Genomic DNA, 57,414 nt, shown 5'->3' on the forward strand with positions numbered 1-57,414 from the left:
GCCGTTTCACAAGCTGTCACAGTGGCTGACCTACTCGCTCCTGGAACCGTTCTCGTGGTCCGGAATCGAGGTGACCGGACTCGACGATCTGACCGCGCTTCCGGAGTACCGCAACGGCGGTCTGTTGATCGACACCGGCGTCCTGACGTTGCGTGATCCCGATCTCGCACGACGCAGCCTGCACGTGGGTGACGAACTGGTGGTGGAGTGGCGCGCCCTCACCCTGGGCCTGATCGACGAACTCGCCGTGGCCGTCCGGGACGTGCTCGGCGTGGGAGCCGACGAACTGCCCCTCGCCTGCGTACTCGAAGGCGGCACCTGGGCGGCGGGCCGCGAACTGGCGGGTCGACTCCGCGACGGATCACCGCCACTGACCATCATCAGCGACGGCACGGTCTTCTGACACCGGCACAAAGGACACCGACATGGACGACGTAGTTCTCATCGATCACCCCCTGGTGCAGCACAAGCTCACCCTGATGCGCCGAAAAGAAACCTCCACCAACGATTTCCGCCGTTTGCTCACGGAGATCTCCACGCTGATGGCCTACGACGTCCTGCACGACGTCCCGATGCACCCGGTGACGATCGAGACCCCCTTGGAGACGATGACCGCACACGTCATCGACGGCAAGAAGGTTGTCTTCGCCTCGATCCTGCGGGCCGGTACCGGGATCGTCGACGGCATGCTGACCGTGGTGCCCGGCGCACGGGTGGGCCATATCGGTCTCTACCGCGACCCGAAGACCCGAGTCGCGGTCGAATACTACTTCAAGATGCCGGGCGATCTCGCCGAACGTGATGTGGTGATCGTGGATCCGATGCTCGCCACCGGCCATTCGGCGGTGGCGGCCGTGGACCGCATCAAGGAGTACGCGCCTCGCTCGATCAAGTTCGTCTGCCTTCTCACGTGTCCCGAAGGTGTCGCGACACTGCATCGGGCACACCCCGACGTACCGATCTTCACCGCGGCCATCGACCGTGGACTCGACGAGAACGGCTACATCGTCCCCGGCATCGGCGATGCCGGCGACCGGATCTTCGGCACCACCTGATCGCCCACCGCTCGCTGATCGAGAAAGTGACCAGCGGCATAGCAGCCAACCCCTTCGCTGACCGAGAAAGTGACCAGCGGCAGCAGCCAACCCCTCCGCTGATCGAGTAAGTGACGAGCGGCAGCAGCCAACCCTCCGCTGATCGAGTAGCTGACCAGCGGCAGCAGCCAACCCCTTCACTGTCCGGGAAAGTGACGAGCGGCAGCAGCCAACCCCTCTCGCTGATCGAGTAAGTGACGAGCGGCAGCGAGGAACTGTATCGAGATCGAGATCGGGTTCCACCGCGGTCAGGACGGGAGCTGCCAGGCGACCGCCGCCCCGATCGCCCCGATCGCGTTGAGCGCCCAATGCAGCGCAACCGGGGCCAGCAGGCTGGTGGTGCGATGCCGCAGCCACCCCAGCACGAGGCCGGCGGCCGACGTCGCGATCACCGCACCGACGATGCCGACGACCTGACCGACCACGCCTGCCCCGAGGAATCCGGCCAACCCCTCGTTGCCGGCCGTCAGGCCCAGCGACGAATTGACATGCCACAGACCGAAGGCGAATGCCCCCAGACCCAGGGTCCATCGCACGTCGAACAACCGGCCCAGCGCGCCCTGCAGCACCCCACGGAACAGCAGTTCCTCGGGGAGCACGGTTTGGATGGGGATCAGCACGAGTCCCGCCAGGACTGCGTCGGCTGCGCTGTCGTAGCGATCGGACAGAAAGAACTGCCGGGTGAATGGAACCGCCACAGCCACCGACACGATGGCGAACACGACCACGACGGCTGCCACGGCGTAGGGCACGCCGGCGCGGAGTTCGGTGCGGCTCAGACCCATCTCCCGCCATTGCATACCGGCGAGCCGCGCTCCGATCGCCACCACGACCGCCGCCGCCGGGACGGCCACCATCGATGCCCAGTGGCCGGCGAAGTGGGCGAGGAAATTCGTGGCCACCAGGGTCGCGACGACACCGACGAGCAACATGATCGAGCGTGCGCGGGTCGGCTGCACGGTGGTCACCGGGATACGGTACGTCGGGAGCGGGGTTCTGGTGGCGCGGGTGGCGTGAATCGTGTCGATACTCAACCCGATGTGCCTCATCTGCACAGCGACGACGTGCGCTTGGAGGCGAGGGGGACAGCACCTACTCGGGAGTCGTCACCCCTTCGCCGACGGCGGCTACGCGCCCAGATCGCCGAGCAGATACCGGTCGATGCTCGGGCCCACACTCGTGGCCAACTCCTCGATCGAGGCATTCTCGACATCGGGAACCTTGAGGATGTATCTGGACATCGCCAAGCCGATGGTCTGGGTGACCACGAGGGCGATTCTCCCGTCTCTGTCGTCGGGTCTGGCGATTTCCCCGAGGGCCATCCGAGCGATGCCGAGGAAGAAGTCACGCACTCGCCCGGCGATCTCCTCGCGGGTCACGGCAATTCGGAGCAACGCGATTGCCCGAGCCCGTTGTTGCGGATTCGACTCCCAGAACCCGAGAACTCGGCGAAGGAAATCCTCCCCCGGATCGGTGGTGTGTGACGTGATGCCGGCGAAAACGGTCTGCACGTCGACCTCGGGCCGAAGTGCGGCCACCAACAAGTCGTTCTTGGTGCCGAAGTAGTGATGGATGAGTGCCGGATCGACACCGGCCCGCTGCCCGATCGAACGCATCGTGGTTCGTTCGAAACCATTGTCCGAAAAAAGTTCTCGTGCGGCGATCAGAATCGCTTCGCGATTGTCGGCACTGTCCTCGGCGAGCTTCGGTCGCCCCCGGCCTCGCGGAGTCATCACCGTCCGCGGGCCAAGACCAGCATCCGTTCCTCGATGGTGGCCCGTACCGGTCGGATCTCGGCGTCGATCCCTGCGTCGGTGAGGACGGAGTCGATCCTTGCCGGGTCGGTGTCGGGTACGCGGATGGCCCGACCCGCCAGGATGACCGGTACCCCGGCGTCGTTGAGGACCGCGAATGTCCGTGCCCAATCCCGCGTGTGGACCGCGAAGGCTCGAGTGCCACCGATGATGTCGTCCTCGCTGCCCGACCCGACGAGCTTGCCACTCGACATGAGCAGCAAGCGGTCACACTGCTGTGCTTCCTCCATGTAGTGCGTGGTCACCAACACCCCGACGCCCTTGTCGGCCTGCTCCCGAATGGTGTCCCACAACCCGGCACGTGAAAGTGCATCCACGCCCGACGTCGGTTCGTCGAGCACCAGCACCGACGGCTCGTGGGCCAGCGCCACCACGAATGCGGCCTGTCGCTGTGTGCCGAGCGCGAGATCGCCGACGAGGGTGTTCCGCACGTCGTTCAGTTCGGCGGGCAGTCGGGGTATCCGCGCGCCGTAGGCGCCGGCGCTGAATGCCAAGTTCTCCGTCACCGTCAGGTCGCGGTACAGGCCGAGATTCTGCGGCACATAGCCCAGGTGCGCCCGGCGCGTCCGATCCGGTGGTCCTCCGAGCAGTTCGACCGCTCCCTCGGTCGCCGCAAGCAGACCCAGAAGCATGCGGATCAAGGTGGTCTTGCCGGCGCCATTGGCGCCGAGGAGTCCCACCACCTCACCCGGAGCCACCGTCATCGACACCGACTCGACGGCGGTGAAGTCGCCGAATCTGCGGGTCACCGATTCTGCCGCTATCACGTCGCCGCTCATGACGTGCGCACCTCCTGTCGACGTGTGAGCGACAGCGCGATGACGATGTCCTCCAGGTCGGGTGCGACCCTGGGTGCGTCGGTGGTCGGCTGCCCGTCGGGCCAGTACTCGTGTCGCTCCCGTCCGCGTCGCCAGGACCAGTCGGCCCGGACGGGCACCTCGGCCCGGGTGATGGTGCCCCCGAAACCGGCGCGCACATCGTCGTACGCCCCCTGGACCAGGATTCGGCCGGCGTCGAGGACCACGAGCTCGCCGGCGCGTTCGGCCTCGTCGAGGTAGGTCGTCGACATCAACACGCTCGCGCCGTCTGCCGCGGCTTCGGAGATCATGCGCCACAGATCGATTCGGCTCACCGGGTCGACACCGGTACTCGGCTCGTCAAGTATGAGCAACTCGGGTCGATGGAGCATGGCCATCGCGGCGCCCAGTTTGCGACGCATCCCGCCCGACAATGCCGATGCCAGCCGGTCCGCGGCAACCCGGAGTCCGGACCGGTCGATGAGTTCCTCCCGTCGCCGTTCGAGGTCATCGCCGCGCAGCCCGTAGATCCCACCGACAAAATCCAGGTTCTGCCGAACCGTGAGCGCCGCCCAGCTGCCCGGACCTGCCGACAGAAAACCGATCTCGTGTTTGCCTGGAGCCGAGATGGTTCCGACATCCGGCACGACCTCACCGACGAAGGTGCGCAGCAGGGTGGACTTCCCGGCACCGTCGCCGCCCACCAGCGCCACCACCTGCCCGGCCGTCACCTCGACGCTCACATCGTCGAGAGCGGTCCGATCCCCGAACCGTACGGTGACCGACCGCGCCGACGCGATCATGCGACGTCCGCGCCGGTCGAATCCGCCGACTTCGACTCCCCGGGCGCCCGTGACCTGGATACATCGGGGGCGAGGTCACGGCGGAATCGCAAGGTGGCCCCGGTGAACACGACGATTGCCATCACGGTCAGCACCAACAGCGGCAGCCACAGCGACGTGACGGGGGCGCCGCGCAGCATGACGCCCTGGGAGATCATCGTGAAATAGGTCAGCGGCAGCAGATAGCCGATCCAGCGCACCCCTGCGGCCATCGCGTCGAGCGGAAATATCATGCCGGACAGCAGAATCTGCGGCAGAAGGAAGAAGAATGCCGTCTGGATCGCCTGCCCGGTCGTCTGCGAGACCGTCGAGATCAGCACTCCCAAACCGAGGACCACGAACAGGAAGATGCCCGCGCCCAGGGCGAACACCAGCACGTTGCCGTTGAACGGGACACCGAACAGCAGCATGCCCAGCACGGTCACGATGATCATGTCCAGAGCGGCCAGCAGGAAGTACGGAATGATCTTGCCGAGGATCACCTGGCTGGGCCGGATAGGCATCACCGCCAACTGTTCAAGGGTGCCCGCCTCACGCTCGCGGACGAGTCCGATGCTGGTGATGATCGTCCCGATGAACGTCAGGATCAGACCGATGATCGCGGGAACCATGACCCACGACGTCTTGAGGTTCGGGTTGAACAGAACCTGGGTATCGACCCGGTCTCCGAGCCGGTTGAGCACGGACACCGTCGACTGGGCGGCGAACAGATTCGACCCGTCCACGAGCGCAGTCGCCTGCTCACCGGGACTTCCGGTCATGATCACGACATCGACCTTGTTGTCTCGCAACAGATCCTCGGCTTGCGCCCGGGTACCGTCGACGTTCGTCTCGGTCACGTCGAAATAGGACGGCAACACCTGGGAGGCCTGCTGGGCCGAGGGGCCCATCACTGCGGTCTCGACCGAGGAGACATAGAAGTTTGCGGCATACCCGAAGATCACCAGCAACAAGAGCGGCAGGACGATCAGCATGGCCAGCGTGCGGCGGTCACGCCGGAGTTCGCGAAATTCCTTGAGGATCATGGCTCGCATACCGAATGCTAAGCACGCCGGACGACCGTGGTCAACAACCGATGAATTAATTCCTCGGTTGACTGATCACGGTTGCACGGACGTGCTCGACGATCGCGAGACGACCCGACCAGCCCGGTCTCGCCGCTGTGATCAGTTGTGCGGAACGTCGGCGGTGAGGCCGCCGTCCATCACGAACTCGGCGCCGGTGGCATAGGACGACTCGTCGCTGGCCAGGAACACGATGAAGGTGGAGACCTCACTGGACTCGGCGGGCCGACCCAGTGGTGTCTTGACGATGTCCTCCGGCAGACCTTCTGTCATCGGGGTGCGTATCATGCCGGGGTGGATCGAGTTCACCCGGATGTTGTGCGGAGCCAGTTCCAACGCAGCGGATTTCGCCAATCCACGCACTCCCCACTTCGTCGCCACGTATCCGTGCGCCCAGGGGCTGCCGCGGAGCCCTTCGACCGACGAGACGTTGATGATCGAGCCACCACCGGCGGCGATCATCGGGTCCACCGCCACCTGCATACCCAGGAATGTCCCGGTGAGATTGACATCGAGGATCTGTTTCCACTTGTCGAGGCGGAACTTCTGCAGGCTGCTGCCGTTGACGATGCCGGCGTTGTTGACGAGTACGTTGAGCTTGCCGAAGTCGTCGATGGCGGTGGACGCAGCGGCAGCCCAGTCGTCCGGTGAGGTGACGTCGAGATGCACGTAGCGTGCAGCATCGCCCAACTCGTCGGCGAGGGCCTTGCCCTCGTCGTCGAGAATGTCGCCGATCACCACCTTCGCCCCCTCGGCGACGAGCATGCGCGCGTGCGACGCACCCATTCCCCGTGAACCACCGCTGATCAGCGCAACCTTGTCATCTACACGTCCCATGGCGAGCCAGGTTACCTGGTCAGGAACCAAATGAGAACAGGTTCTATCAATCGACCACCGGACGTGTTCTACTGAAATGGACAGTAGTCCGGACAATTGTTCACCTGACCAGCACAAGGAGCTTTCGATGGCCATCCGCGTGGCTCACGTAGGAACCGGAAATGTCGGCAGATTGGCGCTTCGCCAGTTGATCGACGACCCTCGATTCGAGCTCGTCGGCGTCTGTGTCAGCGATCCGGACAAGCTGGGCAAGGACGCCGCGGATCTCGCCGGACACGGCCGGACTCCGACCGGCGTGCTTGCCACCGGCGGCCTCGACACGATTATCGCCGCCGACCCCGACTGCGTCGTCTACTGCGCGATGGGTGACACCCGCCCGGTGGAGGCGCTCGACGATTGCGTCCGCGTGCTGTCGGCGGGTATCGATGTGGTCGGGTCGGCCCCGGTCTCGCTCCAGTATCCATGGGGCGTCATGCCCGAGAAGGCAATCCGGAAGGTCAAGACTGCAGCGCAGGATGGCGATGCGAGCATCTTCATCAGCGGTGTCGACCCGGGTTTCGCGACCGACCTCATCCCGATAGCATTCGCATCCACCTGCCAGAACGTCGAGCAGGTGCGCTGCATGGAGATCGCCGACTACGCCACCTACGACGGTGCCGAGGTCATGTTCGACGTGATGGGCTTCGGGCAGCCATTGGATCAGACACCGATGCTCTTTCTGCCCGGAGTTCTCGGATTGGGCTGGGGCACAACCATTCATCAGCTCGCCGAGGCTCTCGGCGTGGCCGTGGACAGAATAGTCGAGCGGCACGAAAGCCTGCCGGCACCCGAATCCTTCGACGTCGCGGCAGGCCATATCGCCATCGGCACGCGGGCCGCCGTTCGCTTCGAGATCATCGGCATGGCGGATGGTGCAGAGCGCGTCGTGATCGAGCACGTCACCCGACTTCACAGCGATATCGGCCCTGCGTGGGCCGAGCCGTCCCAACCCGGCGGCTGCTACCGCATCGAGATCACCGGCGAGCCGTCCTACCGCGTCGACATCTGCCCCACCAGTGAGCATGGCGACCATAATCACGCCGCGATAGTCGCAGCGGCCGGGCGCATCGTGAACGCTATCCCCGCCGTTGTCGGCGGACCATCTGGTATCCGAACGACTCTCGACCTTCCGCTGATTTCAGCGGCTGGTCACCACGGGGTCTGAGTGCCCTTCACCCCGTCCTGAGCCCTTCGTGACGCTCGGCTGGAGCCTCGCTCCTCAGGGAACAAAGGGTAAATCGGCAGCTCAAGACCCTTCCGCCCACCCTGAGAAGCGAGCCTGCGAGCGTAACCACCCGATCCCTCAGGAGCGAGTTAGTCCGAAAATATAGGTGACGGGGCATGCCGGGGTGCCCCTGCTCACGTTCGGGTGGTGAGTGGTTGGGTTCGTTGCGCTGTTGTTGTGTGGTGAGGTTCGGGCTACGCGGCCGGTTCGAGCGAGACCTGCCAGCCCAGTGACTGCAGGGCTTGGATGTGGTGGCGCGTGGCGCGGGTGGTGTTGCGGTGCTTGTCGTAATGGTCGGGGCCGAGGTCCTCGAAGTGGGCGTCGGGATCGGACAGCAGCTGCCAAATGATGACGTAGTGGAGTTGCTCGGCATGGTCGGGGGTGAGGTCATCGCAGTAGCTGTGGGGTCGTTCGCGGTTGTAGAACACCACCCACTCGGCGGTGCCCAGTGAGAGTTCGCTCGCACCGTGGAATCGGGCTGGTTGTCGACGAGCTCGTTCTTGTAGTCCGAGTTCACCGACTCCACCAGGGCATCGTCGTAGCTATCCCCAACGCTTCCAATAGAGGCCGCGATTTCTTCCTCGGCCAGCCGCTGCCCGAACACAATTGCGGTGTACTGTGATCCCGCGTCTGAATTAAACCGAATTCCTGTTAACACCGATTATGCCGGGGTCTGGGTTAAGCCGAGGAATGGCGAGTTGTCCTGTACGGGTTAGGGTGTGTGACCGGTTTCTCGGCTTAATGTTTGTGCGGGGTGTGGCTAGCGTCGATGCGTATCCGTATGTCCTCTGGAAGGAGAAGGTCATGGATACGACGGTCGCAGGGATCGCTTCAGTTGTTGTCGCACAGCTACGTTCGGCCGGTTACATGGAATCGACGATCGGTCAGTACAAGAAGACGATCAAAGCTCTCACGGTGTTCGTTGCTGAGCAGGGCGGGGTGTACACGCCGGAGCTGGGCGCACGATTCGCAGCGATGACGACCAGCCCGCGCACGGGCCGGTTCAGCGCCCAACGACGGTTCGATTACCGACGGCTGATCGCCCTGTTCGACTCCTATGTCCTGACCGGGCGAGTAGACATCTCGACGAGGAAACGTGGTGGCGGAGGCGCTGTCCCGGCCACGGACGAGTTCGTTGAGCTGGCAGATGCGTGGGAGGCCGAGATGGCTCGGCGCGACCTGGCACCGGCCACCTGCGAGGCCTACGGACGAATCGCCCGCGGCTATCTGGTGTTCCTGGAATCTCGCGGCGTGGGATCGGTGCCGAAGGCTGACGGTGCCAGCGTGCTGGAGTTCCTCGAATCGCTGACCGACCGGTGGGCGCGGTCGTCACTGTTCTGGGTGGTCTCGAACCTGCGACCATTCCTGCAGTTCACCGGACGGATCGAGTTGGTCGAGGCGGTCGGGATGGCAGGGATCACACGTCCCCACCGGATCGTGCCGGTGCTCTCCGAAGCCGACGAGGTGAGGGTGGTGCAGGCATGCCTGTCCGGATCGGTCCGTGCGCGCGATGCGGCAATCACGTTGTTGGCATTGACCACCGGGCTACGGTCGTGCGACCTTGTCGCGCTGCGGCTCGGTGATATCGATTGGCGCACACAGACCGCGTCGATCGTGCAGCAGAAGACCCACAACCCGTTGACGGTGCCGCTGATGCCTGCGGTGGTCGACAAGCTCGCCACCTACGTCCTCGAGGAGCGCCCCGCCGCATCCGATGATCACGTGTTTCTGCGGTGCAAAGCGCCGCACAGGCGTTTGGGCAACCATGCGGCGATCCATCGGATCACCGCCGGGGTGTTCGCCCGGGCGGGGGTGACCGAGTTCAAGGGCGGTACCGCGTTGTTGCGCCACAACGCGGCATCCCGGTTGCTGCGGGCATCGGTCCCGCTACCGACGATCTCGGCGGTGTTGGGTCACGCCAGCGCGGACTCGACCAACACCTATCTCAGCGTCGATCGTGACCGGCTGCTCGGCTGCGTCCTCGACGTCCCCGCACCGGCGGTGCGGTCATGAACCGCCACGGGTTCACCAGCGCGTTCGCCGCGCAGTTGGATGCCTACCTCGATTTCAAGACGGCGATGGGATTCTACGGGGCCTCGAGAATCTGGTACCTGCACAAGTTCGATGACTTCTGCACACGCCACAACCGCACCCGCTTCGATCAGGCCACCGTCGAAGAGTGGGTCAGTGAGCAGCTGACCCGCTCCGGTGAGTTCCGGTCATGGATGTCCTACATCCGAGACTTTGGGCGCTGGTTGCAGGTGCACGGCGACCACGACGCCTACGTGCTCTCCCCAGCGTGGAAAGCCCAGTTCGTGCCGGCGCACCCGTACCTGCTCACCGAAGCGGAGATCGACCGCTTCTTTGCCGCCGCGGCCGGCATGGCCACGACCTCGCCGTGGCGATGGCAAGCGGTCGCGTTCTTCACCCTGATGCATTCGTGTGGACTGCGCACCGGCGAGGTACGCCAGTTGGAGCCCATCCACATCCATCTGCGTGAGGGATATCTCGATGTGATGGGCGCCAAAGGCAACCGCAGCCGTCGGTTACCGCTGACCGACGACGTCATCGCCGTCCTCGAGAGCTGTGAGCAGATCACGGCCCGCCGGTTCGGCCGCGCCCGCGGCACTTTCTTCGTCTCCTCCACCGGCCGGCCGGTCACCGCGGCAACGGTGGGAGTGATGTTCAACCGGATCTGGGACCGGGCCGGCCTGCCCCGCCCCGAGGGCGGGCAGCGGCCCCGGCCCTACGATTTCCGTCATCATTTCGCCTACGCGAACATCGACCGCTGGATGGCCCGCGGCATCGACGTGACCGCGATGCTGCCCTACCTGGCGCGCTATATGGGGCACGCGTCATTCGATTCCACCTTCTACTACATCCAGACCTCGCCGCGGTTCCTCGACGCCTATGCTCACCTCACCGCCGCCATTGCGTCGGTGCTACCCGAGGTCGGGTTTCGATGAAACGCGACCCGCGCACCGGTGCCCCGCAGTTCTACGCCTTGGCCCGCACCTGGCTACACGTGTATCTGCCCACTGCTCAACATCGTTCGCCGAACACGATCGAGGCCTACCGGATCAGTCTGGAATGCTTTCTGGGATATCTGACCGCCGAACACCACATCGACCGCATCCACGTCACTTTCGACCACTTCGATCATGCCCACCTGCTGGGCTGGCTGACCTGGATGAGCGAGCACCAGCACTACACGCCCGCCACGATCGCGCTGCGCCTCAGTACGATCAAGGCGTTCCTGGCTTACTGCGGTGCCGAAGACCTCACCCTGGTCACCTTGGGCCAGCGTGCAGCCACTCTCAAGGCCCCGGCATCACCGAGGAAGCCTGTCGAGTTCCTCACCGAACCGCAAACCCGAGCTTTGCTCGCGGCGTGGACGGGCGCCACCGTCAAGTCGCGCCGTAACCGGATGCTGTTGATCTTGTTGTACGACACCGCCGCCCGGGTCGGGGAGATCACCGCGCTCACTCTCGGCGACCTGCACCTGGCCGCGCCCGGGCACCTCACGCTGACCGGTAAACGCAACAAGACCCGCGTCGTTCCGTTGACCACCACGACAATCGACCACCTCCGCGTCTTCCTCGACGAGTTCCATCCCGAGCCCAGAAACGCCACCCGTCCACTGTTCTACAGCCTGCGTAACGGCAAACCCGCGCCGCTATCAACGGATTCCGTTGCAGTCGTGCTCAAATCAGCCGGCCTCGCGGCCCGAAAAACCTGCCCATCAATGCCCGACCGAATCCACTGCCACATGCTCCGCAAGACCAAAGCGATGGACCTATACCAGCAAGGAATCCCGTTGCCGATCATCATGCGACTCCTCGGCCACGAGAACATGTCGACCACCACCGCGTTCTACGCGTTCGCGACCGTCGACATGATGCGCCACGCCATCGACGCAGCTACCCCGGCCATCGACGGCCCCGCGCCCGACAGCCTCACCGATGAGAAACTCCGTGCCCTCTACAGCCTCCGCTGACCCTCAACGTTAAGACGAGAAACCAGCTACACACCCTAACCCGTACAGGACAACTCGCCATTCCTCGGCTTAACCCAGACCCCGGCATAATCTGAATGATGTACGAGTTTCGTCAAATCAACGACGCCACATCGCTTTCGGTTGTCGATCGCGCTGTTGATGGCATCGGTCACCAGGTTCACTGTCATTTCCGAGGCCACTTTCCAGCCGACGATCCTGCGCGCGAACACGTCGATGACAAATGCCGTATAGGACCACCCTGATTCGGTACGACAATACGTAAAATCGTCTACGACAGGAAACACGCCCGTAGCCGTCGGCGGGATAATCGAGGTGCGGCGCGCAGCAACTCGGCGCGGCGTTCGGCGTTGTTTCCGCCTGGGCGCCCGCGCCAGGTTCCCGAAACCGCGAATCGTGAGCCGTATTCGGTGCTTCGGCCGTCGCCCGAAAGCGTATTCGCCGGGGCGCCTGACCACACAGATCGGTCACTGTGGACGTTGCGTGTCACACAGGAACCGACCAGACCGGCGCAGCGCTACAGTGCGACAGTGGGAACATCGTGGCCACGCCCGAGCGTGCGCATCTCGGCGCTCATCCGGCTGGTGGCGGAGCACATGCTCGCCGCAGCCGACACAGCAGCGGAAGAGGTGACGGCGGCGGCACACGAGTCGGCGGATTACCGCGCCGTGCTCGACGACCCGCAGCTCGTCGACGCGGACCGCCGGATGAACAGGACCAACATGCTGCACTGGTTGTCCGCGAACATCCAGGCTCCGGGCATGCGGGTTCCGCCGAGCATGGACCCGGAGATCTTGCAGTTCGCGCGGGACGTCGTGCGCCGTGGGCTGGATCTGCACGACCTGGGTTCCTGGCGTGGCGCTCAGCACGGCGCGTGGTCGATGTGGGTCGACGGCTGCTTCGCCGCCACCACCGACCTCGACGAACTCCGGGAACTGATAAAGGTGTCCGAGCGCTCGATGGCGACGTTCATCGACGATTCGATCGCCGCGCTCGACGAGTTCGTGGAGCGGGAGCGCGCCGATCTCGCCAAGGGGGCGAACGCCGAGCGACACGCCACGGTCCAGCTCCTGCTCGAAGGCGCGCCGATCGGTCGCACGCGGGCGGAATCCCGTCTCGGCTACGCCCTGACAGGGCACCATGTGGCCGCGATCATCTGGAGCGACTCGGCGGACGAGGCAGCGGGCCTCGACACCGCCGCGGAGGCGGTGATGCGGATGTGCGGCGCCGGTCGGCGGCTCACGCTCAACGCGAGCACCACCGCTCTGTGGGTGTGGGTCCCGGCCCACGTGGTCCCACCGGCCGAGGTCGCCGAACAGATCGTCGCGGAAACCCCGGGAATCCACCTCGCCTTCGGGCGGCCGGGCGAGGACCTCGAAGGTTTCCGCCGCACCCACCTCGACGCGGCGGCGGCGCAGCGCATGCTGGCCCGACTGGGCTCGAACCGGACCGTCGTGCGCTATGAAGACGTCGCGCTGGTCTCGGTGCTCACTGCCGACATGGCCCAGGCCGATCAGTTCGTCGACGACACCCTGGGCGACCTGGCCACCGCCGATCCCGCGCTGCGCGAGACGGTGCTCACCTACGTCCAGGAGCGGTTCAACGGTTCCGCCGCCGCGGAACGGTTGTTCACCCACAGGAACACCGTCGAGCGGAGGCTGGCGCGCGCCGACCAGCTCCTGCCCGTGCCGCTAGCCGAGAACGCTGCGAGCGTCGTCGCCGCGCTCATGCTGGTGCAACTGCGCGACTGACGCCGCCGTGTCCTCGACCGGGGCCGTCGTGGTTCCGGCTCACCCCGCGGCGACGACCTTCGCCTGGGCCGCGAAGCCGAGGTCCCCGAGGGCGGCGACACCTACCCCGACATCTGAGTCAAGGCCGTGAGGGTCTGGAGATGTGCGGCCCATGCGAATTCGGATCCGGAGCAGAGGATGGCCGCCGCCTCACCGATGTCGGCGGGCTAGCCGGGGATCGAGCCGTCCAGGTAGGCCGGCGTGCGTGCGAGTGCGGCACCCATCAGTCCACAGTCGAGGACCGTGACGCCATGAGCGGTGTTCTTCTGCACGGGTGCGTCTCCCCCGTGTTCGGTTCGGGTCATGGTGGCCGGCCTACATCGGCAGGTCCGGCGAGTCAACGCCGACCACACGGTCGCCGCAGAACACCCGGATCGACTCGGCCGGACCGTGTCCGCCGATGCCAGACGGACCCCAGAAGCTCTGCGCGGAGTCGTCGCCGAGGTCGGCGACCTTCGCACCGTTGACGCGGACCTCGCCGGACTTGACCCGGGCACCGACGGCGATCGCGCGGTCGGTGTCGGTGCCGAAGACGTACGCGTCGAGGCCGGACGGGTGTGCGTTCGCCGCCCGCAGCGCCTCCTCCTCGGAGTCCACGCCGTGCAACGAGACGACCGGCCCGAACAGCTCCGCCGTTGTGCGGTCGGGGTCGGAACCGGTGGCGATCGTGGGAGACAGGAAGAACCCTGCCAGGGCGGGGAGCTCGCCCGGCTGGTCGACCTCGGCTCCGAGCGCGCGCAGACCGTCGATTCGCTGCTGCAGCGTGCGGTGGTGCGGCTCGTTGGAGATCGGGCCGATGTCGGTCGCCTCGTCCAGCGAGTGCCCGATTCGCAGTTTCGCGATGCGCTCTACCAGCGCCTCACGGAGCGGCTGCACCAGGTGCTGCGGCGCGAGTACCTTGCCCGGGCCCTCGCACCATTGTCCGTTGAGGTTCGTCATGCCCGTGAGGATCCCGTCGGCGGTCGCGTCGAGGTCGGCGTCGTCGAGCACGATCACCGGGTTGTTTCCGCCCAGCTCCAGCTGCAGGACCTTGAAGTCCTCCGCTGCGGCGCGGGCTATCGCCCGCCCCGCGCCCGGGCCGCCCGTGAAGGACACGACCTGGATCCGATGGTCACCCGTCAGTGCGGCACCGATCTCGCCGGTGCCGTGCACCACTTGAAGGGCGCCGTCGGGCAGGCCGGCGTCGACGAGGCACTCAGCGATCACCTGCGCGCTCGCGGGCGCGTGCTCGGAGGGCTTGAGCAGGACGGGGCAGCCGGCGGCGACGGCGCTTGCGACCTTGGCCGCCGGGATGAAACTGGGGCCGTTCCAGGGGGTGAGGATCGCCGCTGGGCCCCACGGGATCCGGTGCAGCCGTACGTCGCGGCCGCCCGCGGAGAGCGCAGCGACGCGGGCGATGTTCCGTGCCTCGGCGGCCGCACCGCGTAGGCGGTGCGGAAGGAACGCCGCGATCTTGCGGGTGGCGCCGATCGCCGTGCCACTGGTGAGCGCGTCGACCCGCGCGATCTCCTCGAGCCGCTGATCGACGTTGGCCGCGGCCCGCTCCAGTGCCTCGGCGCGTTCGATCCGGAAGTCGTCGGCGGTGAAGTCCGTCGCGTCGTAGACGCGCTGCGCGAGGTCCAGCGCGCGGTCCAGATCGGCCTGGGTGGTGGTCACCGTGCGGTGGACGGGGGCGCCGGTGTTCGGGTCGACGTTCCAGGTGTCGAGCGTCTCGCACTCGATCCACTCCCCGGCGATGTAGCTGCGGGGCTGGGCGAGGGTGGTTGTGATTTCGGTGGTCATAGGGTCACCTCGGTCTCGGAGCGGGTGGGCATGGCGACGACGATCCGCGTGACGTCGCCCGATTTCATGGATTCGAAGCCCTCGTTGATCGCCTCGAATCCGATGACGTCCGTGACCATCTCGTCGAGCAGCAGTCGGCCTTGCTGGTAGAGGCCGGCGAACTGCCCGATGTCCTCGCGTGCCTGGCCGGAGCCCATGTACGAGCCGATCAGGCGCTTCTCGCTGAAGAAGAAGTCGGAGGCGGGGACGGGTACGTCGGTGCCGTCGGGCGCGATGCCGACCAGGCACGCGGTGCCGGTGGCGCGCACGATCGCGAGTGCCGTCGCGGCGGTGCGCGCCGAGCCGACGGCCTCGAAGGCGTAGTCCACGCCGTCGCCGCCGAGCAGTTCGGTGATCTCGGCTCGCACGTCGCGCGCACCGTTCACGGTGTGCGTAGCACCGTACTGGTGCGCGGCCTTCAGCCGGGCGTCGTCGAGGTCGATTCCCACGATGGCGGACGCGCCGGCCAGCCGCGCGCCCTGGATGATGGCCGATCCGACTCCGCCGCAGCCGATCACGGCGACGGTGGAACCGGGGCGCACCTGCGCCCCGCGGAACACAGCGCCGACGCCGGTCACGATGCAGCAGGAGAGCAGGCAGCCGACGCGGGTCGGTACGTCGTCGGGCAGCTTCACCACGGCGTTCGCGCGGAGCAGGATGTGCTCGGAGAACGCGCCGACGTCGCCGAGGCGGGCGACGGGCGTCCCGTCGGGCAGCGAGTACGCGGGCCGGGGGCGGCGCCGGATCTCCGCCTGGCGCTGGCACTGGGTGGAGCGGCCGGCGTTGCAGTTCGCGCACTGCCCGCACGACGGGGTCAGCGCGCCGGTCACAAGGTCGCCGGGCTTGAGGTCGGTGACGGCGGAGCCGATCGACTCGACGACGCCCGCCACTTCGTGCCCGACGACGACCGGCATCTCGGATTCGACGGTGCCGGTCATGTAGTGCAGGTCGCTGTGGCACAGTCCCACGTGGGTGACGGCGACCCGCACCTCGTGCGGCTCGGGATCGTCGACGTGGATGTCGGTCAGGTGCAGTGGCCGGCCCACCTCGGTGAGCACGGCGGCGCGGGTGGTGATCATCGGTTCGCTCCGTTCACGGTGCCGGGTGTGCGTGCGTCCCAGAAGCTCTGAACGCCGGCGGTGAGCGAGCCGCTGTTCCAGGACTCGTCGGCGGCCGCGTCCTCACGTTCGAAGGCGCGCTCGATCTCCTCGATCGACGGTCGCAGCAGCTCCAGGTGCAGAGCGGTGTTGTTGACGCCCTCGGGGGTCCACGCGTGCACGGTGTCGATGGCGCGGGCCAGCAGCGCCTCCGGCTCGACGATCTCGTTCAGCAGGCCGATCTTCAGCGCCTCGTCGGAGCCGACGCGCTCGGAGGCCAGGACCATGCGCATCGCGTGGCCGCCGGCGATGCGGGGTAGCAGGATGCTGGACGCGTTGGAGATGGTCAGGCCGCGTCCGTTCTCGGGCTGGTAGTACTCCGTCCGCAGCGTGCCCAGTCGGGCGTCGCAGCACAGCGTGATCTCCGACGCGCCGCCCACGGCGATGCCGTTGATCGCCGCGATCACGGGGACCCGGGTCTCGATCACTGCGCGGGTCACGTCGTGGAAGCTCTCGAAGCTCTCCCGCATCTCCTCGAAGGACGTGGGAGCGGCGGCGAGGTCCTCGCCGGCGCTGAACGCGCGTCCGGTCCCGGTGAGCACGATGCCCCTGGCCTTGTCGCCGGTGCCGTACTCGCGGATCAGCGCCGACAGGCGCCTGCGCATCGGTGCGGTGAGAGCGTTGAGCTTCTCGGGCCGGCGCAACGTGATGACGGCGACCTCCCGGGTCACCTCGACGAGCACATGCTCGGTCGCATGATCGCTGTCGTTCACCTTGTTCACCTTGTTCTCCTTGGTCGACGGGGCCGGCGCGCGCAGGTCGTGGACGGTGCCGGGGGCCTGCGCGGCGCGGGCCTTGAGTGCGGGTTTGGACACCCGCTCGGACGGGGTGCGCGGGAAGTCCGCGACGAATTCGACGTAGCGCGGCACCTTGAAGCGGGCGAGGCTTTCGGCGACGCGGGCGACGATCGCCTCAGCCGTCGCACGGTCGGGGGCGACGCCCGCCGCGAGCTGCACGAAGGCCTTGACCTCCTCGCCGAGCACGTCGTCGGGTTCGGCGACGACGGCGGTCGCGACGACGGCGCCGTCGCGTTCGAGCGCGGCTTCCACCTCCGCGGCGGCGACGTTCTCACCGCCGCGCCGCACCATGTCTTTGAGGCGGCCGACGAGGCGGATCCCTCCGTGCTCGTCCTTGACGGCGACGTCACCGGTGTGCAGGCGACCGTCGCGTAGGGTCCTCTCGGTCTCCTCGGGGCGGTTCCAGTAGCCGAGCATCATCGGCGTCCCGGCCACGGTCAGCTCGCCCGGTGTCCCCGCCGGGACCTCGGCACCGTCGGCGTCGACGATCCTGACCTGCTTGGTGGGTACGGGATGCCCGAGGGTTCCGCTGCCGACGGCGGCGTCGTCGTTGAACCTGCTGAACAGGTCGATCCCGCTCTCCGTCATCCCGTAGACCTCGCGCCAGGGTGCGCCCCAGCGCTCCTCCAGCGCGGCGTGCAGCGCCGTGGGGATGGCGGAGCAGAAGACGCCACGTAAGCGATTCGCGCGATCGTCGGGGCCTGGCGGCTGCTTGTACAGCAACGTGGGCATCGAGCCGAGCACGTAGCAGAAGGTCGCGCCGTGGCGGCGCACGTCACGCATGAAACCGGACGCCGAGAACTTCGGCAGTACCACCAGCGGAGCGCCGGTCGTCAACGCCAGCACGGTGTTCCACTGCGGGTCCATATAGGAGAAGGGCTGGGCCGTGAGCAGCACGTCGTCGGGACCGAGGCAGGCCGCTCCTGCGCAGGTCCAGCCGATCCGGGTCCAGTAGTCGTGCGTGAGCATGCACGCCTTCGGGAAACCGGTGGTCCCCGAGGTGTACTGCAGGTTCGCGAGAATGTCTGGGCCGATGCCCACGTCCGGGGCGGTGGACGGGTGCTCGGTGCCGGTGGTCTCCGCGACGTCGACGACGACGACGCCGCCCAACGCGGAATCGCTCGCGATCACCTCGCGCACCAGCGGCAGATGGTCCGCGTCGGTCACGATCACGCGGGCGCCGGAGTCCTCCAGCACGAACCGCAGGTCAGCGGCGCGGTAGGCGGAGTTGACGGGCACGGCGACCGCGCCGGCCTTGAGCACGGCGAACCAGGTGAGCGGCCAGGCCGCGACGTTGGGCAGCATGATCGCGACCCGCTCGCCCGGGGCAATGCCGTGGTCCGAGATCAGCAGGTGCGCGAGCCGCGACGATGCCGCGTCGGCCTGCTCGTAGGTCCACGACTCGTCGCCGAACCGCAACAGCTCCGCACCCGGCGTGCGGGTGGCACCGTCGGCCAGGAGACCCGTGACGGTGCCGATCCGGGGGGCGTCACCGAGCTCGTCCACGGCGACGGCGCGGCGTCGCGCGGTCTCTTGGGGGTGGGATGTGGTGGTCACTACCAGGCCTCCTGTCGGGTCGTCGATTCGTCGACGATCCAGGCCATCGCCGGGTCATCGCTGTCCATCCATTCGGGGTGCCACTGCACGCCGAGGATCGGCGCGCCGGGCGCCTCCACGGCCTCGATGACACCGTCGGACGTCCGGCCCGTCACGATCAGGCCGTCCCCGCACCGGTCGACGGCCTGGTGGTGCCACGAGTTCGTCGTCATGCTCGGGCCGAAGACCCGCGCGGCGGTCGACCCGGGCTCGAACCGCACCACGTGAACGGCGTCGCCGTCGGTGGGCGCGGACTGCGGCGAGAGGTGCGGGATAGGACCCGCCGGGAGGTCGGGAATCAGCGTGCCCCCGAGCGCGGAATTGAGCACCTGCAGCCCCCGGCACACCCCCAGCACCGGGATCCCGCGGTCGACGGCCGCACGGGTGAGTGCGAACTCGTAGTCGTCGCGTTCCGGATCGTGCGCGTTCGTGTCGGTCCTCGGGTCGACGTCGCGTACGACCGCGGTGTCCCCGCCCCAGCGGGCGGGGTGGACGTCCTGCCCACCGGTGATCACCACGCCCGACAGCCACTCGCAGGCGTCGTCGGGCTCGGCGTCGTAGGGCAGGTGCACCGGCAGCCCGCCGGCCTGCGCGATGCGGGTCGCGAACGCGGACATGAACGAGTCCATGCACGCCTTGCCGTAGCGCGGGTCCGAGCCGGCGATCAGGCTCAGTTCGAACCGGCGGCCGGTGATCCCGATGAGTGGCGGGCGGTTCATGAGAACTCGAAGTAGCGTCGGGACTCCCACTCGGAGAGCTCGGCGTACGGATCACCGCCCGTGGTGTGGAACTGCATCCACTCCCACCGGCGCGAGGCGGTCCAGAAATCCACGAATTCGTCTCCCAGGTACTCGCGCAGGATCTCGTCGCTGTCGAGCGCGTCGATCGCCTTGGTCATCGAGTCGGGGATCCGCGCGATGCCGCAGTCATCGGGCAGGCACCACGCCATGTCGTCGACCTGCGGCGGGGGCGCCATCCCCTTCTCGATCCCCGCGACGATGCCGGCGAGGACGCCGGCGAGCGCGTAGTAGGGGTTGACGTCCGAGCCGGGTACGCGGTACTCGAGACGGGAGTACTTCGGATGGCCGGCGATCGCCCGCAGGGCCGCGGTCTTGTTGTTCACGCCCCAACTGATCGTGGTGGGCGGCCCCGATACGTCGACGAGACGGCGGTACGAAGTGATCTGCGGCAGCGCCAGCAGGGTGTTCCCGGCCATCGTCGCCATCAGGCCGCCGACGGCCTGCAGCATCGTCTCCGACGGTCCGTCGGGCGCGTAGAACTGGTTCACACCGTGCCGCTGCAGCGACACGTTCAGGTGCGCTCCCTGCCCGAAACCGGCCGTCGGCTTGGCCATGAAGGTCACCGATCGGCCGTGCTCGCAGGCGATCTCGCGCATGACCTGCTTCGTGCGCACCCAGGAATCGGCGAGCGCGAGCGGATCGGTGGGAGCGATGTTCAGCTCGGTCTGGCCCGGCGCGGCCTCGTCGGTCCACGCCTCCCACACGATGCCGAGCTCGTCGAGCCGGTCCGTGACCGCCTCCATATACGCGATCCAGTCGGAGGATCGGGCCAGGTTGTAGGTGGCGCCGGTCTCGCCGCCGAGGGCGGTGAGGTCGCGGTAACCGCGAGCTCTGGCCTCCTGGATGGACTCCTCGAACAGGGTGGTCTCGATCTCCACCGCGACCGTCGCCGTGTAACCCAACGCTCCGAGGCGCTCGATGAGGCGGCGCACCATGTTGCGGGGACAGATCGGCACCGGGTTGCCGTCCTTCATCCAGAAGTCGCCGATCACGGACTGCACGCCGGGCTTCCACTCGACGAGCGTGTTCATGTCCGGGAGGAGGGCGATGTCGTAGAGGTTGCCGCGCCACTCGGGATAGGCGTCGCCGAACACAATGTCGGTGCCCATGTCGATAGCGAACAGTACGTCGGCGAACGCGAAGCCGGACTCCTTGCCGGCGGCGAACTTCGCGGGGGTGACGTTCTTCCCCATGAAGCTGCCGTCGTGGTTGGTCGCCTCCACGCGGTAGGCCTTGGCCGGGCCGGGTGCACCGGCTTCGGATCGGCTGGGATCAGACATCGTAACGGGCCTTCCACGAGGCAGCGGTCATTACCGACAGCTGCGCGAGAGTGCCCTGGACCCGCAGGCCACGCTCCAGGGCGGTGAACAGGAAATCGGTGCCGGTGAAGAATCCGGCCAGTGCGTCTGGGCTGCCGACGATGCGGTAGGCGACGTCCCCGACGCCGAACCTCCTCTCCTGCGAGCCCTCGATTCCGCGGGCGACCACGGTCAACACGTCGGGCATGCCGGGGATGGTGCGGGTCTGTTCCCAGAAGCGGGCACCCGCTTCCTGCCAATCGGGCAGCGGGACCTGTAGGGCGCCGAGCACCGCGGCGGCGAGATCCGCGTCGCCCTCGGTATCGACCCGCGCGCACCGGCTGTCGAGGTCGACGACCACGGTGGCGTCGACCGGGGCGAAAACGCCTCCGGTCACGGCGACCATGCCGTCGGCAAAGGTGACAGTGGCGGCCTGCGGTGTCGAGTGGGAGCGGATCGCGATGGATCCGGAACCGCGCCCGAGCAGGTCGGCCGCGTGGCCGGTCCGACTCGCGTCCCGCAGGATCCGGCCGAGGAGGCGGACGATCGGCGTCGCGTCATCGTCGATCTCGATCCGGAGGACGTTCGCAACTCCGGATGGGCGGATGGTGGTGGTTTCCATGGCGTGTCCTACTTTCTGGAAGGTGGTGGCCCGCTGTGCGCGGCCGGAGTCATTCAAGGGCCGCGTACACGTCCGGCCGGTTCCGGCGCAGCCCGGCGGCCCATACAAGGCCGGAGAGGAAGGCCGTGGCGAGGACAGCGAGGAACACGTCGGCCAGGCCGTCCGAGCCGATGAGCAGGTCGAAGTTGCCGACGACCATGACGAGGATCGTGCCGAGCGCTATGAGCGCGAGGACGGGCGCGACATTGCCTCGCCACATGCCGGCCGTGCGGACCCGGAGGAAGTGCACGACGATCGCGGCGGAGGTGAGCACCAGCAGAGCGATCAGACCGAGCGTTCCGGCTCCGCCGAACCAGGCGTAGACCTCGGTGACGGGATCCAACCCGCCGATCGCCGTCACCGCTACCAGCACGCTGATGACCGCAGAAGTGAGCAGCGATGCGACGTGCGGCGACCGGTGCGCGGGGTGCACCGCGCCGAGGCGCCGGGGCAGGGCGTCCTGCCTGCCGAGGGCGAACAGGTACCGCGAGACCACGTTGTGCGCGGTCAGGATGCACGCGAAGAAGCTGGTGACCAGGAGCACCTGCACACCGTCGTGCGCGACCTGCGAGATGTACCGCGTCGCGAGCCCGGGCGCGAGCCCCTCGGGGTCCTGCGCGGCCAGCTCGGCGGCGCGGGAGACACCGAGTCCGTTGATCATCGCCCAGGAGGAGAAGGCGTAGATCACGGCGATGAGGACCACCGCGATATAGGTGGCGCGCGGGACGGTGCGGTCGGGGTCCTTCGCCTCGGACCGGAACACTGCGGTCGCCTCGAAGCCGACGAATCCGAAGACCGCGAACATGATCCCGGTTCCGGTGGTGCCGCTGGAGAACGCGCCCCAGGACAGCGGCTCGGCCGAGAGACCGTCGGCACCACCGCGCAGCACGATCGCGAGGTCGACCAACGCTACGATCCCGATCTCCGCGACCAGCAGCACACCGAGCACGCGGGCGCTCACCTCGACGTTGCGGTACCCGAGGTAGCCGATCGCCGCGAGCCCGGCCGCAGAGAGGATCCACCACGGCACCGACAGGCCGGTGAACGTGGTGATCACGTTGCGGGCGGCGGCACCGAGGTAACCCGTCACGGAGACGATCAGGACGGCGTAGGTGACCAGGGCGAGCGCCGCCGCACCCAGGCCGACGGTGGTTCCCAGGCCTCGCTGGACGTACGAGTAGAAGGCGCCGGCGTTGCGGACCTCGGGCGTCATCGCGGAGTAGCCGACGGTGAACAGCACCAGCACGATCCCGACGATCACGAAATCGACGGGGGTACCGATGCCGTTCCCGGTACCGAGCATGAGAGGGATCAGCCCGGCGAAGACCGTGAGCGGTGCGGCGAACGCCACCACCATGAAGACGATCTGCGGGACGCCGAGGGTGCGGTTGAGGCCGGTGCCGGTTTCCGGTGCCTGGACTTCACGCTGCTGCGTCATGAGAGCACGCCCCCGCCGACCCGGGCGCCCGCGGCGGTCAGAACCTCCGAGGCCGCGCGCTCCGCGGCGCTGACGGCACCGTCGATGTAGCCCTGGTTCAGGATCGCCGTCTCCGTGCCGGCCCAATGAATCCGGCCCACCGGCCGGCGATCGGCGTCGGTGTACTGGGTCAGCGAACCGGGCGCGCGGGAACCGACGCAGCCGCTGATCCACTGCTCGTGCGTCCAGTCCTTCTCCAGGTACGCCGCCGGATTCGCGGCCTCAGGCCCGAACAGAGTGGTCAGATCGGCGAGGAAGGCGTCCTGGCGCGCCGCGGGATCGTCGAGGATCGCGTCGGACCAGTGCTGGCCACCGCCGGCGCCGGCGGTGCCGTGGAAGGTCAGCAGGATGCCGACGCTCGCGTCGGGCGGAGAGTTGTCGACGACGTAGTTCGCGACCGGGAGGTCGCTGACGGCCTGACCGTTCAGCCCCTGCTCGCGCCAGAACGGGCGGTCGTAGACCGCGAACAGCTTGTTCTCGGAGCCGGTACTCCACCGTCGCTGCAGCATGCTGCGCCGGGTCGGGAGGTCGGGCGTGAACCGGATGCGCGTCGCGTCCGCCGGCGACATCGCGACGATGACGCGGTCCGCCTCGACGTCGAGCCGCGCAGAGCGGACGAGCACCCCGTCGGCGTCCTGGTGGACGTCGGACACCGGGGAGTCGAGCACCACTGCCGGCCCGAGGTCGGCCGCCATGCGGTCGGCTATCGCCGCCGTGCCGCCCACCACCCGCGACTCCTGCGCACCGTCGGTGATGTTGACGGCGTGATCAATACCGCCACCCCCCTTGATCCGCGCGAGCTGGACCAGCAGCGAGGTGCTGTGCAGGTCCTCCGCGTTGGTCACGGTGAAGGCCATCGTGAACATCTCCTTGGCCTCCGCGGTGAACGAGTGCGCGTCCAGCCACCGGCCGAACGTCGTCGCGTCCCACTCCTGCGCCCGGCGCGCCGTCCACGGGGCCTCGAGAGGAACCGATTTCGCCATCCGCTCGAGCCGCAGCTGCAGCTGGGCGAAGTCGGCGATGGCCAGGGTGCTCATCGGCGGGATCGTTCCGTCGTAGCGCCTGGACCTGCCGCGCCGGTGGTAGATCGACTTGCCGTCGATGAACGTCTTGAACGTCGTGAGGCCCAACTCGTCGATCAGTGCGAGGATGCGGTCCTGGCCGGGGCCGACCCACTGGCCGCCGCCCTCGGTGATCACGTCGCCGGTCACCTGCAGGTTCATCGTGCGGCCGCCGACGCGGTCGCCGGCCTCGATCACGGCCACCGAACGTCCGGCCTGGGTGAGCCGCCGCGCCGCCGTCAACCCGGAGATCCCGGCGCCGATCACCACGACGTCCACGGTGCGCTGCTCTGTCATGCCGCCACCTTCTCGATGTGGGAGACGACGTGGTCCGCGATGCGCAAGGCGAGCGCGTCGGGAAGGTGATGCCCCATGCCCGGGATCACGATGTGGCGGGCGTGGGGGATCGCGGCGGCGGTCGCATCGCCGCCCGACGGTGCGACGATGAGATCGCGGTCTCCGTTGATCACCAGGGTGGGCGCCGTGATCCGTGCCAGCTCGGCGGTGCGGTCGCCCGACGCCGCGATCGCCTGGATCTGCCGGGCGGTGCCGGCGACACCGTCGCCCGCGGTGCGGTTCCAGGTGGTGACGGCATGCGCCGCCTCCTCGACCTCGTCGATCGGGTACGCCGTGCCGGCGAGATGGGCCGTCATCCGCAGGTGCGCCCGGACGGCGCCCACCCGGTCCCGCGGGGGCGGGCTCGCGATGAGCGCCATGGTCGACGCCGCGGGCTGCCCCACCTTCGGATTCCCGGTGGTGGAGTACAGCGACGTCAGCGACGCGGTCAGTTCGGGGTACCGCGCGGCGACGGTCTGCGCGATCATGCCGCCCATCGACCGCCCCACGACGTGCGTGGCCCCTAGCCCGAGGTGCTCGATCAGCTGGGCCGCGTCGTCGGCCATATCCCCTAGCGTGTAGGCGTCGCGGCGGGCCTTGCCGAGCAACTGCCGCAGCGTGTTCGGCGGCGGCGCCGCCGCGTACGTCGACCGCCCGCAGTCCCGGTTGTCCATGCGGATCACCAAGAATCCCGTGGCGGTCAGCGCCGACACGAATCGGTCCGACCAGGTCGTGAGGTCCTCGGCGAGACCGGCGACCATCAGCACGGGCGATGCTCCGTAGTGGCCGTCCATCCGGTAGCAGATGCGCGTGCCCCCCGGGAGCGGGGCGAACCTGTCCTCGGTGTGCTCAGGCACGGACGACCTCCTTCGCCGTCGACGGTGCTGCGTCGTCCGTCGTGGAGCCGAACACCAGGGCGTCGTCGAGCAGCGGGCCGCGGAGGATCTTGGCGTCCTGCTGGTACGACATGGACATCTGGAACAGGCCCGTGCCCTGCTTGGGGATGACGTCGCGGGCGCGCTGGGCGTAGCCGGAGCTCAGGTCCACGATCGGCCGGCGTTCCATGCCGGGGTCGGCTTCGACACGGACGCTGTCGTAGCCGAAAACGTCCATGTGCGTGACCAAGTCGCAGAAGTAGCGGGCGAGGATCCCGACCTTGAGCGTCCATGCGGACGTGGTGTAACCGATCGAGATGGCCAGGTTGGGGATGCCCGAGAGCAGTGCGCCGCGGTACGCGACCGTGTCCGGGAGGTGGATCGGGGTGCCGTCGACCTCGAGGTCGATACCGCCGAGCATGCGCATGTTCAGGCCGGTCGCGGTGACGATGAGGTCGGCGTCGAGGTGTTCGCCCGATTCGAGCGCGATCCCGGACGCGGTGAACCGGTCGATCTTGTCGGTGTTGATGGAGGCGGCGCCGGTGCTGAGCGCCTCGAAGAAGTCGCCGTCGGGGCACAGGCACAGACGCTGGTCCCACGGGTTGTACGGCGGGTTGAAATGGGTATCCACGTCGTAGCCCTCCGGCAGGGACTTGGCGTTGACGCGCCGGATGATCTTGCGCGTGAGGTTCGGGAACGCGCGCATGAACTTGACCTGGCCGAGGTCGGTCCAGATGTTGGTGAACCGGGTCATCGCGTAGCCGCGCTTCTCGCCGAACAGCCGGCTGAGCAGCTGGGCGAAGCTGTCGACCTTGGGCCACGGCACAACGTAGGTCGGCGTGCGCTGCAGCATGGTGACGTGCTCGGCGGCACCCGCGTGGTTCAGCATCGACGGGATCAGCGTGACCGCGGTGGCGCCGCTGCCGATGACCACCACCTTCTTTCCGGCGTAGTCGTAGTCCTCGGGCCAGTGCTGGGGGTGAATGATGTCGCCCGTGAAGTCCTCGCGGCCCTCGAAGTGCGGGGTGTACCCCTCGTCGTAGCGGTAGTAGCCGGTGCCGGCGAAGATCCAGTTCGTGGTGATGCGCCGGTCGCCGTCGGGGGTGTGGACGTCGAGGGTCCAGCGGGCGTCGGCGGACGACCACGAGGCGTGCTGGACGCTGTGCTCGAAGCGCACCAGCCGGTTCAGGTCGAACTCGTCGAGCGTCTCTTGCAGGTAGTCGACGATCTTCGGCGCTTCTGCGATGGCGTCCGGGTCGGTCCACGGCTTGAACTCGTAGCCGAAGGTGTGCAGACCGTTGTCTGACCGGATGCCTGGGTACTTGAACAGGTCCCAGGTGCCGCCGATGTTCGCGCGGCCCTCGAGGATCACCACCCGCTTGCCGGGGAACGCCTCGGTGATGTACTTAGCCGCGCCGATGCCGGAGATGCCGGCCCCCACGATGACGATGTCGAATTCTTCGGTCTGCGGGCGTGCCTTCATCATGTGCCCTTTCGGTGGTGACGATGTGTCGGTGGTCACTTGGTGTGCCCATGACGTTGCCGGTTCAGCCGTCGTGTGAGCCACAACGCACTGCTCCTAGTTCTCCGAGGGGGTAGTGCACTGTGCACACGCTCGTCGTGTCCGGTCGACGGCGATCGCACCACCTGGTGCAAGGTGTTGCGAAGGTCAGCCGAGGATGTTGCACCTCGCCGTAGCGCAGCGAGCGCTCTTCGCGGCACCGTGAGAAGCGTCACGAGACACGGATCACATCTCACAGAGGAAACGGCACCATGCGCGACTTGCTCTTCGCTGCAGCGGACATCTGGATGATCGCCATCGGATTCATCTGCGGCATCACATTCATCAGGAAGTATTCGAACTGGCTGATCGGCCTCGAGTGGATCATCATGGGAACGTCGGGCACGAACTTCCTCGTCTACGGCGTCACGAAGGCCGGCACCGACTCGTCGATGTACCACGTCGCTTTCTTCCTCGACGCGTTCTCCCGGTCGATCGGTTTCACCGTGATCCTGGTGCTCGGCCTGCTCATGGTCACGCACCGGTACAAGCCCACGAAGGCCGTCGAGGTCGGCGTCTTCGCCCTGGCAGCGGTGCTCGGATTCCTCCTGTCGCAGTTCGCTACCGAGATCGGCACGCCCGGTAAGGTCTTCTTCCTCGTGATGGCGCTCGGCGTCAGTGCCTTCCTCGTGTACTACGGACAGCGGCTGTGGGCGCTCGGCGAGCACTCTCACGCGGTCTGGGTGTGGATCGCCACGGCGCTCAATGTGGTGGTCGCCTCTATCTACGACTTCTGGCACATCCCGGGTGACGACGCCAACCACACGCTGTTCTACATCCTCGCGCTGTTCACCTGGGGCCTGGCCATGCTCGTGATCTACCGCTCATACGTCGTTTTCGACGCGCACAACCGCGCCGCCGACGGTGCGCGCAGCGTCGGCACGGCGGTGGTCCAGGGGGCTGAGAAGGCATGAGCGCCACGACGAACACGGCCTACACCGAATTCTCGGGCTGGATCGATCCGCCCGCCGATGTACGTCCTCCGCTGACGGAGAACCTGACGTGTTCCGTCGCCGTGATCGGCGGTGGGCTCGCCGGGATGGCGACGGCCCTGCGGCTCGCGGAGCACGGCGTGGACACGATCCTGCTCGAAGCCGCGTTCTGTGGGCACGGTGCCGGCTCGCGCAATGCTGGCCAGCTGGCCAGCGCGCCGGGCGGCGACATCCAACTCCTGGATCTGCTGTACCGCAAGCGGATGCCGGCGATCATCCGCCTCACCGAGAACGCGGCGGCGCACGTGGAGGACCTCATCGCGACACGCGGGATCGAGTGCGACTACGAGGCCACCGGCAACGTCTTCGCTGCGGTGTCCCGTGGCCAGCTGGGCCGGACGCGGCGGATCGCGAAGATCCTCCGCAGGGCCGGCGCCGAGGTCCACGAAGGGAACGCCCGTGAGTTGGGGATCCCCCACGGCTTCCTCGGCGGTATGCGGGAGGTCCACGGCGGCATCATGAACCCGGGGAGATTCCTCCGCGGCCTACGTACGGCGGTGCTCGGTTCGCCGGTTCGGGTCTTCGAGCAGTCGAAGGTGACCGACATCGTTCGCGACGGCGCCGGGGTGCGCGTCACCACCCCGCGCGGCGTCGTCCAGGCCGGCACCGTCGTCCTCGCCACGAACGCCTACGCGGGCGAGTGGGACATCACCCCGAAGAGGCTGTCCTCGCCCATGTGGGTCACCGAGGCCGAGACCGAGCCGATCGACCCGGAGCGGCTCGCCGCGCTCGGCTGGACGAGCCGATCGGGGCTCGTCACGCAGCACAACATCATGGAGAACTACCGCCTCACCGCGCGCAACACGATCGTTTTCGGGGTGCGCAAGATCGAGCGCGCCGTCGAATACCCTCTCCCGGAACGTACCCCGGATCCGGCCGTCGTGGCCGAACTGGCGGGGGCCTTCGCCCGACGATTCCCACCGCTCGCGGACATCTCCGTCGCCCGGGCATGGGGCGGCTGGATCGGCATCACGTCGAGTTGGTTGCCCGTGGCTGGAACGACCGGAGGCAACATCTACTACTCACTTGCGTGCAACGGCCACGGCCTGGCACAAGCGCCGTACATCGGCGCTCTCATAGCCGATCGGATCGCGACGGGAACGATGCCGGAGGACCTGCGCACGGTGTGGGCCGACCAGCCGCGGTTCGGCCGCGCGGTCGGCCTGATCATGGGGCGGCTCGGCGTCCGAGCGGCCTGGGCCCTCGACCGGTTCAACGACGCGCTGAACGGGAGCAAGCGGATCGCGCGGCGGCGCTACGCGCACGCGACATCGGCCGGCACCGATTCCTCGCGGGCGCTGGACGTACGGAGCGGAGGACACCGGTGAGCACGAACAGTCCAGGCCTTGGGTACCGCGCTGTGTGGGGTCCGTACTGGCGGACATCGCAACCTGTGAGCAAGGCTCACCTGCACCCGGCGGCCCGGCCCCGCCAGCCCGTCGGATCCGGCACAGCGTCGTATTGCACCAACCTCCAGCAGGGACGGCAGGAAAGTGGGCCTGTTCACCGACGCAGGGTCAGGTCCGCGGCCTGGCGATACCGTTCGTAGACAGCGGTGTCGTGGTCGTCGGCGTCGCGGCGATCAGCTGTTACCTCCCACGCCGGCAATTCACCGGTCAACACCCACGCCGCCTGGCGGGCGGCCCCCAGCGCCACGTATTCGCCTGCCGCCGGGACCGACACAGGTCGGCCGAACAGTCGAGGTGCGACCGCGAGCACCGCTGCCGAGCGGCTTCCCCCGCCTACCAACAGGATTCGTTCGATTCCAATGCCCTGCTCGCCGATCAGGTCCATACAGTAGACCAGCGAACACAGCAGACCTTCGACCGCTGCCCGGGCGACGTTGGCGGGGCTCCAGTTGTCTCCGGTGATCCCGACGAGCGAAGCGGTCGCGTCCGGCAGGTTCGGCGACCGTTCACCGGAGAAGTACGGCACCATCACCAAACCGTCCGCACCGGGCGGCGCGGCCGATGCGAGTCGACCGAACTCCTCGAGGTCGACGCCCAACAGCCGGGCGGTGTCCGCAAGCACCGTTGCACCGTTGAGCGTGCACACCAGCGGCAGCTGTCGCCCGGTCGCGTCGGCGAACCCGGCCACGAGGCCGCTGCCGTCGTGGGACGGCACGTCCGTGACCGCACTCACCACACCTGAGGTCCCCAGCGACACAACGCAATCTCCTGACCCGGCGGACAGTCCGAGAGCTGCTGCCGCGTTGTCCCCGGCGCCCGGCCCGACAACGCAGCCCGATCCGTCGACACCGGCCCGCTCCGACGGCTTGAGGACATCGGGCAGACGCGGTCGGCGCCCGCCGAAGGCCAACTCCAGAAGTTCGTCGCGATACTCGCCGTCGGCGGCCGAGAAGTAACCGGTCCCCGATGCGTCGCTCCGATCGGTGACCAGTGCGTCGATACCCGGGGCTCCACGCAGCCGCCAGGTCAACCAGTCGTGCGGTAGGCAGATCGCGGCGGTGTCATCCGCCAATTCAGGTTCGGCCTGTGCCATCCACCGAAGCTTCGAAGCGGTGATCGAGGCGACCGGAACCACACCGACCCGCTTCGCCCATTCGTCGGGCCCACCCAGTTCGTCGACCAGTGCCGCGGCTGCGGGCGCCGACCGGGTATCGTTCCACAACAACGCGTTTCGAACAACGACGCCGTCCTCGTCGAGGCAGATCAATCCGTGCTGCTGTCCCGCCACCGAGATGGCGGCGACGTCGTCGAGGCCACCTGCTGCGCTTACGGCCTGCTGCAGCGCCGACCACCAGTACTCGGGGTCCACCTCGGTGCCGGGTGGATGTGGAGCCTTGCCGAATCTCACCACCTCGCCGGTGTCGGCCTCACAGACGACGACCTTGCACGATTGGGTGGACGAGTCGACTCCTGCGACGAGGGTCATGCGAGCAGCTCCTCCAGCGTTGCTCGTGCACCGTTGCGGCGCAGTGATTCCAACGCAGCCAGGTACGGTTTGGTGAATCGGGCGTCATCGGCCAGATCGCCGAACAACGCGCGATCCGAGACGAATGCGAGTGTCTGCATACGTGATTCACGGGCCAACGGCACGAGCCGGTCGGAGAGTGGGTCCGCCACGGCGATGGCGTCGCCATTCTCGTCCACCCCTTCGGCGTAGCGGGTCCAACTCGCCACGACGGCCGCGGCCAACGTGACCTCCCCGTCGGCCGCAAGGTTTTCGCGAATGACCGGCACCAGCCACTTGGGGATTCGGTCCGACGAATCCTGGCACAGCCGCGCGATCGTGTCCGCGATGGCCGGATTCCCGAACCGCGAGATCAGTGTCTCGGTGTAGTCGTCGAGGTCGACGCCCGGGACCTCGGCCAGTGTCGGGCGTCCTTCGGAGTTCATGTAGCGCCGCAGCAGGGTCGCGATCAGCGGGTCAGCCGTCGCATCGTGCACATATCGATACCCCATCAGATACCCGAAGTAGCACAGTGCCTGGTGACTGGCGTTCAGCAGCCTGAGCTTCATCAACTCATAGGGGGTGACGTCCTCGACGACCTGCACACCGACGTCTTCCAGGCGAGGTCGCCCCATCGAGAACTTGTCCTCGAGAACCCATTGGGTGAAGGGTTCAGCAACCACCGGCCAGCGGTCGTCGACCCCGGTACGCTGAGCCACCTCGTCGCGCAATTCGCGCGGGGTCGCGGGTGTGATGCGGTCGACCATCGAGTTGGGGAACTCGGTGTGTTCGGAGATCCATTCCGCGAGTTCACTGTCTTTGAGCCGTGCGAACGCCAGAAAGGTCGACTGCGCCATGTGACCGTTGCCCTGGATGTTGTCGCAGGACATCACGGTGAACGACGGGACGCCGCGGTCGCGCCGACGACGCAGCGCCTCGGTTACCAACCCGAACACAGTGCCGGGAACCGCACCAGCGGCGAGATCGGCGACGATGTCCGGGTTCTCGGCGTCGAACTCACCGGTCGACGGCGAGAAGTTGTAGCCGCCTTCGGTCACCGTGAGCGACACGATCCGCGTGTCCGGCGCAGCCAGCTTCTCGATCACTCTTTCCGGATCATCGGGCGCATAGAGATAGTCGTGGATCGACCCGATGACCGAGGTCTCGACCTTTCCGTCCGGATGTTTGAGCGTCAGCGTGTAGAGCCCGTCCTGTGGTGTCAGCGCATCGCGCATGGCCGCATCGGCCGGACGGACACCGACCCCGCATATGCCCCAGTCCATCGCGTCCCGACCGCCCGAGGTGAGCAGGCGGTCGAGGTACATCGCCTGGTGAGCGCGGTGAAACCCCCCGACGCCGAAGTGCACCACACCGGTGGACATCGCGGCACGGTCGTAGGTCGGCAGCGAGAGGTCGCTGATCTGCGACAACGAAGCCTGGCTCAAACCAACAGATTCGGTCATGCGTCACTTCCTCGGGTCGTCGCGGCGGCCGTCTTGGCCGACGATCGATGATGGGTCATCGCCGGATAGACGACGGCCTTGATGCTGCCGGGTTCTCGGTCGGCGTCGAGTGCAGCTCGAGCATCGTCGAGGCCGAACCTGCCGGTGACCATGGCATCGAGATCAACATGGCCCGACGTGATCAGCGACAGCGCGCTCGGCCAGGTGTTTGCGTACCGGAAGACACCGGTCAGCACGATTTCTCGGTTCTGGATCACGGTGACGGGCAAAGTCATCGAGTCGGATCCCATTCCGACGAGCACTGCGCGCCCCGCCGGACGCAATGACCGGATACCGGCGACGACCGCGGCCTCGACACCACTGGCATCGATGAAAGCGTCGATGGGCGCAATGGCGTCGGCGGCCACGCCGGGTTCGATCGCATCGGTTGCGCCGAATCCGAGGATCTTCTCGCGACGGATCGGGTCCGGCTCACTGACGATGATCCTGGTGGCCCCTGCGGCGCGCGCGACCTGAGCGCACATGAGTCCGATCGGGCCGGCGCCCGCGATGAGCAACGAATCCCCCATCCCGATCTGGGCTTTGCGTATCGACGCGATGCCCACCGACAACGGTTCACACAACGCTGCGGCCTCGTCACTGACAGCGTCGGGAACCGGGTGGGCGAAAGTGGCGCCGATGGTGACGAACTCACACAGTGCACCGTCAACCGGCGGCGTCGCATAGAACCGCATGTGCGGGCACAGGTTGTAGAGGCCACGGCGCGACTCGGCGCTCGACGGGTCCGGCATCTGGGGTTCGATCGAAACCCGCTCCCCGATCCGGTCGCTCGCGATGCCGCTACCCACACCGACGATCGTTCCGGCGGCCTCATGTCCGAGCACCAATGGACCGGTCACCACGTGGTCGCCGATTCGTCCGTGCCGGAGATAGTGCGCGTCTGATCCGCACACCCCCACCGCACTCACCTGGATGAGGACCTCCCCCGGCCCGGGGGCCGGTATCGGCCGATCCTCGACCGTCATCCGACCGTCCGGGTACAGGACACTGGCCCGCATGCTGATCGGTAACTCACTCTGCGATTTGACTGTTGCGTGCGTCACATCTGCGATGTTAGCGTATTGAGCAATAGTCCGGCTAGTGAGCAAATGTTCACACCACATTTCGAGGCGGCTTGATGACGACTCCAGCAAAGACCACCCCCGATACCGGGCATGACCTGCGGTTGCTCGTTCGGGCCGCCACCATGTATCACCTCGAGGGACTCACCCAGGCCGAGATCGCCACCCGCCTGGGCGTGTCCCGCCCGACGGCCGGTCGTCTGATCGGACGGGCCCGGGCGCAGGGTTTGGTGCAGGTGACAGTGACCGCGCCGAGTCACCTCAGTGCGTCCATCCACACCGATGTCGAACGCGAGGTCGAACAGACCTTCGGCCTCGACGAGGTGCTCGTGATCGATGAAACCGCGGACGGCAGCGCCTCCGGAAACGCCGCGCTGGGCCGCGCAGGCGCGTCGGTACTGACCCGACGCGTCCAGCCGACCGATGTGCTCGGATTCACCTGGGGTCCCGAACAGGTGGCCGTCGCCGACTCGATGCCGTCGAGCTCCTCCTGCCGTCAGGTGGTTCAGATGGACGGCTCGATGACCTCGGTCGAGTACCACACCGGCGTCGACCATGCGCTCGCCCGGTTCTCCGACCGACTGCACGCCCAGCCGATGCGCCTGGTCGCCCCGCTGTACGCGGATCCCGACACGGTCACCGCGCTGCAACGGGATTCCATTCTCTCGCAGTCGTTGTCAGCGGCACGGTCGGCGAATGTGATGCTGTTCGGAGTGGGTTCCGTCTCCACCTCGACCACCCTCTTCCAGGGCGCTTTCATCGATGCGATCGTCCTCGACGAGCTGATGGAACTCGGAGCGGTCGGCGAGATCGGTGGGCGATTCTATGACGCCCACGGCTCGGCCGTGGCGTCGACACTGGTCGACCGCACTGTGTCGGTCCCGCTCGACTCGGTGCGAGCCTGTCCCACATCGATCCTCATCTCCGGTGGAGAACACCGCCGGGAATCCATCCTCGGCGCCTTGCGCGGCGGGTACGTGACGATCCTCGTCACGGACCTCGAGACCGCGCAATGGCTTGTCGCTCAACAGAAAGGTGATCTCTGATGGCCGAACAACCGATGCCCTCGCGGCACCTCGGCCACGCGTCCCGGCGGGTCCGAATCCTCGCGGTGGTGATCGCGGCATCCCTGGCGCTGATCACGAGTGCGTGTTCCGGCGCGGGGTCCCTGCTCGGTGGGGGCGGTGACAGCATCACCGTCGCAATGGTCTCCAATTCTCAGATGCAGGACGCCGTCGAGCTGTCCAGCCAGTTCGAGGAGCAGAACCCGGGGATCAAGCTCAAGTTCGTCACGCTCTCCGAGAACGAGGCGCGCGCCAAGATCACCGCATCGGTGGCGACCGGCGGTGGCGAGTTCGACGTGGTGATGATCAGCAACTACGAAACGCAGATGTGGGCAGAGAACGGGTGGCTGGTGAACCTCAGCCCCTACATGAATGCCGATCCGTCTTACCAGGCAGACGATTTCATCCCGACTCTCAAGTCGGCACTCTCCTACGAGGGCTCGATGTATTCGGCTCCGTTCTACGGCGAGTCGTCCTTCCTGATGTACAACAAGAAGATGTTCGCCGACGCAGGGGTATCCCTGCCGGCCAAACCGACCTGGCCGCAGGTCGCAGAGGCTGCGGCGAAGCTCAACCGCGGCAACGTTTCCGGCATCTGCCTACGCGGCAAGCCCGGCTGGGGTGAGCTCCTGGCACCGTTGGACACCGTCATCAACGCCTTCGGCGGCCGCTGGTATGACGAGGACTGGAACGCGCAGCTGACCAGCCCCGAGGTGAAGGCCGCGGTGAACTTCTACGTGGACACCGTGCGTAAGTACGGCGAGCCCGGCGCCGCCTCGTCGGGCTTCCAGGAATGCGGAAACCTGCTCTCGCAGGGGCAGGCCGCGATGTGGTATGACGCAACCTCGGCAGTGTCGGTGCTCGAGAGCCCGGACACCTCGACGATCGCGGGCGACGTCGGCTATCTTCCCGCTCCGAGCATGGCCAAGTCCGACAACGGCTGGCTCTACACCTGGTCGCTCGGCATCCCCACCAGCAGCAAGAAGCCCGATGATGCGTGGAAGTTCATCGACTGGATGACCAACCGCGCCTACATCCAGCATGTCGCCGACACCCTCGGTGCCACGCACATCCCGCCCGGAAGCCGGTTGTCGACCTACCAGCTCCCCGCCTACAAGGCGATCTCGGGACCGTTCGCAGACGCGACGCTATCTGCGATGAGAAGCGCAGACCAACTCCATCCGACGCTGAAGCCGGTCCCTTACACCGGCATCCAGTTCCTCGCGATTCCGGAGTTCCAGGATCTCGGAACCCGGGTGAGCCAGCAGATCTCGGCGGCCATCGCCGGACAGATCAGCGTCGACAGGGCGCTCGAGCAAAGTCAGAAGTACGCCGAGACGGTCGGTAAGACCTATCAGAAGGAGAGGTGAGCCGTGGCCACCACACTTGCCCAACCAGGGGCACAACCACAGCCGCGATCCGACCAACCGCTGGGCTCAGGCCGCGACCACATCTCGCGTGCCGAGGGCTGGCGTCGACGAGGACCACTGTTACCCGCCCTGATCTTCATGATCGTGGTGACGCAGATCCCGTTCCTCTTCACGCTGTTCTATTCGACGCAGTCGTGGAACCTGGTCCGGCCGGGCTCTCGCAGCTTCGTCGGGTTGGACAACTACATCGCGGTCTTCACCGACGGGCAGTTCTGGCGGGTGACGCTGAACACCATCTTCCTGATCGTCGGGACGGTGATCGCCTCGGTGATCCTGGGGCTGATCTTCGCGCTGCTGCTCGACCGGAAGTTCCTCGGCCGCGGGATCGTTCGCACGCTGCTGATCACACCGTTCCTGGTCACCCCGGTGGCCGCGGCGCTGTTGTGGAAGACCAGCCTGCTCTCGCCGACCAACGGCCTCGTCAACTGGGCGTTGAGCCCGTTCGGCATTCACACCGACTGGCTCAGCCAGTATCCGCTGATGAGCGTCATCGCCGAATTGGTCTGGCAGTGGACGCCGTTCATGATGCTGCTGATCCTGGCCGGCCTGCAGTCCATGCCGAATGACATCCAGGAGGCGGCCCGCGTCGACGGTGCCACGAGTTTCCGACTGTTCCGTGAGCTGACGCTGCCGCATCTGCGCCGCTTCATCGAACTCGGAGCGGTCCTGGGCGCCATCTATCTGGTCAACACCTTCGATGCGGTGTACATGATGACCTCCGGCGGACCGGGCGTATCCAGCTCGAACCTGCCGTTCTACATCTATCAGCGCGCATTCCTGGGCTTCGACATCGGACAGGCCGCGGCCATGGGCGTGGTCACGGTGATCGGTACCATCGTCGTCGCCTCGCTCGCCCTGCGCCTGATCTTCAAGAGCTTCACCGGAAATGAGGAGGCAGCCTGATGACCACGACACTCGGTTCCCACCGGTCATCGGAACGCATCGGCGACGTGGAGATCCACCGCCGGCGTAACCCGCGGGGTACGTTGCTGACCGTCATCACCTGGATCCTGGCGCTCGGGTTCTTCTTCCCGGTGTTGTGGATGGTGTTGACGGCGTTCAAGAAGGAAAGCGACGCCGCCACCAATCCGCCGACGTTCATCTTCACCCCGACACTGCAACAGTTCAAAGAGGTGTTCGACGCCGGTATCGGCACCCCTCTGCTGAACTCGCTGTTCGCCACCATCGTCTCCACCATCCTGGTACTGGCACTGGGTGTACCGGCAGCGTTCGCACTCTCGCTGCGCCCGGTCCGCAAAACCCAAGACGCCCTGTTCTTCTTCATCAGCACCAAGATGCTGCCCATCGTCGCCGCGATCATCCCGCTCTATGTGATCGTCGGACGCATCGGCATGCTCGACAACATCTGGACCCTGGTCATCCTCTACACCGCCATGAACCTCCCCATCGCGGTCTGGATGATGCGCTCGTTCTTCCTCGAAGTCCCCGGCGAACTACTGGAAGCCGCCAGCATCGACGGCGCCAGCCTGTGGACCTCCGTACGCGAAGTGATCCTGCCGCTGGTCTCCCCCGGCATCGCCGCCACCGCACTGATCTGCGTCATCTTCTCCTGGAACGAGTTCTTCTTCGCCGTCAACATGACCGCCGTCAACGCCCAAACCATGCCGGTCTTCCTCACCGGCTTCATGTCCGGACAAGGCCTCTACTGGGCCCAACTGTCGGCCGCCTCCGTACTGGCCGCCCTCCCCGTGGTCATCTGCGGCTGGATCGCCCAGAACAAACTCGTCCGCGGCCTGTCCTTCGGCGCCATCAAATAACCCGACCAGTCGCACACCGCGACACCGTCCCGGAGCGGCGCCATCAAATAACCCGACCAGTCGCACACCGCGACACCGTCCCGGAGCGGCGCCATCAAATAACCCCCCTTCTCCTTTCGACCCACCCTTACGACTCTCAGGAGACACCCATCATGGCTTCCATCACCTACGACAACGCCTGCTGCGTCTACCCCGGCGCCGACAAACTCGCCGTCGACCGCCTCAGCCTCGACATCGAAGACGGCGAATTCGTGGTCCTCGTCGGCCCCTCGGGCTCGGGCAAATCCACCGCCCTACGCATGCTCGCCGGCCTCGAAGAAATCGACTCCGGCGCCATCCGCATCGGCGGCGACAACATGGTCGGCGTCGCCCCCAAAGACCGCGACATCGCCATGGTCTTCCAGAACTACGCCCTCTACCCCAACAAAACCGTCGGCGAGAACATGGGCTTCGCACTGAAAATGCGCGGCATCCCCACCGAGGAACGCAAACAGAAAGTCGCCGAAGCCGCCCGCCTACTCGACCTCACCGACTACCTCGACCGCAAACCCGCCAAACTCTCCGGCGGCCAACGCCAACGCGTCGCCATGGGCCGCGCCATCGTCCGCGAACCCCAAGTGTTCTGCATGGACGAACCCCTGTCCAACCTCGACGCCAAACTGCGCGTACAAACCCGCACCCAAATCGCCGCACTCCAACGCCGCCTGGGCACCACCACCGTCTACGTCACCCACGACCAAGTCGAAGCCATGACCATGGGCGACCGCGTCGCCGTCCTGCGCCACGGCGTCCTGCAACAATTCTCCACCCCCGCCGACCTGTACGACCGCCCCATCAACGCCTTCGTCGCCGGCTTCATCGGCTCACCCGCCATGAACCTGTTCACCGCACCAATCACAGACAACGCCATCACCATCGCCGGCTCCACCGTCGACCTCGACGACGAAACCCAAGCCCTACTCCGCAAATCCGGCCACGACAAGGTCATCGTCGGCATCCGCCCCGAACACCTCGCCATCGGCGACCACGGCATCAACGCCGACGTCGTCCTCCTCGAAGAACTCGGCAGCGAGAGCTACCTCTACGCCAAAATCGACGACCCCACCATCACCACCCTCGACGGCGACCCCGTCACCCTCGTCGCCCGCGTCCCCCACCGCGCACCCGCCAAACTCGGCGACACCGTCCACCTCCACCAAGCCGACCGCGCCGTACACCTCTTCAACCCCGACACCGGCGACCGACTCGGGTGAGCGCGCCGGCCGGGCCGGTGGGCGCCGGCCGCTGATACTGTTACTGCTCCGACGACTCTGAGGAGCAGCGGTGACAGACGGCAGCAGTCCATCGGCCACGGACGGCGATGGCGCCTCTGACGGAGTGCCCGTCGGCTCTTCCGACCACGAGGCTCACGGCAGCCAGACGTCGAAGGGCGCGACGCGTCACGACGGCCCCAGCGCCGACAGCGGCGCCGGGGCCGACAACACTTCGTCGAGCGCGTCGGGATCGGGTTCGACCGCGACGGCGGCAAATACGACTGCGACGACCGCGAGCACGACTGCGGCAGAGTCACAGCCAGACCGACGGGCCCACCGAGGCTGGTGGCGGCGACATCTCGACCGCTACGCCTTCAGCGGTTCGCTCGTCGCACTGGCGTTCCTGTGGTTCTCGATGACCCCGTCCCTGCTACCGCGGGGTGCGTTCTTCCAGGGCGTCGTCAGCGGGGCGTCGGCCGCCGTCGGCTACCTTCTCGGCGTATTCATCTCCTGGCTGGTGCGCTACCTCATCTCGCGAGATGAACCCTGGCCGCGCGCATCACGGATCGCCTGGATCGTCCTGGCAGTCATCGCGCTCATCGGCACGATCCTCATGCTGGTGTGGTTTTCGCAATGGCAGGACGATATCCGTGACCTGATGGGCGTCGAGCGGCTCAGTTGGACCGCGTATCCGTGGATAGCCATCCTCGCGGTGCTGGTGTTCCTGCTCTTGGTCGCGCTCGGCCGGCTGTTCGCGTTCGAGGTGCGATGGGCCGTTCGCGGACTCAACCGCATTGCTCCACCACGTGTCTCGGCGCTCATCGGCGCCGGCCTGGTCATCGTACTGACGGTGTTCATCCTCAACGGTGTGGTGGCCAAGTACTCGATGCAGTGGCTCAACTCCAGCTTCGCTGCGGCGAACGAGGAAACGAAACCCGACAACTCCCCGCCGACATCCTCGCTACGATCCGGCGGCCCCGGCTCGCTGGTCTCCTGGGCGTCGCTGGGCCGCGAGGGCCGTGTGTTCGTCTCCCGAGGTCCGGATGTCGGCGCCCTCACCCAATTCAACGGCGCCCCGGCCTCCGAACCGATCCGGGTGTACGCCGGCCTCGAGTCCGCCGACAACATCCGCGAGGCCGCCGAGCTCGCCGCGGACGAACTGGTCCGGACCGGCGGTCTACAGCGTGCCGTGGTCGCCGTCGGGTCGTCGACCGGGAGCGGCTGGGTCAACAAGGCCACCGTCGATTCGCTGGAGTACATGTACAACGGCGACACCGCCACGATCAGCATGCAGTATTCATATCTGCCGAGCTGGCTGTCGTTCCTCGTCGACAAAGAACGTGCCCGGCAGGCAGGTCGCGCCCTGTTCGAGGCAGTGTCCGAGAGGGTCCGTGCGCTCCCAGAGGCTCAGCGGCCCAAGGTGGTGGTGTTCGGCGAGAGTCTGGGTTCCTTTGCCGGCGAAGCCGCCTTCGGCAGCATCCCGACCATCGCGGCGCGCACCGACGGCGCCCTGTTCAGTGGGCCGACGTTCAACAACACGCTCTGGAACGACACGACGAACGATCGTGATGCGGGCACTCCGGAAGTGTTGCCGGTCTACGACAACGGCAAACAGGTGCGCTTCATCGCCGACCAGACCGACCTGCCCGGAGCCGACGCGAACTGGCAGGCATCACGCATCGTCTACCTGCAGCATGCGAGCGACCCGATCACGTGGTGGAATCCGGCCCTCATCCTGAACAAGCCCGATTGGCTGAGCGAACCGCGTGGTCGTGATGTGCTGTCGTCGACGCGTTGGATTCCCTTCGTGACATTCCTGCAGGTGTCCGCCGACATGGCGGTGGCGGTGAACGTGCCCGATGGACATGGGCACGATTACATGTCGGCGATCCCGTACGCATGGTCACGGATTCTGCAACCACCGGGTTGGACAGATGCAAAGACCGAGGCACTGCTCCCGCGCCTCAACCGCGACTGATCGTCGACCACGTCCGCGTCAGATCATGCCGGTGGCGTCGAAAACCCAACTCGTGTCGGCCGACGCGAGACTCTCCATCCACGTTGCGGGCGCGCTGTTGAGCAGCGTGGCCGAGTCCCAATAGTCCTTCCACAGCGCGACTTTGCCGTCTCGGACTCGATGTACCGTCACGAACGGCAACTCGGCGACCTCACCGCTGGGCCATTCCCACGTCTCGGAATGCTCGTAGATGACCTCGTCACCGTTGGCGACGAGCAACCCGTCGTGGTTGGTGTAGCTCGCGAGCTGCTCGAATGCCACCTTGATGCGCTTGACGATGTCGACCGGGCCTCGAGCGGCCAGCGTCGGGCCGTAGGGCATGTCGAGATAGATACAGTCGTCGGCCAGAAAGGGCGTCATCGCATCCCAATCACGCTCCGACAGAGCTCTCCACAGACCCAGGACCGAGTCGGTCGCGGCTTGTTCACTCATTCGCGGACCCCGCGTCGACCAGGTCCACCGAAGCAGACGGGCGGGCAACGACAGCGACTGGGCGGCCCGGCCGGCCGAACCGAAGGAACTGACCGGTGCGAACGGCGCCGACCGTCGGCGTGGTGACTCCGTGATCGACGACCTTGTGTCCACTCACGAAAACCGCGACGACGGTGTCGTCGTTGCGGTTCACCATCCGCGACATGCCACCGAAGGCGGCCACGGGTGCCTCCGCGTATGCGTCGAGGGAATCATCGAGCCGGCACGGGTCCACGACCATCAGGTCGGCACGATCGCCCGGGCGTAGATGTCCGGCGTCGATGCCGTACCAGTCCGCCAGTTCACCGGTCATGCGATGGACGGCCTCGGCGACGCTCAGGAACGGGTCACCGGCCTGCTCGGCCGCATACACGTGCCGTAGCAGGCGAAGGCCGAAGTTGTAGAAGGCCATGTTTCGCAGATGTGCCCCGGCATCGGAGAACCCGAATTGGATTCCCGGCTCACGCGCCATCGCCCTGAGCACCTCGGGCCGGTGATTGGATATCGTGGTGCGCCAGCGGATCTCTGTGCCGTGCTCGAGAACGAGGTCGAGGAAGGCGTCGACCGCATGCAGACCGCCGCGGTCGAGGCCAACCTGGCCGAAGGACTTGCCGACCACCGACTCGTCCGGGCACTTGACGATCTCGGCGTCGAAGAAGTCGCGGTGCCAGACCCGCGTGCCGAACTTCGACTCATAGTCTTTGCGGAACCGCCGGCGGTACGCCTTGTCGCGCAAGAGTTCGTTGCGCTCGAGCTCATCCTTCAGATGCAGCGCCGCGGCCCCGGACCCGAACTCCTCGAAGATGACCAGGTCGATGCCGTCGGCGTACACCTCGAACGGGACCGGCAGATGCTGCCAGCGGAAGTCGCCGCCGAGCCTGTTGACCAGTCCGGCAAGCGGTCCCATGATCCTGATCGCGTGCGGATTCGCCTTGATGTCGGCGGCGGACAACAAGCTCGTCTTGAGCTTCCTGCGCCCGATGCCGACCGACGTGAGAGCCTGCGACACCACATTGGTGGGGTTGCTGATGTCCGGACCCGCCTGCAGGATACGACCGGTCCGACGCAGCAGTGACTTGAGTCGTCGCAGTTCCTTCGGTCCGGCATAGGTCGACGGGAGGGTGCGCGACCGGCAGGTGTCGCCGTCGAGTTTGTCGAAGAGCAGCTGTTGTGACGACATCCCGACGAACCCGGCGTCCAGCGCCTCGGACAGCCACCGTTCCATCTGCTCCTGTTCGGACATGCTGGGCCGCAACTCTTTCCGGGTCGCGCGCTCCAGACCCATGGCGGCCGTGCGCATGTCGGAATGGCCGATGAACGCCACGACATTCGGTCCGAGCTCACGGCTCTCGAGTGCGTCGACGTAGTCGGCGGGCGTGGACCACGTCTTGTGCCGATCAACGGTCTCGATAACGTGTTCACGCGGGATCGCCTCCACGCGCCCGAACAGATCACCGGCCTCGGTCGGGTCGACGTGGATGGTCGACAGCGAACACGAGCCGACGAACACGGTGGTCACACCATGACGCAGCGATTCCGCGAGTCCGGGCTGAGCAAGCACCTCCACGTCGTAGTGGGTGTGGATGTCGATCATGCCGGGCAGTACCCACAACCCTGTCGCATCGATGACCTCGCCGCATCCGCGCTCGTCGAGCGGGTCGGCGGAGACGGTGGCGACGACGCCGTCCCGGATGCCGATGTTGCGGACTGCGGCCGGGGTCCCGGTACCGTCGAACCACAGACCATTCCGGATGATTGTGTCGTAGATCACGTGAACATTAGAGACACGGTCAGCGATCAGTGTCAACGAATCAGTAGACATTTTCTCAGATCTGTACACCTGACCCACTTCCACGGGAGCCCACACCGGGTCGGCGTCAGTCCCGGCCGCGCCGCGAAGGGAGCAAGAACGGTCGGGCGGACCGGTTGCCCGACGGCGGATACTGGGTTCATGACCGAAGCCGGACGCGATCGCATCCGCGAGTTACTCGACACCGTGCTCGCCGACGAGCACTCCACGCTCGACGCCATGGCGGCCGGCGCCCATGTGTCGGCGTTTCATTTCAGTCGGCAGTTCTCGCGCAACGTCGGCGAATCGCCGGTCGCACTTCGCCGGCGGGTCCTGCTCGAACGCGCCGCGTGGTCATTGCAACGCGGAGAGTCGGTGACCGACACCGCGTTCGACTCTGGGTACGAATCCGTCGAAGGCTTCGCGCGGGCCTTCGCCCGCGCGTTCGGACACCCGCCGAGCCGAATCGGCCCGCGTACACACCGTGGGCACTGGTTGCCCGCTCCCAACGGCATCCACTTCCATTCGCCCACGGTCCTCTACGTCGACGCGGGAGCGACCTCCGAGGAGTCCGCCGGCGACGTTCTCGCACTGATGGTGCGTCATGACCTCGACGACGTGTCCGCATTACTGGACGCGGCCAAGGACATCGATCGCGACGCCTTTCACGCGATCCGGCTACCCGGTCATCGACCACTCGCCTGGAACGGTACAGAAGAGTCGGTCGCCGAAGTCCTCCACCACCTCGTCGTCGACAAACTGCCCTGGCTGGCCAGTATCGAGGGTGACGACGAACCGGGCCTCGACGGTCCCCACGACGTCCGGTCACTGATCGAGTCACACGCCGAGATCGCGCCGCGCTGGCTGGCGTTGACGCGGGACATCGATCGCCGGGACGCGTGGTCGGACCGGATCATCGACGCGATCTGTGATCCGCCGGAATCCTTTCTGCTGTCGCAGATCTGGGCCCACGTGCTGACGTTCTCCGCCCATCGTCGGCAGATCGCACGCTGGATGCTGACTGACGCCGGGATCGATGTCGCCACACTCGATCCCGACCCCATCATGTGGCATCGACATCAATCCGGAGGTTTCGCATGACCACCTCGACACCGCGTGGCTTGTATTACACGGCAACCACACTCGACGGCTACCTCGCCGATGAGCACGATTCACTCGATTGGCTGTTCATCCAGCCCATCGACGAGGACGGTGCCATGAACTATCAGGATTTCATCGCCGACATCGGGTGCATGGCGATGGGCGCCACCACCTACCAGTGGCTGCTCGACCACGAGGTCAGCGACGGCAAACCCTGGCCCTACGAAATGCCGAGTTTTGTGTTCACCCATCGCGACGTGACGCCGGTGGCCGACTCGATCCGTGTCGTCGCCGGTACTCCGGAGACGCATCGGGCGGCGCTCGTGGAGGCTGCGGGAGGCAAAGACATCTGGGTGGTGGGCGGCGGCGATCTCGCCGCGCAGTTCGCCGAGGCAGAAATGCTCGACGAGATCATCGTCAACGTCGCGCCCGTCACGCTCGGCGCGGGACGCCCGCTGTTCCCCCGGCCGTTCGACCTGGAACTCCTCGACGTCGACCGCAACCGTGCCTTCGTGTGCGCCCGCTATCGCGTGGTGGGGCCACGTTCGGCAAACTCCTGACACGTCACGGCCAAACGGCCGTGCAGCGATCGTGATTCCGGATTCTCAGGCGTCGCCGATGCCGAACCGGTGGTCGGCATCGAGTTCCTGCGCCCACTTCGGCAGGATGAAGATCCCCTCCGCTTCGGCGCAGACCCCGTCAGCCGTCGATATCTCCCCTTTCGCAAAGGACTTACGCCGTTCGGTGCGATCGTGCCAACCCTTGACGGTGACCGGCCCGAGGCGCGTGCCCTGCCGATAGCGAATCGACAGGGTTCCGGTCATGCCGGGGGCACCGGCGTGCACGGCCGCCTGACCGAGCACCTGATCGAGGATCAACGCGATGACCCCGCCGTGCACCAGGCCGGGCGGACCCTCGTACTGCGGGCCCAGGAACACCTCCGACCACACGTGATCGTCCTCGTATTCGAATTCGACCGGCGGTGCGAGCGGGTTCCGGATCCCCTCCACCGCGTTGCCCCAATTTCTTTGCCGTCCATCGGAATTGAAACGTATCCCGAAGGATGCGTCGATCTGCTCTCGCCCCAGGATCTCGGCCGCGGCCGCGATGTGACGTTGCGCCTCGCGGACGTCGTCCGCACCGACATCGGTGATCACCGTCGCTGCCACCAGATCCCGAACGCTGTCACCGAGCGATCTCGCGACCTCGATCTGCCGCGTCAACTCGTCCGGGGAAATGTCCTCGGTGATGTACTCGCTCACTGTGCCACCTCGTGCCGCATCGCATGTTCCGAACAGTCCGCAGAACACGCTATCCGACGAGGGCCATCCGCCAACCCGACCGACCCCAGGTCAGATACCGAATGAGAACCTGTTCTCGTTTTGCTAGGCTCGGATGATGGCACGGATCGGCGACTACGCAGACGACGACATCATCAGTTGGTTCGGCCTGTCGCCCCAACTGGGCGCGTCGCTCGGCGCCTATGCCGATGCCGTCTACACGAAGAATCGACTCGAGGTCCGCACGCGCGAACTGGCCCGGATGGTCATCGCCGGCCACAACGAATGCGAGGTCTGCCGGCACACCCAGGTCGACCGAGACGGGGATCGATGAGGACTTCTATCGCCACGTCGACGAATGGGCCGCCTGGCCCGGGTATTCCGACGATGAACGGATCGCGGCGGAGTTCGCTCACCGGTTCGCCACCGATCACATCGGTCTGCGGGAGGACGAGGGCTTCTGGCGGCGCTGCCGCGCCGCGCTGTCCGATGAACTCATCGTCGATCTGACTCTGTCGTGTGCCCTGTGGCTGGGCCAGGGCCGAGCGCTTCGTGTCCTCGACGTCGGGCAGGCCTGCCAACTGACGATCTGACCGGTCATCGCGCCCGGTAGCCTCAGCACCATGAGCGATCAACAGTGGACAGCATTCGAGGTCTCCATCTCGGACTACATCGCCGAGGTCACGATCACCGGGCCCGGCAGGGGCAACGCGATGGGTCCCGATTTCTGGCGGGAGCTGCCGGAGATCTTCGCCCATCTCGACCGAGAGGACGACGTCCGGGCGGTCGTGCTGACCGGCTCGGGAGCGAACTTCTCCTATGGCCTGGACCTCGCGGCCATGGGCGGTGATCTCGCGCCGGTCCTCGCCGAGGGCGCGAAGGCACGTCCACGGACCGAGTTCCACGACACCATCCGCCGGATGCAGGCCGCGATCACCGCGGTTGCCGACTGCCGGAAGCCGGTTGTCGCCTCGATCTCCGGCTGGTGCATCGGCGGTGGCGTCGACTTGATCAGCGCCGCCGACATCCGCTACGCGAGCGCGGATGCCAAGTTCAGTGTCCGCGAGGTCCGGGTCGCGATGGTGGCCGATGTAGGCAGCTTCGCGCGACTGCCTGCCATCATCGGTGATGGCCACCTGCGCGAGCTCGCGCTGACGGGTAAGGACATCGACGCCGAGCGCGCGGCCCGGATCGGCTTGGTCAACGATGTGCTGCCCGACCAGAAGTCGGCGCTCGAGACCGCGCGAGCAACCGCCGCCGAGATCGCCGCGAATCCGCCGCTGGTGGTGCACGGCGTCAAAGCCGTGCTCGACCACGGGCGACGTCCCGCGGTCGACGACAGCCTGCGATATGTGGCCGCGTGGAACTCGGCGTTCCTCCCGAGCGAAGACCTCACCGAGGCCGTCACGGCGGTGTTCGAGAAGCGTCCGCCGGAGTTTCGCGGCGCCTGAGTCCGTTTCTGCTGGAGCCGATCACGCCACCGCGATCGGCTCCAGCACGAAGACGGGGATGTGGCGTGGAGTACGGGCCACATATAGGTCGAAGTTCGGCCACACGGCGACCATTCGCGTCCAGGCCTGCGAGTACTCCGCCCCGTCGAGCTCACGCCAGCCCATGGTCGTCGACTGCCCGTGATGTCCCACCTCGACGCTCTGGGCCGCCCGGATGTTGTACACCCATTGCGGCATGTCGGGGCCGCCGAAGTAAGACCCCGCGATCAACCAGGCGCCGTCGTTCCCGGGCACCGCGAGCAGCCGGGTGGAGCGCACGACCCCGCTCTTGCGTCCGGCCACCTTGAGCTCGATGTTCGGCAGTCCTGCGATGTCGAGCAGGCCGTAGCGGTCCCCGGTCAGCTTGTGCAACGCGTTGTCGCAGACGACGATCTGCGGCAAGAGTTTCGGCATCCAGCTGATGGAACCGATCTTGATCGCCAATGGTGTGAGCGCGCCCATCAGTCCAGTGTGACAGTTCGCGTGGGATACCTCATCGCGTCACACGCGCACCCACACAGTCCACAGGGTCGACGAGCTGTGGACAGACTTTTCGAGGTCATGAATATGCGGGCGATGATCAGCCCATGACAATCGACAACACCGCCATTCCCGACATCGCGACCGCGCAGGAGCCCATCGGTTCCGTCGGCGATCTCCGCCAGCGCTGGCGTGCACTCATGGGTCCGCTCGGCTTCTCCGAGTCGTTGCTGTGGTTCACATTCATCGGTGCCGACCGCCGACTCATGAAGGTCCTCAATCAACTCCCATTGCCTCCGTCACCCGACGCGTTCCTTGCCGACATACTGATCACGCGGTTCGGCGAAGTGTTCGAGTCGATCCCGGCGACGTCGGCCGCCTGCCTCATCACGCGACCCGGCAGCGATGGCGTCAGCGACGCCGACCAGGCATGGGCGCATCTACTCGTGCAAGCGGCGCACGCACACGACGTCCCACTGGAGCCGGTGTTTCGTGCCAACGACGTCGACCTGCTGGCCCTGACCGTCGCCGACGCAGCGCGTCCCACCGCTAGCTGAGCATCCTCGAGAGGAATGTGATTGAGAACTCAGGGGTCAAGGCCCTACCCACCCGCTCCCTGAGGGGCCTCGCGAGGAACGAGCGAACCGTCACCACCGCCCCTGAGGAGCCTCGCGAGGAACGAGCGAAGCGTCACGAAGGGCCCTTCGTGACACTCGGCTAGCGCCTCGTTCCTCAGGGGGCGGGCGATGGATGGCCGAGTTCTCAAACACGCGCAGAGGAGCCTCGCGAGGAACGAGCGAACCGTCACCACCGCCCCCTGAGGAGCCTCGCGAGGAACGAGCGAAGCGTCACGAAGGGCCCTTCGTGACACTCGGCTAGCGCCTCGTTCCTCAGGGGGCGGGCGATGGATGGCCGAGTTCTCAAACACGCGCAGAGGAGCCTCGCGAGGAACGAGCGAAGCGTCACCACCGCCCCCTGAGGAGCCTCGCGAGGAACGAGCGAAGCGTCACGAAGGGCCCTTCGTGACGGTCCTCCGCTAGCGCTCCGGACCTCCTCAGGGACCGGAGGGTGACCGTCGCCGAGCTAACGCTCCGAACCTCCTCAGGGACGGGAGGGTTACCGTCCAGGGATCAAGATGGCGGCCCACCAACGCTCCCCACCACCTCAAGGATCAGCTGCGGGGACGCTCATCCGGGCTCGGCAACCGCCGCCGACGCCGCACCCGAAGAGTAGGTTGACTTGCGGGGGTGTCGGCGACCGCGCCGGCCATGAGGAGCGCAGGAGGTCGGATGCCCGGGCCGCAACGTCTTCTCGTCGACGGCGGTCAGACCGCCACCCGGCTTCGTCTCGTCGGGCCGTCGTCGAATGGCGATCACGAGGCCGGCCCGGTTCACACGGATCGGCCGGTCGTGGGCCAGATCGCTGCAGCTGCAACAGATTTGGCCGAGGAAATCGGTATCTCGGTGGATGAACTCGCCGCCGGGGTGTCCGGACTGACCCCGGAGGCGACGCGGCCGGCCGAATTGCGCACCGCCGTCGCCGATCTCGGAATCGACAGGGTTGCGCTGGCACACGATTCGGTCTCCGCCTATCTGGCCGCCAACGGCCTCGAGCTCGGTGCCGTGATCGCGGTCGGGACCGGAGTTGTCACCTTGGGGGTCGCCTCGGGCGGAACCGCCCGGGTCGATGGGTGGGGCCACCTCGTCGGTGACGCCGGCAGCGCCTACTGGATCGGCCGGGCGGGACTCGACGCCGCGCTACGTGCCTTCGACGGACGCGGCAGGGCAACCGGACTCGAGGACGCTGCGGCGGATGCGTTCGGACCGCTGCCCGAGCTCTACATGGTGTTGCAAGGTGACCCCGGGCGGGTGGCACGTACCGCCGGTTTCGCCCGCGTCGTCGGCGAGCTCGCACGGACAGGCGACCCGGTCGCCGTCGACATCAACAACCGCGCCGCCGCGGAACTGGCTGCATCGGTGGACGCGGCACTGAGCCGCAGCGGGCACCGCGCCGGCGAGCCCACTCGCGTCAGTTGGATGGGCAACGTCCTGACCGCGAATGACCAGATCCGCACACGGTTCATCGAGCTCGTCGGCAGGGCACACCCAGACGTGACCGTCGCCGAACCGTATGGAGAACCGCTCGACGGCGTCGCGCTGCTGCTCGACGTGCCGCCCGATCATCCACTGGCCGCGCAGATCCACTCGGCCTGAGGCCGAGCGGACCCCTTGGTCTGCGGTCAGTCGGTCGCGTCGAGCGAGGCGGTCAACGTGGACGACAACAGCTTGGCGAATTCGGCCGGGTCGCCGAGCTCTCCGCCTTCAGCGATCACCGCCATGCCGTAGATGAGCTTCGCGGTCGGGATCAAAGACGTGTGGTCGTCGGAGGAGCCGAACGCCTTCTTGAGCCCGACGACCAACGGATGGTCGGCATTGAGTTCGAGCGCACGCTTGCTCTTCGGCAGTTCTTGTCCCGATGCGCGATACAGCTTTTCCAGCTGCGGCGACATCGAGAAGGTATCGCCGACCAGACAGGCCGCCGACTCGGTGAGCCTCGACGACAGTCGCGCCTCGCTGACGTCCTCCGCCAGTGCCTCGGCCAGCCAGGTGAGGAGTCCCGAGAACTCCTCGGACTGCTTCTCCTTGTCCGCCTTGGTCTTCTCGGCGTCGGAGTCGTCGGCGGAATCGCCATCCAGATCGTCGAGATCGACGGCGCCCTTGGCGATGGAGGTGAACGACTTGCCGTCGAACTCGATACCGGAGGTGACCCACATCTCGTCGACCGGGTCGGTGAGCAGCAACACCTCGATGCCCTTTGCCCGGAACGCCTCGATGTGTGGCGAGTTCTCGATCTGCTGGCGGGTCTCCCCCGTCATGTAGTAGATCGTCTCCTGGCCGGTGTGCATGCGTCCGACATAGTCGGCGAGGGTGGTGAGGCCGTCGGCCGAATCGGTCGACGCGAACGACGATGCCTTCAGCACTGCGTCCCGATTGTCGAAATCGTTGATCAGGCCTTCCTTCCAGACCCGACCGAAATTCTCCCAGAAGGTGTTGTAATCATCTGGCCGCGAGCTGCGCATCTCACCCACCGTCGAGATCACCCGCTTGGTGAGTCGACGTCGGATGGCGCGGATCTGCCGGTCTTGCTGCAGGATCTCCCGCGAGACATTCAGCGACAGATCGGCGGCATCGACGACACCCTTCACAAAGCGCAGGTATTCGGGGATCAGCTCTTCGCAGTCGTCCATGATGAACACCCGCTTGACGTAGAGCTGAACCCCGGACGCGCGCTCGCGCATGAAGAGGTCGAACGGCGCCTGCGTCGGGATGAACAGCAGGGCCTGGTATTCGAAGGTGCCCTCTGCCTTCACCGTGATGACCTCGAGGGGCTCATCCCACGCGTGGCTGACGTGACGGTAGAACTCGTGGTACTCGTCCTTCGAGACCTCGTCGGCCGATTTCGCCCACAGCGCCTTCTGCGAGTTGATCGTCTCGGTGACGATCTCGATCTTCGGAGTGTCGCCGTCGGTGTCGTCGGCGTCGTCGGACGGCGTCACGGGCTTCTCGACATCCATGCGGATGGGCCACGCGATGAAGTCGGAGTACCGCTTGACCAACTGACGCAGCTTGGTCGGGTCGGTGTAGTCGTAGAGGTGGTCCTCGGCATCCTCGGGTTTGAGTGCCAATGTCACCGAGGTGCCCTGTGCGGCGTCGGCGACCTCGTCGATCGTGTAGGTGCCGTCGCCGGTCGATTCCCATCGCGTGCCGAGTTCGTCGCCGGCCCGACGGGTCACCAGCGTGACCCGGTCGGCGACCATGAAGGTCGAGTAGAAGCCGATGCCGAACTGTCCGATCAGTTCCTCGGACGCCGCGGCGTCCTTGACCTCGGCGAGTTTGCGGCGCAGCTCGGCCGTGCCGGAGCGGGCGAGTGTCCCGATCAGGCCGATCACGTCCTCACGCGACATTCCGATCCCGTTGTCGCGGACGGTGAGGGTGCGCTCCTCGCGGTCGGCCTCCAGCTGGATGTGCAGATCGGATGCGTCGACATCGAGATCTTTGTCCTGAAGTGACTCCAGCCGGAGCTTGTCCAGGGCATCGGACGAGTTGGAGATCAGCTCCCGAAGGAAACTGTCCTTGTTCGAGTACACCGAGTGCACCATGAGATCCAGCAACTGCCGGGTCTCGGCCTGGAACTCGCGAACCTCTGTTTGACCACTCATGATCGACCTCCACTGGGCGCGCCACTGACGGAGCCGGATAATACCGGCCCGCACATTGGCTACTCTGAAGTGGGTCAGCTCAGCACCCGGTACGCGGAGGCGGATCGGTCGCAACGGCCACCCCGCCCCGACGCCACCATCGGAAGACAGGTGAATGTCCGCTCCTCGTCTGCTGTTCGTGCACGCGCACCCCGACGACGAAACCCTGTGGACAGGTGGTGTCCTGGCCCGCCACACCGACCGTGGCGGCGACGCCGACCTGATCATGTGCACCTGGGCCGAGGGCACCGACCGGCACACCGAGCTCATCGACGCCGTCCGTGAGCTGGGTCTGCCGCGGCCACCGATCATGCTGGGCTATGCCGACGAACGTGTGCCGGACTCGGCGCCGGACGCCGAGCGATTCTGTGCGGTTCCCTTCGACGATTTGGTGCGAACCATGGTCGGCCATATCCGCTCGTTGCGTCCGGACGCGATCATCACCTACGACGCGATGGGAATCTACGGCCACCCGGACCACATCCACGCGCACCGACTGGCCGCGGTCGCCGCCGACGCCGCAGCAAGTCCCCGCCTCTACCGATCGCAGGGTGACGCCTGGCAGACCCGGTCCATCTACTTCGTGACCATCGCCGACTGGATGGTCGACGATGTCCGCATGGATGTGCTCAAGGAGATCCCCCGCGACCACCTGCCCGGCACGCCCGAATCGGCGATCGATCTCACGGTCGACGTCGGGCCGTGGCGAGACCGCAAGGCAGCCGCGCTGGCGGCACATCACACCGAGATGAGACGAAGTAAGACGATGCAGGCACTGATGGCCATGGATCCCGACCGGCGCAGCCGGCTGTTCGGGTCGGAGAGCTTCATCCGACGAGACCTCGTCCCCGGGGGCGTCGAGCTCGACGAATGGTGACCGGCGATCAGTGGGTCGCGGATTCGGCGGGGTCCACCACGCTGATCGGTGAACGCAAGCCGCTGGCCCGCTGCACGCGCCGTGCCACGGCTGCCGCGAGTACGTCTCGCGAGCCGATGATCCGGACCCTTCGCTGGGCTCGGGTGATCGCCGTGTACAGCAGTTCCCGGGTCAGCAACTCCGAGCCCTCGGGTGGGAGAACCACCGTGACAGCATCGAACTGACTGCCCTGACTGCGATGGATGGTCATCGCATACATCGGGACCGCGTCGGCGAGCTGGGTGGGGTGCAGCGTCCGGACACCGCTGCCGCGGCGGAACACGACTTCCAGGCCGGTGACCCCGCGGATCACCACGCCGTTGTCGCCGTTGAAGGTCTCGGTCTGACGGTCATTGGCCGTGACCAGCAGCGGTTGTCCCGGATGGCTGAGACCGCCATCGGGCACCACGTCGTGATCAGGTAGTTCGGACAGCCACTCGACGATCCGTCTCGACCACCCCTGCACGCCCCAGCTGCCCTCGCGGTGAGCGCACAACACCCGATGTGTATCGAGGGCGGTCAGGGCTCCGGCAGCGTCGCCTACGACGGCCGCGGTGCGTAGCGCACCGCCCCATGCCTCGACGTCGGCACGCAGACCCTCGAGATCGCCGGCGGGGACGAGGGTGACGTCGGCGATCGCGTCGTCGCTCACCAGGTCCAGCACGGCGTAGACGTCACCGCGGTTGACCGCGTCGGCCACCTGCGCGATCCCGCCGCCGAATCGTCTGCCCCGATACAGCGTCACCACGCCACGGGAGACGCTCTCCCGATCCTCGGTGGGGACAGCGTCTGCGAGGACTCCCGCCGGGACCGGAACCGGCGGCAGCGACAGCTCGCGGTCGACGAGGTCGGCGAGAACGGCGCCCGCCTCCACCGACGCCAGCTGGTGAGGGTCGCCCACCAGGATCACTCGGGTGTCCGGGCGGACGGCGTCGAGAAGTTTGCTCATCGCGGTCATCGACAACATCGAGGTCTCATCGACGACGACGACGTCGAACGGCAACTTGTTGCCCCGCCCATACCGCGGTGCGTGGCCGGGCCGCCAGCCCAGCAGCGAGTGCACCGTGACCGCGCGGACCGAGTCGGGCGCCGCGCCGTCGGTGGACACGGCCGCCTGGAGTTGAGCGGCGGCGCGGCCGGTCGGCGCACACAGACCGATCCGTGCAGCGCCCCCGGCCAGACGGTCGAGAACCGCCAGAATGCGTGCCACGGTGTACGTCTTGCCGGTTCCGGGGCCTCCGGCGACGACCAGAGTCCAGTTGATCGCCGCCATCTGCGCGGCCACCCGTTGCTGGTCGACGACGTCGGCGTCCCCTGCGCCGAAGACGTCGGTCACCGCCTCCGACAACGCATCGGCGTCGACGTCGGGGCGGGTTCCCTCGCGGGCGACCAGCACCGACCTGATCAGTTCCTCCTGGCGAAAATACTTGCGCAGGTAGAGCAACGGGCCGTCTGCAGAGGTGGCGAGGACCAGCGGCCGCAACGGACCGGTTCGACCGCCCCGCACGAGCACACTGTCGGCCAAGGCGCGCGCCAGGTCGGCCGGAGACGGCATCAACGCCGCAATAGACGGATCGTCGCCCACGATCTCGGATACCCGGTCGACCGCCAGGCACGTCGATCCGAACCGTACCGCCCGCACCGCCAATGCGGCGCCGATCTGTGCGGTCTCGGCAACGGGCTCACCGCACAACCGCATCAGCCTGCGGGTGACGTGCAGGTCCGCTGCGTCGAGGACACCGAGAGCGTTGAGCCGCACCAGAACACCGTCGTCGCCGGCCACGGCGCGGGCATCGTTCGTGGGCCGTGGCGAAGCGGTGGTAGTCCCCACGGTCGATGCCGGCGACCGCGGATCGGGGCCGGTCACGCGACGCCCTCCGCGAGGAGATCGGACAGACCTTCGACCAAGGAGGCGGGCACCGCCCATTCGAACACACCGCATCCGGACGGGGTCGCGGGGCCGATCATTCCGCGAACGAAGTGATACTGAACGGGACCCAGATGCACCGCGGCGCGGTACCCGGGCAGTCGCCACCGCAGATAGCGATGCAGCGCAACCGAATACAGCAGGGCCTGGAGTGGATAGTTCGCCGCGATCATCTCGTCGGCCATCGCGGCACGATCGAAGTCCTCGGCGGTCAGGTCGCCGGCACGCAGTCGATTCGTCTTGTAGTCGACGATGACGTATCGCCCGTCGGGGGTGCGCAACACGGAATCGATACTCCCGGTCAGGTAGCCGCGGAATCGTTGCGGCGGGAGCTCACGCAGTCGTGCGCCGAAGCCGATGAGTGGATCGTCGGGCGACAGATGGCGGTCGATCAGGTCGGCGACCGCCGACATCGTCACCGCGCCGGCCGCGGTGACCTCGCCGCCGGCAGGCGATTCGGGGCTCCCGGCCAGCGGGAACTCGAACTCCAGCTCGGCCAGCCGGTCGCGGGTTCGGACAGACCACAGGTCGCCGAAACCGATCGGGGTCGTCAGCACCCCGATCAGAGCGGCGGTCAATCGATCCACGTCGACATCGACCATCCGCCGCTCGACCGCGGAACGACACAGATCTGCCACGTGCGCCTGCATGTCGTCGGCTTCGGTGTCGACGTATTCGAGGACCTCGTGGACGAGGGTGCCGAATCCCGCACCGAACGGCATCCCGTTCATCAGCGACGCGGTCACGCCGTCCTCGGCCGGCGGCGACACCGTACCGGTCGATGATTCGGCCTGCGCCGATGACGCCGCGTCGACAGGCTCCGCCGCATCCTCGAGCGACATGGCAGGCTCGTCGGCGATCAGGTCGTCGCCCGCCTCGCTCCCGGTTTCGAGCACCGGCGCAGATCCGTGGCCGACCGTCGCCACGATCGCGGAATACGATGTGCGTCGCCAACTCTGATCGATGACGCGGTCGAAGTGCGCCACAGCGAGGTCGGGTGAGCGGCGATGTGCGGGCGACCGTTCGTCGATGCTGCGATCCCCGTCGCGGCCGGCCACCTCCACCCCGATGGCACCGTCGGCGGCATACCCCATCAGCACCCGGCCGCACGTGTCGTCGTCGGGGACATCGAAGGTGTCGGGCACGACGGGTGTCCGACCTGTGCGCCTGAACAGCAGCCGGTGCAGTGCGGAGTTCTTGGTGAAAAATGCCGGCGCCCACCAGATCACCACCGCGGACTGCGCGCGGGTCAGTGCGACGTAGAGCAGCCGGAGCTCCTCCCCCGCGGACTCGGCCTCATGACGTTGCCAGCGGGCCCGGTAGTCCGGGGCCTCCTTGCCGCCGACGTCGAGAACCCGCTGTCCGTCGTCGTCGTGAAAGGTGAACGTGACCCGGTTCGAGTTGCGGAAGCCATCCCATGCGAACGGTACATACACGATCGGGAACTGCAGCCCCTTGCTGCGATGGACGGTCATGATCTGCACCGCCTGTGTGTCCCGGTCGAGGCGCCGTGTCTGGTCCTGATGCCGTTGCCACCGGGTGGTGTCGGCGATGCGGTCGGCCAGCCACTCCCCGAGCGCGCCGAGGCCGCATTCGCTGCGCATGACCTCGGCGTTGCACAGTGACGCCACCTGGATCAGATCGGTGAGCGTACGTTCGCCGTCGTCGCTGCCGAGAACCCGTTCGGCCACCGCCATCCGGCTCATCAGTCGCTGCGACATCGCCGCGAAGCCGCCGTCGGCGAAGACCCGGCCCAATCCTTGCAGTGTGCCGGCCAGTTCTGCGACCGCGGCGCCGTCGTCGGCGGCGAGCTCGGGCACCTCCCAACCGATCAGCGGGCCCAGTGCGGCCATCCGGACCAGATCGGCGCGCGCCGGTTGTTCGATCGCCCGGATGGCCGCGAGCCACTGTCGCGCAGCGGCCGTGTGGAAGACGCTGGCTCCGGAACCGATCACCGCGGCGACGCCGTGGGCCTGCAGCTGCGTCTGCAACGGCTCGATGGTCTTGTTGAGGGTGACGAGCACGGCGATGTCACCAGGTTCGACGGGGCGGGTGACGCCGTCGACCTCGATCAGGGTTCCCGAGGCCAACAGCCCTGCGATGTCGGCGGCGACGTCGGCGATCACGCGGTCGCGGACCTCGCCGACCGCGGCGAATCCGCTGGGCCCCGTGACCGGGAACGATCGACGGGGGAAGGCGCGCAGACGCACCGGCGGCACACCGTGGACACGACTACCACCGCGAGCAGCGGTGACGTCGTGGACGACGATGTCTCGGTGGCCCAGCTGGGCACCGCCGTGCAGCCGGCCGAGTGCGTCCACCAGGGCGCCGTCGGATCGACGGTTGACATCGAGGACACGTAGGGCGTCGGCCGACCGGACCGCCTGGAGATAGCTGAGGACCTCGGCGCCGCGGAATCCGTAGATCGACTGTTTCGGGTCACCGACGAGCGCGAGTGTCCGGTGACCGTGGAAACAGCGCCGGACGATCTCCCACTGCTGCGGGTCGGTGTCCTGGAACTCGTCGACGAGGACGGCGTCGAACATGGTGCGAATCCGTTCACACGCCTGCGGCCCGATCACCGGGTCGGTGACGATCCGGTACAGGATCATCTGCAGATCATCGTAGGTACGCAAGCGGGACAACCGTTTACGTTCCTCGATGATCTCCCGGATGCGCTGCGCGAAGCGAACCTTGCGCGCGGCAACCGCCGC

Annotated in this window: 49 protein-coding genes and 2 pseudogenes (2 of these 51 cut by a window edge); 22 read left to right on the top strand and 29 right to left on the bottom strand. The window is 66.7% G+C overall.

Annotation, left to right across the window (positions count from 1 at the left end; translation table 11 throughout):
• Positions 1 to 403, top strand: partial view of a URC4/urg3 family protein gene (locus tag AC4AMJ_RS08220; protein WP_489918396.1) — the 3' portion only. It extends 821 nt beyond the left edge of the window; 403 of the gene's 1,224 nt are visible here — the last part of the coding sequence; its start codon lies off the left edge, out of view; the stop codon is at positions 401 to 403.
• Positions 404 to 425: 22 nt separating this feature from the next.
• Positions 426 to 1,055, top strand: a complete 630-nt coding sequence (gene upp / locus AC4AMJ_RS08225; RefSeq protein WP_489895776.1) for a uracil phosphoribosyltransferase — start codon at positions 426 to 428, stop codon at positions 1,053 to 1,055.
• Between the two features lie 287 nt (positions 1,056 to 1,342).
• On the opposite strand, the gene AC4AMJ_RS08230 is transcribed toward upp, so the two are convergent.
• The 6 genes from AC4AMJ_RS08230 to AC4AMJ_RS08255 form a co-directional block, all read right to left on the bottom strand.
• A complete protein-coding gene (locus tag AC4AMJ_RS08230; RefSeq protein ID WP_489900904.1) occupies positions 1,343 to 2,026 on the bottom strand; it encodes a CPBP family intramembrane glutamic endopeptidase in 684 nt (227 codons plus the stop codon).
• Positions 2,027 to 2,221: 195 nt separating this feature from the next.
• Positions 2,222 to 2,827: a TetR/AcrR family transcriptional regulator gene (locus AC4AMJ_RS08235; RefSeq protein WP_489917765.1), complete on the bottom strand. Its 606-nt coding sequence runs from the start codon at positions 2,825 to 2,827 to the stop codon at positions 2,222 to 2,224.
• Entirely contained in the window at positions 2,827 to 3,687 is an 861-nt protein-coding gene (locus tag AC4AMJ_RS08240) for an ABC transporter ATP-binding protein (RefSeq protein ID WP_489895780.1), read from the bottom strand. The genes AC4AMJ_RS08235 and AC4AMJ_RS08240 overlap by 1 nt, the downstream gene beginning before the upstream one ends.
• On the bottom strand, positions 3,684 to 4,508 hold the full coding sequence (locus tag AC4AMJ_RS08245; RefSeq protein WP_489917766.1) for an ABC transporter ATP-binding protein: 825 nt from the start codon (positions 4,506 to 4,508) through the stop codon (positions 3,684 to 3,686). Before AC4AMJ_RS08245 ends, AC4AMJ_RS08240 begins: the two co-directional genes overlap by 4 nt.
• Positions 4,505 to 5,581, bottom strand: coding sequence for an ABC transporter permease (locus AC4AMJ_RS08250; protein ID WP_489917767.1), 1,077 nt, complete (start codon positions 5,579 to 5,581; stop codon positions 4,505 to 4,507). The genes AC4AMJ_RS08245 and AC4AMJ_RS08250 overlap by 4 nt, the downstream gene beginning before the upstream one ends.
• A gap of 132 nt (positions 5,582 to 5,713) precedes the next feature.
• Entirely contained in the window at positions 5,714 to 6,448 is a 735-nt protein-coding gene (locus tag AC4AMJ_RS08255; RefSeq protein ID WP_489895786.1) for a glucose 1-dehydrogenase, read from the bottom strand.
• 127 nt (positions 6,449 to 6,575) lie between these two features.
• Here AC4AMJ_RS08255 and AC4AMJ_RS08260 point away from each other — a divergent pair, with 127 nt between their 5' ends.
• Positions 6,576 to 7,652 (top strand): NAD(P)H-dependent amine dehydrogenase family protein, encoded by a 1,077-nt coding sequence (locus tag AC4AMJ_RS08260; protein WP_489917768.1) that lies wholly within the window; start codon positions 6,576 to 6,578, stop codon positions 7,650 to 7,652.
• A 254-nt stretch (positions 7,653 to 7,906) separates the two neighbouring features.
• Here AC4AMJ_RS08260 and AC4AMJ_RS08265 read toward each other — a convergent pair whose 3' ends face one another.
• Positions 7,907 to 8,143: a hypothetical protein gene (locus AC4AMJ_RS08265; protein ID WP_489917769.1), complete on the bottom strand. Its 237-nt coding sequence runs from the start codon at positions 8,141 to 8,143 to the stop codon at positions 7,907 to 7,909.
• A gap of 373 nt (positions 8,144 to 8,516) precedes the next feature.
• On the opposite strand from AC4AMJ_RS08265, the gene AC4AMJ_RS08270 reads away from it, so the two are divergent.
• From AC4AMJ_RS08270 to AC4AMJ_RS08280, 3 genes are read left to right on the top strand one after another with little or no spacing between them, the layout of a single operon-like run.
• On the top strand, positions 8,517 to 9,725 hold the full coding sequence (locus AC4AMJ_RS08270) for a site-specific integrase (protein ID WP_489917770.1): 1,209 nt from the start codon (positions 8,517 to 8,519) through the stop codon (positions 9,723 to 9,725).
• A complete protein-coding gene (locus AC4AMJ_RS08275) occupies positions 9,722 to 10,678 on the top strand; it encodes a tyrosine-type recombinase/integrase (protein ID WP_489917771.1) in 957 nt (318 codons plus the stop codon). The genes AC4AMJ_RS08270 and AC4AMJ_RS08275 overlap by 4 nt, the downstream gene beginning before the upstream one ends.
• Complete coding sequence (locus AC4AMJ_RS08280; RefSeq protein ID WP_489895788.1) at positions 10,675 to 11,709, top strand: tyrosine-type recombinase/integrase; 1,035 nt, start codon at positions 10,675 to 10,677, stop codon at positions 11,707 to 11,709. Before AC4AMJ_RS08275 ends, AC4AMJ_RS08280 begins: the two co-directional genes overlap by 4 nt.
• 59 nt (positions 11,710 to 11,768) lie before the next feature.
• Here the strand turns inward: AC4AMJ_RS08280 and AC4AMJ_RS08285 are convergent.
• Positions 11,769 to 12,002: pseudogene (locus AC4AMJ_RS08285) on the bottom strand (DDE-type integrase/transposase/recombinase); the annotation flags it as partial.
• A 255-nt stretch (positions 12,003 to 12,257) separates the two neighbouring features.
• Here AC4AMJ_RS08285 and AC4AMJ_RS08290 point away from each other — a divergent pair.
• Complete coding sequence (locus AC4AMJ_RS08290; RefSeq protein ID WP_489895790.1) at positions 12,258 to 13,478, top strand: PucR family transcriptional regulator; 1,221 nt, start codon at positions 12,258 to 12,260, stop codon at positions 13,476 to 13,478.
• A 206-nt stretch (positions 13,479 to 13,684) separates the two neighbouring features.
• Here the strand turns inward: AC4AMJ_RS08290 and AC4AMJ_RS08295 are convergent, their stop codons facing one another.
• From AC4AMJ_RS08295 to AC4AMJ_RS08345, 11 genes are read right to left on the bottom strand one after another with little or no spacing between them, the layout of a single operon-like run.
• A complete protein-coding gene (locus tag AC4AMJ_RS08295) occupies positions 13,685 to 13,822 on the bottom strand; it encodes a hypothetical protein (RefSeq protein WP_489895792.1) in 138 nt (45 codons plus the stop codon).
• Positions 13,823 to 13,832: 10 nt separating this feature from the next.
• On the bottom strand, positions 13,833 to 15,299 hold the full coding sequence (locus AC4AMJ_RS08300; protein WP_489917772.1) for an aldehyde dehydrogenase family protein: 1,467 nt from the start codon (positions 15,297 to 15,299) through the stop codon (positions 13,833 to 13,835).
• On the bottom strand, positions 15,296 to 16,417 hold the full coding sequence (locus tag AC4AMJ_RS08305; protein WP_489895796.1) for a Zn-dependent alcohol dehydrogenase: 1,122 nt from the start codon (positions 16,415 to 16,417) through the stop codon (positions 15,296 to 15,298). Before AC4AMJ_RS08305 ends, AC4AMJ_RS08300 begins: the two co-directional genes overlap by 4 nt.
• A complete protein-coding gene (locus AC4AMJ_RS08310; protein ID WP_489917773.1) occupies positions 16,414 to 18,849 on the bottom strand; it encodes an AMP-binding protein in 2,436 nt (811 codons plus the stop codon). The genes AC4AMJ_RS08305 and AC4AMJ_RS08310 overlap by 4 nt, the downstream gene beginning before the upstream one ends.
• Positions 18,849 to 19,607 (bottom strand): gamma-glutamyl-gamma-aminobutyrate hydrolase family protein, encoded by a 759-nt coding sequence (locus AC4AMJ_RS08315; RefSeq protein WP_489895800.1) that lies wholly within the window; start codon positions 19,605 to 19,607, stop codon positions 18,849 to 18,851. Before AC4AMJ_RS08315 ends, AC4AMJ_RS08310 begins: the two co-directional genes overlap by 1 nt.
• Positions 19,604 to 20,968, bottom strand: coding sequence for a glutamine synthetase family protein (locus tag AC4AMJ_RS08320; RefSeq protein ID WP_489917774.1), 1,365 nt, complete (start codon positions 20,966 to 20,968; stop codon positions 19,604 to 19,606). The genes AC4AMJ_RS08315 and AC4AMJ_RS08320 overlap by 4 nt, the downstream gene beginning before the upstream one ends.
• A complete protein-coding gene (locus tag AC4AMJ_RS08325; protein WP_489917775.1) occupies positions 20,961 to 21,608 on the bottom strand; it encodes a hypothetical protein in 648 nt (215 codons plus the stop codon). Before AC4AMJ_RS08325 ends, AC4AMJ_RS08320 begins: the two co-directional genes overlap by 8 nt.
• Before the next feature lie 49 nt (positions 21,609 to 21,657).
• Positions 21,658 to 23,085, bottom strand: a complete 1,428-nt coding sequence (locus tag AC4AMJ_RS08330) for an APC family permease (protein WP_489917776.1) — start codon at positions 23,083 to 23,085, stop codon at positions 21,658 to 21,660.
• The gene (locus AC4AMJ_RS08335; protein WP_489895808.1) at positions 23,082 to 24,482 is read right to left on the bottom strand and encodes a flavin monoamine oxidase family protein; all 1,401 of its coding nucleotides are present in this window, start codon (positions 24,480 to 24,482) and stop codon (positions 23,082 to 23,084) included. The genes AC4AMJ_RS08330 and AC4AMJ_RS08335 overlap by 4 nt, the downstream gene beginning before the upstream one ends.
• A complete protein-coding gene (locus AC4AMJ_RS08340; RefSeq protein WP_489895810.1) occupies positions 24,479 to 25,378 on the bottom strand; it encodes an alpha/beta fold hydrolase in 900 nt (299 codons plus the stop codon). Before AC4AMJ_RS08340 ends, AC4AMJ_RS08335 begins: the two co-directional genes overlap by 4 nt.
• A complete protein-coding gene (locus tag AC4AMJ_RS08345) occupies positions 25,371 to 26,879 on the bottom strand; it encodes a flavin-containing monooxygenase (protein WP_489895812.1) in 1,509 nt (502 codons plus the stop codon). Before AC4AMJ_RS08345 ends, AC4AMJ_RS08340 begins: the two co-directional genes overlap by 8 nt.
• Before the next feature lie 290 nt (positions 26,880 to 27,169).
• Between AC4AMJ_RS08345 and AC4AMJ_RS08350 the strand changes: the two genes are divergently transcribed.
• Positions 27,170 to 27,871, top strand: a complete 702-nt coding sequence (locus tag AC4AMJ_RS08350; RefSeq protein WP_489895814.1) for a transporter — start codon at positions 27,170 to 27,172, stop codon at positions 27,869 to 27,871.
• Positions 27,868 to 29,277: an NAD(P)/FAD-dependent oxidoreductase gene (locus AC4AMJ_RS08355; RefSeq protein ID WP_489895816.1), complete on the top strand. Its 1,410-nt coding sequence runs from the start codon at positions 27,868 to 27,870 to the stop codon at positions 29,275 to 29,277. Before AC4AMJ_RS08350 ends, AC4AMJ_RS08355 begins: the two co-directional genes overlap by 4 nt.
• A 175-nt stretch (positions 29,278 to 29,452) precedes the next feature.
• Here the strand turns inward: AC4AMJ_RS08355 and xylB are convergent, their stop codons facing one another.
• From xylB to AC4AMJ_RS08370, 3 genes are read right to left on the bottom strand one after another with little or no spacing between them, the layout of a single operon-like run.
• Positions 29,453 to 30,844, bottom strand: a complete 1,392-nt coding sequence (gene xylB / locus AC4AMJ_RS08360) for a xylulokinase (RefSeq protein WP_489917777.1) — start codon at positions 30,842 to 30,844, stop codon at positions 29,453 to 29,455.
• Entirely contained in the window at positions 30,841 to 32,325 is a 1,485-nt protein-coding gene (locus AC4AMJ_RS08365; protein ID WP_489895820.1) for a mannitol dehydrogenase family protein, read from the bottom strand. Before AC4AMJ_RS08365 ends, xylB begins: the two co-directional genes overlap by 4 nt.
• On the bottom strand, positions 32,322 to 33,383 hold the full coding sequence (locus tag AC4AMJ_RS08370; RefSeq protein WP_489900908.1) for an NAD(P)-dependent alcohol dehydrogenase: 1,062 nt from the start codon (positions 33,381 to 33,383) through the stop codon (positions 32,322 to 32,324). The genes AC4AMJ_RS08365 and AC4AMJ_RS08370 overlap by 4 nt, the downstream gene beginning before the upstream one ends.
• A 119-nt stretch (positions 33,384 to 33,502) precedes the next feature.
• Here AC4AMJ_RS08370 and AC4AMJ_RS08375 point away from each other — a divergent pair, with 119 nt between their 5' ends.
• The 6 genes from AC4AMJ_RS08375 to AC4AMJ_RS08400 all read left to right on the top strand — a co-directional run bounded on the left by AC4AMJ_RS08375 (position 33,503) and on the right by AC4AMJ_RS08400 (position 40,949).
• The gene (locus AC4AMJ_RS08375; RefSeq protein WP_489895822.1) at positions 33,503 to 34,492 is read left to right on the top strand and encodes a sugar-binding transcriptional regulator; all 990 of its coding nucleotides are present in this window, start codon (positions 33,503 to 33,505) and stop codon (positions 34,490 to 34,492) included.
• On the top strand, positions 34,492 to 35,880 hold the full coding sequence (locus AC4AMJ_RS08380; RefSeq protein WP_489917778.1) for an ABC transporter substrate-binding protein: 1,389 nt from the start codon (positions 34,492 to 34,494) through the stop codon (positions 35,878 to 35,880). Before AC4AMJ_RS08375 ends, AC4AMJ_RS08380 begins: the two co-directional genes overlap by 1 nt.
• A gap of 3 nt (positions 35,881 to 35,883) precedes the next feature.
• Positions 35,884 to 36,843: a carbohydrate ABC transporter permease gene (locus AC4AMJ_RS08385; protein WP_489895826.1), complete on the top strand. Its 960-nt coding sequence runs from the start codon at positions 35,884 to 35,886 to the stop codon at positions 36,841 to 36,843.
• Positions 36,843 to 37,718, top strand: coding sequence for a carbohydrate ABC transporter permease (locus AC4AMJ_RS08390; RefSeq protein WP_489895828.1), 876 nt, complete (start codon positions 36,843 to 36,845; stop codon positions 37,716 to 37,718). The genes AC4AMJ_RS08385 and AC4AMJ_RS08390 overlap by 1 nt, the downstream gene beginning before the upstream one ends.
• Before the next feature lie 152 nt (positions 37,719 to 37,870).
• Complete coding sequence (locus tag AC4AMJ_RS08395) at positions 37,871 to 38,971, top strand: ABC transporter ATP-binding protein (RefSeq protein WP_489895830.1); 1,101 nt, start codon at positions 37,871 to 37,873, stop codon at positions 38,969 to 38,971.
• A 70-nt stretch (positions 38,972 to 39,041) separates the two neighbouring features.
• A complete protein-coding gene (locus AC4AMJ_RS08400; protein ID WP_489917779.1) occupies positions 39,042 to 40,949 on the top strand; it encodes an alpha/beta hydrolase in 1,908 nt (635 codons plus the stop codon).
• Between the two features lie 18 nt (positions 40,950 to 40,967).
• Here AC4AMJ_RS08400 and AC4AMJ_RS08405 read toward each other — a convergent pair whose 3' ends face one another.
• Both AC4AMJ_RS08405 and AC4AMJ_RS08410 read right to left on the bottom strand, forming a co-directional pair.
• Positions 40,968 to 41,420 carry a nuclear transport factor 2 family protein gene (locus tag AC4AMJ_RS08405; RefSeq protein WP_489917780.1) on the bottom strand — a complete coding sequence of 151 codons (453 nt, stop codon included), beginning with the start codon at positions 41,418 to 41,420 and terminating at the stop codon, positions 40,968 to 40,970.
• Positions 41,413 to 43,230 carry an N-acyl-D-amino-acid deacylase family protein gene (locus AC4AMJ_RS08410; RefSeq protein ID WP_489895836.1) on the bottom strand — a complete coding sequence of 606 codons (1,818 nt, stop codon included), beginning with the start codon at positions 43,228 to 43,230 and terminating at the stop codon, positions 41,413 to 41,415. The genes AC4AMJ_RS08405 and AC4AMJ_RS08410 overlap by 8 nt, the downstream gene beginning before the upstream one ends.
• Before the next feature lie 180 nt (positions 43,231 to 43,410).
• On the opposite strand from AC4AMJ_RS08410, the gene AC4AMJ_RS08415 reads away from it, so the two are divergent.
• Together AC4AMJ_RS08415 and AC4AMJ_RS08420 are read left to right on the top strand one after the other, a co-directional pair.
• On the top strand, positions 43,411 to 44,349 hold the full coding sequence (locus AC4AMJ_RS08415) for a helix-turn-helix domain-containing protein (RefSeq protein ID WP_489917781.1): 939 nt from the start codon (positions 43,411 to 43,413) through the stop codon (positions 44,347 to 44,349).
• Complete coding sequence (locus tag AC4AMJ_RS08420; protein ID WP_489917782.1) at positions 44,346 to 44,909, top strand: dihydrofolate reductase family protein; 564 nt, start codon at positions 44,346 to 44,348, stop codon at positions 44,907 to 44,909. Before AC4AMJ_RS08415 ends, AC4AMJ_RS08420 begins: the two co-directional genes overlap by 4 nt.
• 45 nt (positions 44,910 to 44,954) lie before the next feature.
• Here the strand turns inward: AC4AMJ_RS08420 and AC4AMJ_RS08425 are convergent, their stop codons facing one another.
• Positions 44,955 to 45,611, bottom strand: coding sequence for a PaaI family thioesterase (locus AC4AMJ_RS08425; RefSeq protein WP_489895842.1), 657 nt, complete (start codon positions 45,609 to 45,611; stop codon positions 44,955 to 44,957).
• 136 nt (positions 45,612 to 45,747) lie between these two features.
• On the opposite strand from AC4AMJ_RS08425, the pseudogene AC4AMJ_RS08430 reads away from it, so the two are divergent.
• A pseudogene (locus AC4AMJ_RS08430) lies at positions 45,748 to 46,222 on the top strand (carboxymuconolactone decarboxylase family protein).
• A 30-nt stretch (positions 46,223 to 46,252) separates the two neighbouring features.
• Complete coding sequence (locus tag AC4AMJ_RS08435) at positions 46,253 to 47,080, top strand: crotonase/enoyl-CoA hydratase family protein (protein WP_489917783.1); 828 nt, start codon at positions 46,253 to 46,255, stop codon at positions 47,078 to 47,080.
• A 21-nt stretch (positions 47,081 to 47,101) separates the two neighbouring features.
• On the opposite strand, the gene AC4AMJ_RS08440 is transcribed toward AC4AMJ_RS08435, so the two are convergent.
• Complete coding sequence (locus tag AC4AMJ_RS08440) at positions 47,102 to 47,581, bottom strand: nitroreductase family deazaflavin-dependent oxidoreductase (protein ID WP_489895848.1); 480 nt, start codon at positions 47,579 to 47,581, stop codon at positions 47,102 to 47,104.
• Between the two features lie 125 nt (positions 47,582 to 47,706).
• On the opposite strand from AC4AMJ_RS08440, the gene AC4AMJ_RS08445 reads away from it, so the two are divergent.
• Complete coding sequence (locus AC4AMJ_RS08445; protein WP_489917784.1) at positions 47,707 to 48,156, top strand: hypothetical protein; 450 nt, start codon at positions 47,707 to 47,709, stop codon at positions 48,154 to 48,156.
• Between the two features lie 732 nt (positions 48,157 to 48,888).
• A complete protein-coding gene (locus AC4AMJ_RS08450) occupies positions 48,889 to 49,812 on the top strand; it encodes an N-acetylglucosamine kinase (RefSeq protein ID WP_489917785.1) in 924 nt (307 codons plus the stop codon).
• A gap of 26 nt (positions 49,813 to 49,838) precedes the next feature.
• On the opposite strand, the gene htpG is transcribed toward AC4AMJ_RS08450, so the two are convergent.
• Positions 49,839 to 51,818 (bottom strand): molecular chaperone HtpG, encoded by a 1,980-nt coding sequence (htpG, locus tag AC4AMJ_RS08455; protein WP_489918397.1) that lies wholly within the window; start codon positions 51,816 to 51,818, stop codon positions 49,839 to 49,841.
• 154 nt (positions 51,819 to 51,972) lie between these two features.
• Here htpG and AC4AMJ_RS08460 point away from each other — a divergent pair, with 154 nt between their 5' ends.
• The gene (locus tag AC4AMJ_RS08460; RefSeq protein WP_489917786.1) at positions 51,973 to 52,734 is read left to right on the top strand and encodes a PIG-L family deacetylase; all 762 of its coding nucleotides are present in this window, start codon (positions 51,973 to 51,975) and stop codon (positions 52,732 to 52,734) included.
• Between the two features lie 7 nt (positions 52,735 to 52,741).
• Here AC4AMJ_RS08460 and recD read toward each other — a convergent pair whose 3' ends face one another.
• Together recD and AC4AMJ_RS08470 are read right to left on the bottom strand one after the other, a co-directional pair.
• Positions 52,742 to 54,604 (bottom strand): exodeoxyribonuclease V subunit alpha, encoded by a 1,863-nt coding sequence (gene recD / locus AC4AMJ_RS08465; RefSeq protein ID WP_489918398.1) that lies wholly within the window; start codon positions 54,602 to 54,604, stop codon positions 52,742 to 52,744.
• A 32-nt stretch (positions 54,605 to 54,636) separates the two neighbouring features.
• Positions 54,637 to 57,414, bottom strand: partial view of a UvrD-helicase domain-containing protein gene (locus tag AC4AMJ_RS08470; protein WP_489917787.1) — the 3' portion only. 675 nt of this gene lie beyond the right edge of the window; only the last 2,778 of its 3,453 coding nucleotides appear in the window; its start codon lies beyond the right edge, outside the window; the stop codon is at positions 54,637 to 54,639.

Source organism: Gordonia sp. LMA484 (assembly GCF_058129505.1).

Excerpts from the sequence above, each read along its gene's own strand:
- upp (WP_489895776.1), top strand. The coding sequence starts at position 426 with ATGGACGACGTAGTTCTCATCGATCACCCCCTGGTGCAGCACAAGCTC.
- AC4AMJ_RS08230 (WP_489900904.1), bottom strand. The coding sequence starts at position 2,026 with ATGTTGCTCGTCGGTGTCGTCGCGACCCTGGTGGCCACGAATTTCCTC.
- AC4AMJ_RS08235 (WP_489917765.1), bottom strand. The coding sequence starts at position 2,827 with ATGACTCCGCGAGGCCGGGGGCGACCGAAGCTCGCCGAGGACAGTGCC.
- AC4AMJ_RS08240 (WP_489895780.1), bottom strand. The coding sequence starts at position 3,687 with ATGAGCGGCGACGTGATAGCGGCAGAATCGGTGACCCGCAGATTCGGC.
- AC4AMJ_RS08245 (WP_489917766.1), bottom strand. The coding sequence starts at position 4,508 with ATGATCGCGTCGGCGCGGTCGGTCACCGTACGGTTCGGGGATCGGACC.
- AC4AMJ_RS08250 (WP_489917767.1), bottom strand. The coding sequence starts at position 5,581 with ATGCGAGCCATGATCCTCAAGGAATTTCGCGAACTCCGGCGTGACCGC.
- AC4AMJ_RS08255 (WP_489895786.1), bottom strand. The coding sequence starts at position 6,448 with ATGGGACGTGTAGATGACAAGGTTGCGCTGATCAGCGGTGGTTCACGG.
- AC4AMJ_RS08260 (WP_489917768.1), top strand. The coding sequence starts at position 6,576 with ATGGCCATCCGCGTGGCTCACGTAGGAACCGGAAATGTCGGCAGATTG.
- AC4AMJ_RS08270 (WP_489917770.1), top strand. The coding sequence starts at position 8,517 with ATGGATACGACGGTCGCAGGGATCGCTTCAGTTGTTGTCGCACAGCTA.
- AC4AMJ_RS08275 (WP_489917771.1), top strand. The coding sequence starts at position 9,722 with ATGAACCGCCACGGGTTCACCAGCGCGTTCGCCGCGCAGTTGGATGCC.
- AC4AMJ_RS08280 (WP_489895788.1), top strand. The coding sequence starts at position 10,675 with ATGAAACGCGACCCGCGCACCGGTGCCCCGCAGTTCTACGCCTTGGCC.
- AC4AMJ_RS08295 (WP_489895792.1), bottom strand. The coding sequence starts at position 13,822 with ATGACCCGAACCGAACACGGGGGAGACGCACCCGTGCAGAAGAACACC.
- AC4AMJ_RS08300 (WP_489917772.1), bottom strand. The coding sequence starts at position 15,299 with ATGACCACCGAAATCACAACCACCCTCGCCCAGCCCCGCAGCTACATC.
- AC4AMJ_RS08305 (WP_489895796.1), bottom strand. The coding sequence starts at position 16,417 with ATGATCACCACCCGCGCCGCCGTGCTCACCGAGGTGGGCCGGCCACTG.
- AC4AMJ_RS08315 (WP_489895800.1), bottom strand. The coding sequence starts at position 19,607 with ATGAACCGCCCGCCACTCATCGGGATCACCGGCCGCCGGTTCGAACTG.
- AC4AMJ_RS08320 (WP_489917774.1), bottom strand. The coding sequence starts at position 20,968 with ATGTCTGATCCCAGCCGATCCGAAGCCGGTGCACCCGGCCCGGCCAAG.
- AC4AMJ_RS08325 (WP_489917775.1), bottom strand. The coding sequence starts at position 21,608 with ATGGAAACCACCACCATCCGCCCATCCGGAGTTGCGAACGTCCTCCGG.
- AC4AMJ_RS08330 (WP_489917776.1), bottom strand. The coding sequence starts at position 23,085 with ATGACGCAGCAGCGTGAAGTCCAGGCACCGGAAACCGGCACCGGCCTC.
- AC4AMJ_RS08335 (WP_489895808.1), bottom strand. The coding sequence starts at position 24,482 with ATGACAGAGCAGCGCACCGTGGACGTCGTGGTGATCGGCGCCGGGATC.
- AC4AMJ_RS08345 (WP_489895812.1), bottom strand. The coding sequence starts at position 26,879 with ATGAAGGCACGCCCGCAGACCGAAGAATTCGACATCGTCATCGTGGGG.
- AC4AMJ_RS08350 (WP_489895814.1), top strand. The coding sequence starts at position 27,170 with ATGCGCGACTTGCTCTTCGCTGCAGCGGACATCTGGATGATCGCCATC.
- AC4AMJ_RS08355 (WP_489895816.1), top strand. The coding sequence starts at position 27,868 with ATGAGCGCCACGACGAACACGGCCTACACCGAATTCTCGGGCTGGATC.
- xylB (WP_489917777.1), bottom strand. The coding sequence starts at position 30,844 with ATGACCCTCGTCGCAGGAGTCGACTCGTCCACCCAATCGTGCAAGGTC.
- AC4AMJ_RS08365 (WP_489895820.1), bottom strand. The coding sequence starts at position 32,325 with ATGACCGAATCTGTTGGTTTGAGCCAGGCTTCGTTGTCGCAGATCAGC.
- AC4AMJ_RS08370 (WP_489900908.1), bottom strand. The coding sequence starts at position 33,383 with ATGCGGGCCAGTGTCCTGTACCCGGACGGTCGGATGACGGTCGAGGAT.
- AC4AMJ_RS08375 (WP_489895822.1), top strand. The coding sequence starts at position 33,503 with ATGACGACTCCAGCAAAGACCACCCCCGATACCGGGCATGACCTGCGG.
- AC4AMJ_RS08380 (WP_489917778.1), top strand. The coding sequence starts at position 34,492 with ATGGCCGAACAACCGATGCCCTCGCGGCACCTCGGCCACGCGTCCCGG.
- AC4AMJ_RS08390 (WP_489895828.1), top strand. The coding sequence starts at position 36,843 with ATGACCACGACACTCGGTTCCCACCGGTCATCGGAACGCATCGGCGAC.
- AC4AMJ_RS08395 (WP_489895830.1), top strand. The coding sequence starts at position 37,871 with ATGGCTTCCATCACCTACGACAACGCCTGCTGCGTCTACCCCGGCGCC.
- AC4AMJ_RS08405 (WP_489917780.1), bottom strand. The coding sequence starts at position 41,420 with ATGAGTGAACAAGCCGCGACCGACTCGGTCCTGGGTCTGTGGAGAGCT.
- AC4AMJ_RS08415 (WP_489917781.1), top strand. The coding sequence starts at position 43,411 with ATGACCGAAGCCGGACGCGATCGCATCCGCGAGTTACTCGACACCGTG.
- AC4AMJ_RS08420 (WP_489917782.1), top strand. The coding sequence starts at position 44,346 with ATGACCACCTCGACACCGCGTGGCTTGTATTACACGGCAACCACACTC.
- AC4AMJ_RS08435 (WP_489917783.1), top strand. The coding sequence starts at position 46,253 with ATGAGCGATCAACAGTGGACAGCATTCGAGGTCTCCATCTCGGACTAC.
- AC4AMJ_RS08440 (WP_489895848.1), bottom strand. The coding sequence starts at position 47,581 with ATGGGCGCGCTCACACCATTGGCGATCAAGATCGGTTCCATCAGCTGG.
- AC4AMJ_RS08445 (WP_489917784.1), top strand. The coding sequence starts at position 47,707 with ATGACAATCGACAACACCGCCATTCCCGACATCGCGACCGCGCAGGAG.
- AC4AMJ_RS08450 (WP_489917785.1), top strand. The coding sequence starts at position 48,889 with ATGCCCGGGCCGCAACGTCTTCTCGTCGACGGCGGTCAGACCGCCACC.
- htpG (WP_489918397.1), bottom strand. The coding sequence starts at position 51,818 with ATGAGTGGTCAAACAGAGGTTCGCGAGTTCCAGGCCGAGACCCGGCAG.
- AC4AMJ_RS08460 (WP_489917786.1), top strand. The coding sequence starts at position 51,973 with ATGTCCGCTCCTCGTCTGCTGTTCGTGCACGCGCACCCCGACGACGAA.